Here is a 57671-nt window from a genome sequence, read left to right as displayed (position 1 = left end):
ATCGATCATGATGATATGCGTGGTTTAATCCGTCATCTTAAAGATGGTGATGCAATTTGGTATAGCCCTGATCAAGACTTCGGACTCAAGCAAGGCGTTATGGCACCATTTTTTGGTGTGCCAGCTGCTACAGTAACTGCTCACCGACGTTTATTAAAAATCTCGAAGGCAGTCGCAGTTCCTTTATATTTTTATCGTCACGGTGATGTACAAGACCCTAAATATCATATCTTGATTGAACCGGCGGTCGAAAATATGCCAAGTGAAGATGAAGTTGATGATGCAACACGTGTTAATAAGATTATTGAAAATCAGCTTCGTATCGCACCAACTCAATATATGTGGTTCCATCGTCGATTTAAGACACGTCCTGAGGGATATGAAGAGATCTATTAAGATAAAGCTGTGATAATTTTAAATTGATGACAGACACAGCCTTAATTTAAAGTGAAATTCAAATACTATCGAATAGGCAGACCTTACTTTTTAAGGATAAAAAGTAAGCAAAAATCCTTTGTTCCGCTGATGTTACTTCCTTGTAACACAGCGAAACAGCGACATCCATGTCGCTAGCACGATAGTAAATTCCGGATAATGATTTAGTTTGAAATGATGTATCTATGGATGGTCCATCTTTTATGAATGTATAAGGCAAAAAACAATGAAAGTGATGCAACTTCTCCCAGAACTTAATAGCGGTGGCGTAGAACGCGGCACACTAGAAATTGCACGCGCACTTGTTACACAGGGCCATCAATCTCTAGTTGTTTCAAACGGTGGACGGCTAGTATCTCAACTTGAAGCTGAGGGCTCTACTCACTTAACGCTGCCTATTCATAAAAAATCACTTTCAAGCTTGTGGCAAATCCGTCCTCTACGTCAGCTGATTGAACAGCATCAACCCGATATTGTTCATGTGCGCTCTCGTGTACCAGCTTGGCTTACTCACTTTGCCTTAAGAAAAATACCAGCAAACAAACGCCCTCACCTCATTAGCACAGTACATGGTTTCTATTCGGTTAATCGTTATAGTGCGATTATGACTCAAGCTGAAAAAGTAATTGCTGTTTCTGACAGCGTGGTTAAATACATCACTGACCATTATAAAAAATGTCCACCGCAAGATATTGTGCGAATTTATCGAGGCATTGACCCTGCCGCTTTTCCACATAATTACCAGCCCTCAGCACAGTGGTTTAACCAAGTTTTTAATGACTTTCCTGAGCTTGAAAATAAGTTTTTACTTTGCTTACCTGGTCGTATTACACGCTTAAAGGGGCATGAAAGTTTAATTGAACTGATGCATCAACTTCAGACGCAATATCCTCAGCTACATGTGGTTGTTGTCGGCGGTGCTGATGCCAAAAAGCAAGCCTACTTAAGTGAATTACAAAGTACCATTCAAAGCAAAGGACTCACAGATAAAATTACCTTCGTAGGACATCGCTCAGATATTCGGGAATGGCTCGCTTTTAGCGATATTGTGCTCTCTCTATCCAATCAAGCAGAAACATTCGGTAGAACAGCCTTAGAAGCGCTTTCAGTGGGTACACCAGTCATTGGCTGGAACCGTGGCGGTGTTGCCGAGATTTTATCGAATGTATACCCACAAGGTCTTGTTGAAGCAGAAAATGAAAAAGCCTTAATCGAGACTGTAAAAAATCATATTGAACAACCTCAAATCGTTGCTCCTGTCACTATGTTTAGCTTAAAAGATATGTGTGATCAAACACTAGAACTATACCAACGCGTTTTGAAATAACCCAATAAAAAACCCGCAATATTCGCGGGTTTTTTACAACTAAAAGAAAGCCATCTTATTTAAATGTTGCTTCATAAGCAGCAGCTTTTTCAGAGTCGTATTGTTTTTCCCATTTACTGATTACAAGTACAGCAAGTGCGTTACCAACAACGTTCAAAGCAGTACGAGCCATATCCATAATACGGTCAACACCAGCAATAAATGCTAAGCCTTCAAGCGGGATACCAACAGTATGTAAAGTTGCTAATAGGACAACAAATGATACGCCAGGAACACCAGCAATACCTTTAGAAGTAATCATCAAAGTAATAACCAAGATTACCTGTTGACCGATTGACATATCTATACCATAAAGCTGTGCAATAAAGATTGCTGCGATACTTTGGTAAAGTGTAGAACCGTCGAGGTTAAATGAATAACCTGTTGGGATCACAAAACTGGAAATTGCTTTTGGCGCACCGTAAGCTTCCATTTTTTGCATAATACGTGGTAAAACTGTTTCCGAGCTTGCTGTTGAGAATGCTAAAATCAATTCATCTTTTAAAATCTTAAACAAGATAAAGATGTTGATTCCAAACATTTTTGCGGTAATACCCAAAACCACAAAAGCAAAGAAAAAGATAGCGGCATAAACCAACACTACCAATTTAGCTAATGGAATGAGTGAAGTAAAACCGAAGTTAGCAACAGTTACTGCGATTAAACCAAACACACCCACAGGTGCATATTTCATGATGATGTGCGTTACGCGGAACATCGTTTCTGAAACTGCATGAAACACATTTAACAATGGGTCTTTAGTAGTTGCTGGCAATGAAGACAGACCAATACCAAACAACACAGCAAAGAAAATCACAGGCAACATTTCACCGTGTGCCATAGAGTTAACAATATTGGTTGGAATCATGGACAAAATTGTCTGTACCAATCCATGTGACTGAGAACCAACTTCTTGAGCTGTATGCTGATATTGCGAAATATCAGTCGTCACTAACATCGCTTTATCTACACCAGCACCTGGTTGGAAAATATTTGCCGCAACCAAACCAACCAAAATAGCAATAGTCGTAATAATTTCAAAATAGAGAATGGTTTTAAAACCAAGTCGCCCTAAACTTTTCGTACTGCCAACACCTGCAATACCTAAAATCAAGGTAGAGAAAACGATTGGAATAACAATCATTTTAATCAGGCTAATAAAGATCTTACCAAGTGGGGTAAGAACATTATTCACAATACTGTCTTTGATTTCAGGCTGGTTATGTAAAACAGCCCCGACAACTATCCCTAGGATTAAAGCAATTAAAATTTGCCAAGCAAGGCTAAATTTAAAATTCTTCATAAGACAATCCTTATGCACCGCAAAGTATCAAATATGAGAGGGAGAAGAACACTAACTAAGAGTGAAACCTCAACATGTACAGTAATTTCCAAACAGAAATTTAAATGTACAAACAAATCACAACCCGCCGATCCGGCGAAGTAAAAAACAATGCCTGTTGACGATCCAACATGTCAACGATCGGCACATTCTATTGAGATTTATTAATTAAACAACCCCAATTTATCTTTAAATAAATCAAAGCCTATATTTATTCATCAATAATCTATAAAAACAAAAACTTAGATAAAAAAAATTTTGTATCTTTTTTCATTAAAAATTACGCAGATGTATATGAAAATTTATAAAAGCTTAATGCGAATTAAATAGATTTTAAAAATAAGATAATCTTGGAAATATTTATTTGATTTACAATAAATTTAATAAGATATATAAAAATATCAACCCGAGTTCTGCATCCTGCAAAACTCGGGTAAATGAGGTTGTGCTTTCAGGTTAATAGTTATTTTTATCGTTTCCGTTCCAACATCTGATCCGTGATGCTATTCCATATCAGCGTTATGTATCCTTACTTGGGACTATCCATTCCCGGTTCCGTGTGCCGATGAATGTAGAATAAGGTTTTTATAACCCCCTGCCTATTCGCCCTAGACTCAAATCTTTGTACGATATTGCTTACATCACTTTTTATTTATAAGGCTGTGCAATTTTATCAGTTACTACTTTTTCTTCAGCTTCAGCTTTTGCAATTCCTTCTTGGATGGCTCTTTGCGCTTCTTCTTCATCATCTTGAGTTTGTTCCAGTTCCTCTTGAATATGCTCAAATATTCGACCAGTCTGCAAAACCACATAGACAGGAAAATGATCAGATCCGATATGAGATAAACGCTGCATCTTCACTAAACCGAAGTCTTTACTATGAAAGATATGGTCAAGTGACCAGCGCAATAAAGGATAGTCCGCATGAAAAGTATTAATAAAATGTCGCCCAACACGCGGATCCAGTAATCCACTAATTCGTTGAAATAACCGTGTAGTACGTGACCACGCTACATCGTTTAAATCACCCATCACAATACAGCTTTCATCTAGATCTTTAATTTGGTCGCCCACAATTAAAAGTTCAGCATCGCGTAAAGTCGAATCCTTCGCCTCAGTTGGACTAGGGGGCTTAGGATGCAAACAATAGAGTTGAACTGGCATACCAGACCGTAAAGTCACAGTGGTATGAATAGAGGGAATTTCATCACTGAGAATAAATTTAACTTCAGTATTTGATAAAGGTAGACGGCTATATAAATGCATGCCGTAGAGGTTATCTAAGGGTACAGGAACGCGATAAGGATAGTCACTTTCAATCTCTGTTAAAGCATTTTCCCATGTCGTATCGCTTTCCAATGTAAGCAGCAAATCTGGTTTTAATGTCCTGATCTGTTCAAGCAATAAATGATACTTATCATTAGGAGTGAGCACATTCGATACAATTAAGGAAATCTGCTTTTGTGGATCTAATTGAGATGTCTTCACCTGTTTAACCTGTTTTTTCCAAAACAAAGTATAGGGCAAAATCATTTTAAGCTGATAGGCAATCGCAGCAATGAGCGCAGCCAGCACGACTTCACGCCAGAGATTCCATTCGGTGGGCCAAAACAGCATTCCTATAAAGGCTAAAAGACCAACAAATAGAATCTGCAACCGAGGGAAGTCGGCACCACGAAACCACCACTCATCACGAGGAATAAGTGACCAGAAACTCAACCAAATCACCAGACCAGCTAGAACTTCGATATAAATCATTGAATTTTCTCTTTTAAGATGATTTGTTTTTTAAAGTTTTTGTCATCTTTATCAATTTTGTATGTAACATAAACAAGATATTCTACTCAATAAACATGGTGTTTTGTTTCTGTAACGCTTGCAGTTGTGGACACTTTTGATACACTCAACTCCCCCTAACAATTTTAACGCACCGAGGCAAAATGACATGAAAGTAGGTCTGGTCGGTTGGCGCGGGATGGTCGGTTCCGTCCTTATGCAACGTATGGTTGAAGAGAATGATTTTGCTCATATTGAGCCATTTTATTTCTCTACCAGTAATGCAGGTGGTGAAGCTCCTTCATTTGGTGGTAAGACTGCCCCAGCACTTATGGAAGCTACAGACATTAATAGTCTGAAGCAAATGGATGTCATTATTACCTGTCAAGGTGGTGACTATACGTCTGAAGTTTTCCCACAGTTAAAAGCGACTGGTTGGGATGGCTACTGGATTGACGCAGCTTCAACTTTACGTATGTCAGATGATGCAATCATCGTTCTTGATCCAGTAAACCTTAACGTCATCAAAGACGGATTGGTTAACGGCACCAAAACTTTCGTAGGTGGTAACTGTACAGTATCACTTATGTTGATGGGTGTAGGTTCACTTTTCCAAAATAATTTGGTGGAGTGGATGACTGCTATGACTTATCAAGCAGCATCAGGCGCTGGCGCACAAAACATGCGTGAGCTACTAACTGGTATGGGCTACTTATACAACAATACTAAAACATTGTTAGATGATCCTAAATCTGCAATTTTGGATATTGATCGTCAAGTGGCTGAGTTACAACGTGGTGAAGGTTTCCCTTCTGCTAACTTTGGTGTGCCATTAGCTGGCTCATTGATTCCTTATATTGATAAACAGCTCGAAAGTGGTCAATCAAAGGAAGAGTGGAAAGGTCAAGTTGAAACCAACAAGATCTTGGGTAACTCACAAATTGTTCCTATTGACGGTCACTGTGTCCGTATTGGTGCAATGCGTTGCCACTCACAAGCACTTACAATCAAGTTGAAAAAAGATGTACCGCTTGATGAAATTGAAGACATGATTCGTACTTCAAACCAATGGGCGAAAGTTGTACCAAACACTCGTGAAGCGTCTATGACTGACCTTACACCTGTTGCTGTAACTGGTACTTTAACTGTGCCTGTAGGTCGTCTACGTAAACTAAACATGGGTAAAGAGTATCTAGGTGCATTTACAGTCGGTGACCAGTTACTTTGGGGTGCTGCTGAGCCTTTACGTCGCATGTTACGTATTTTAGTTGAATACAAAAGCTCATAATTTGATTTGAATTATTCAGTCAAAATAAAAAGCCGATCACATTAGATCGGCTTTTTCGTAACTGGTTTGTGAAAATTTTACAATTTATTTACATTTCATTATTGTATAATTTTGAATGACTTTACGACTTATTAGGTCATGGATTGAGATGACTGTTTATAACAAATTAAAAATTGCCATTTTCACCATTATGTCTTCGCCTTCTATTTATGCGATTACATTAGACCCTATACAAATTCAGTCCGCACCTGGCGATTTGTTATATGCCGAAATGAATTTTCAACAAGCTGACCCCAACGCCAATCTACAAGTCAGTCTAGCGACTCCTGAAGATTTAAGCGCGTTAGGCGTAACTCATCAGCCGCCCGGAAATCTTAATTTTTATACACGCCAAAACGGTCAAGGCTCAGGGGTTATTGTGATTACCTCATCTCGCCCTGTGATTGATCCTGAACTAAATATTGTAGTAAAAATTAGTGAAGGTTCTGCCACACGTTTGCAGCATATCAAAACCGTAATTAAGCCTTCTTCTATAAAAAAGAATGAAAATAACGAAAGTACTTTGTCACCTCAGTTTATTGTCAATGAAAAAGACATTGCTCTAAATCTGCCAGAAAGTACTCGATATGCATCACCAACTTCGGCCTCAACTACAAATAATTCGAATGGTGAACACAGTCTTAGTATTAACTCTGGAACAGCTCCAGCTATAAATACAAATTCATCCAATACACTTAGTGCAAATCCTTCTACTCAGGTTGCTCAACAATTTGCAATATCTACTACTCCAGATCAGACAGAAATTAAACCAACCAGCGCTAAGACACCTACAAATAATTCACCAAAAACTCCGGTCAAAAATCTAACAGCACAAAAGAAATCTGTACCTCAAAAAGCACTTAACCAAAATCCTGCGAAAAAACAATCGTTAAGTTCCTACAAAGGACCAGCACCATCAAGTAAATATGTAGTACAGCGAAATGAGTCTTTATGGAGCATTGCTAATCGTATTGCAGCAAAAACAAAACAACCTGTTGCGAAAGTCATGCATGATATTCAAACACAAAACCGACATGCTTTTATTCAAGGTGATGTAAATCGTTTGCGTCAGGGAATCGCACTTAACTTAGCTCACTCTCCTGCTGCTAAACCTCAGCAAAACAAGTCAAAAACAGATATCGCACATACTGCAAAATCAACTTCTGGCAAAGCAAAATACCGTTTACAACAAGCCGAAATGAGTATTGTGGCTGAAAACAGTCAAAATACTACGCATGGAAGTGCTAAAAAGAGCACACAACAAAGTCAAAACAATACTGAGTTAGCAGTAAAAGTTATGACAACAAGAGAAAAAACCGTTACATTACAAAGGAATGTAACCAAACTAAATCAAACTTTACGTTTAAAAGACCAACGTATTCAACTTCTGAATGCACGTTTGGCAGAGTTACAACAGCAGTTACAAGCACAGCAACAGACTCATAAGCAAAAGCATTAAGTTAAAACCAGAGTCAGCTCGCTTTATATTGCAAATATTTATTTTTTTAAGGGGAAAGTAATGTTATATGTGATTCCATTCATCATATTGCTCGTGGTCGCTGTCATTTTAAAAAAACGCGAAAATAGCCAGAAGCAAGAGTCGAATTCCCCTAAAACAATAAATAGAAAAACCAATAAAAAAGCGAACTCTAAACCAAGTAAAAACTCGCGTGAAAAAACTAAAGTAAATGTGGTTGAAGAATCTATTCCCTCTACTCCACAAAGCAGTCCTGTTCCAGACGCTGTTCGTCAGAAGATTCAGCTACTTATTCAAGAAAAACAATTCTCAGCCGCTGAAGCTCAAGTCAATCAGGCGCTCAAAAAAGATAATACGCAACATGAACTTTATTTATTGCTACTTGAGATTCATATTGCACAAAAAGATGAGTTTGCAATAACTCAACTGATTAGCCATATTCGTAGCTTAGCGCTCAATGAAATAGCCATTCAAGCAGAAGCCAGACAAAAAGAATATGAGTCATCAAGACAACCAGATGCGATCGATTTTCCTCAAGCTCAAACATACCAAGAGCCAAAAAATACATCTGATGCAACAGCTCAGTTTGACCAATTAACAACAAGTTCTTCTGAAACTTCTTTTGATGAATTGCAGCAAGACTATACCCCTGTAAAGCAAGAACCTGCTGTTGAAGTTGAACCTTTAGAGTTTAACTTTTCATTTGACCAAACCACGACTACCGAAAGTACCAGCCAACCAACACAGAAATCAGAGTTATCGCCATCTCAAGAAACAAATGAGCTAGCTGACCTAGAGTTTTCTTTTGACTTGGCACCTCTGCATGAATCTGAGGAAAAAAACCAGACAATAGCGGCACCAGCAGCTCAAGAGAACACCAATGCTTTGGATTTTAATCTTGAATTAACCCATGAAGGTCCAGAAGTAAAACCTAATGAACAGATCTCATCATTAGATGAGCTTCAACTCGTAGAACAAGCGCCATTAGACTCGAATTCAATAGCACCTTTTGAGTTTTCGCTAGACGAGCCTGCATTAGTTACAGCACCAGAGATTGAAACTCAAAACCTTGTAGACCTAGTAGGCGAAGAAACTACCCCAGATCAAACTAAAGATCCCCTTGTAGAAGCTTTTCCAGAATTAAAACAGTTAGATGAAAATGAACTTGATTTAAAACTAGCTGAGCAATACATCAAGTTAGGAGCTTACCCAGCAGCTCAAGCCTTATTGGCAAGCAATGAGCAAAAATTCAACACAGAACAACAACAACGCGCGAAAAACTTACTTAATCGCATAGCTTCTTAGAACTGTTCGATTTACCATAAGCAGTCAGAGATGACTGCTTTTTTATGCCTGCAAAAATATGAAAAAAATAGCCTTATTTTATATGGGTGGTACTTTTGGTTGCATTGGTGAACCTCTAGCTCCTATGCCTTATGAGCAATTCTTGCCTCAACTTGAAAAAGTGATTCCCCCACATTTAACAGTTGACTGCTTTGCTGCACCCAATATTGTTGATAGCAGTGCATGCACGGCACCTGACTGGTTACGCCTGATTCAACGTATACAACAACTACAACTTGAAGGTTATCAGCATTTCGTTGTTATTCATGGTACAGACACGCTCAGTTATGCGGCTGCGACCCTAGCCCGCTTTTTGGGCCAAAGCTGTCATATTGTGATTACTGGTAGCCAATACCCATTACTCAATATTCAAGGCGATAACACCCGTGAATTTACTGATGCAATTGAAAACTTATATCTTGCATTAGAACAAGTGATTGCTTTACCTGTGGGTGCTTATCTCGCATTCCACCATCAAGTATTCCATGCGCAAACTGCATTAAAAACGCATACGACTGAACTCGATGCATTTTCAGGGTTAAGTAGTGAAGCTGAGTTTACGCCTCAGCAAAATGAATTGATCGTACAAGATGCCCAAATTGAACGAGCTGCTTCCTTCCAGATTTTAAACTGGATGATGCAACCCATTGCGACACAGCACTTAGTACAACAATTACGTCACTTACTTTCAGCCCCACCACACTTTTTAGTGTTACAAGGTTTTGGTACTGGCAATATTGCAGTAAACCAAGAATTACTCGCAACATTAGATGAGCTTTACGCACGTGGCTGTGTTCCAATTCTTACCACTCAGGTGACATTCGGTGGTATTGATCAACGTTATGCGATTAGTGCCTGGACCAAAACTGCAAAAATTGTCATCAGTGATGCTCATAGCCATGCAGATCTCTATGCAAAAGCCCTTCAAATCTATTTAAAATACCCAACCCCAGAACAATGGCTCAGCCATTGGAATGAAAATTAGCATTAAATAGAGGTGAAGCTATGCAACGTTATGCAGTCGGTATTGAATTTAGCGGAGTTCAATACCGAGGTTGGCAAACACAACAGCCAGGCGTTGCCAGCGTTCAGGAAACGATCGAGCGTGTACTGAGTAAAATTGCAGATGAGCCCATTGCACTTCACGGTGCGGGTCGTACTGATGCGGGAGTACATGCAACGAATATGGTGGCGCACTTCGACACGAATGCTATTCGTCCAGAAACGGGGTGGTTAAGAGGGGCAAATAGTCAACTACCTAAAGATATTTCCATTCAGTGGATTAAACTGATGGATGAAAATTTTCATGCCCGCTTTAAAGCGACTGCTCGACGTTACCGCTATATCATCTATAACGCACCGCATCGCCCAGCACTATTACACAAGCAAGTTACGCACATTTACCAAAAGCTAGACGTACAAAAGATGATTAAAGCTGCTAGTAAGTTCGAAGGAACGCATAACTTTGAAACTTTCCGCGCAGCAGCATGCCAATCAAACCAGCCTGTTCGACATGTAAAACATTGCCGTTTATTTGAACATGGACGCTATTTAGTTTTAGATATTCAAGCAGATGGTTTTTTACACCATATGGTGCGTAATATTGTCGGTTGCTTACTCGAAATTGGTCAAGGTATGTATGAAATTGATCATATCGATGCAATGTTTGCAGCGCAGGATCGTAAGGCAGCTGGGGTAACCGCCCCACCCGATGGCCTTTATTTTATTCAGTGTAATTATCCTGAGCAGTTTGATTTGCCGCAGCCACCACTTGGGCCACATTGGCTAAACTTACCAGATTAAAATATTTAAAACTCAGTATCAAAATTAAGCATTAAATAAGATACGCGACAAAGTCATACGCAACCTGCCCTAAATATATAATTATATGTTTTTGCGATGCATTAGATATTGATAATTATCTAACAGGTTTTGCGTATGACAATGGTTTTGGTTACTTTTCCCGAAAGAAAAGTAACTCTAGCTGAAAGCCAATCCAATTATTAAAGCCTCAATGGCACGACTCCGTCATGACATAGAATAAATTAACGGTGTTGTTTACGCTTACGGTATTCCACAGGTGTTTCATTCGTCCAACGCTTAAATGCACGATAGAACGTACTTGGTTCAGAGAAACCTGTTAAATACACAATACGTTCAACACTCTCATTGGTATTTGCCAAAAGTTTTTTAGCTAAACGACAACGATAGTCAGAAAGTATTTGCTGGAAGCTGGTATTTGCCTCACTGAGCTGAGTGCGTAAACGACGCGGCGTAATATTCAACTGAGCAGCAACCGTCTCTAAAGTTGTTTCTCCACTTTCAAGTGTCGAACCAATCGCACGACGAACCTCACCCACTAAATCATAACGGGCCAATTCCTGCAATTTCTCAATTGCGAGCTGCTCATGCAATTGCAATAACTCAGGCTCTGCTTGCCAAAGCTGGAAATCTAAAATAGCTGGGTCAAAATATAAACGTGTCTCTTTCTGACCTAAGCTAACTGGGCAGCCAAATACACGGAAATATTCATCCTCAGAAGCTCCTTCGCTAAAATTAAAATCGATGAAGATAGGATGAAATTGTCCTTCAGTAATGAACTTAAAAAATCTAAGCACGCCCGAAATTGCACATTCAGAGAAATGACGATTGACGAGGTTGTCAGCACCAATCTGTTCACCATTGGTTAAATAACAACGCCCTTCTTCAACGACTAGTTTTGCATCAAATGCATCACTAATCAGTCGTTGATAAGCTAAGGCTCGTTTTAAGCCTTCACCAAAGGTTTCACTACTAATAAATAGATGTTCAATCACCTGCCCTCGATACAAAGGCAAATGCTCACCTAAATGCAGACCGATGTCTGGATCTTTACTGACTTCCTGAGCGGCAGTCCAAAAGGCGTACTGTGCACTTAACGGTGTACGTGCATTGGTATCGACCTGATTTAAAGCAACTCCCGCTTTGGTTAATATTTCTTCTGTTGGCAAACCCGCACGACGAATCGCTTGGTAGCCAAAGCGTAATACAACTGATGCATCTGTTAGCTGACCCACGCAGTGCCCTTCCATGTAGATACTTCATTGATATTTAGGGCTGTTGACCTTTATGCAATTAACAGTCCCTAATAACTATGATTTTAGATTAGCGTTGATTGACCAAACTGACAACAGAATTAAACTTCTTTTGTGAAAAAAATTACATCTTTTTTTATTAGTCATACTTTAACCAGATGCTTTAGCAGAAGTGTGTCTATCTTGTTTTTTTTAAAAAAATTGACTATAATTTGCGCCTTTCCAATTTGATCATCAGGTAGGCTATGGCCAATAAAGAGGAACTCATTGAGTTCGAAGGCGTTGTCACCGAAACGCTTCCTAATACGATGTTCCGTGTACGTCTTGAAAACGGTCACGAAGTTATTGCACACATTTCTGGTAAAATGCGTAAACACTATATTCGTATTCTTACTGGCGACAGTGTAAAAGTCGAAATGACTCCATATGACTTAACTAAAGGTCGTATTACGTACCGTGCTCGCTAATTAGTGAATGCAAAAAAGCCACTTTATGATGTGGCTTTTTTATTGCGTTATTTATTCACTTAAGCGACTGGTTTTACATCCCACCGTTTGGCATTCACGCAATCTTTCTTGCAGCCAATGGTTTCTTTCTTGCGTTGTCTGTAAACGACATTGCACGTCTACACTATTTCTATTTGAATCTGTACACTCTGCGTCACGTTGACGTATCCATGCAAGCTGAGACTTCTTGAGAATATTTTTCTGCGTAGTGTTTAACTTTACTCGCAGTGCTTGATAGTTCTTATTCAGATCTGCATCAGCACTCGCATAAATTTTATTTGTACAGTAAATATCATCATAAGTGTTTCGGGCACTATCACAGTTATCTGCATACACTGCAGTCATTCCGAAGCTGCATAAAAAAGCAAAAACTATTTTTCTCATGCTTTTCTTCCTTAAGTTTTCTATAAAATTATTATTAAAGTGGTTCAAATTTAATTGATAAATCGATAGACAAATTTACCTTCCATTTATCATAATCCTCCTTTTTTACTTTACAAGCCTCCAAATCCAACCTATTGTTCTTTAATAATAAATATAATTTTATATAGTGAGAAAAATGAACATATATACCCGCTGCCAAATTGGCTTATTATCTTTCATCATTATTTTTCTTAACGGTTGTGCTAGCCACCCACGTCAATCCGTAGATTTACAGGAATATTTAAAAGGCTTTTTAGGTAAATCCTCGGCGACCATTCAACAAGATATCAACCTACGTAGTCTTGGTTTTCAAGTCGCCATTACACCGCAAAAAACATCCAATCAGCTCATCTATACAATATTGCGCCCTTTAAGCATTCCAATTCCGATGGTGAGTAATGTTGATATGAGAGGAAGTTCTATTCCTGTCCAATCAGGAAATCTGGGTGGTAATTCTTATGATATTAATTTCAATTGCAAAGTGATTTTTCAGCTTAAAAATGACATTGCCGAGTCAATTCAATATGAGGGTAAAGCCTGCTAAGACATCGGCACAAAAAAACGCAGCTCAACGCTGCGTTTTTTTATAATAAGCTTTTAAGCAAGAGCAGCTACAACAGCCTCACCCATTTCAGCCGTACCTACTTTTGTCATACCTTCAGACATAATATCAGCTGTACGCAAACCTTGATCAAGCACTTGACCTACTGCATCTTCAATTGCTTTTGCAGCTGCTTCTTCACGGAATGTGTAGCGAAGCATCATTGCAACTGAAAGAATAGTTGCTAATGGGTTTGCCACATTTTGACCCGCGATATCAGGTGCAGAACCATGGCAAGGCTCATACATACCTTTGCCATTTTCATCTAACGAAGCCGATGGCAACATGCCGATTGAACCTGTAAGCATTGCTGCTTCATCAGATAAAATGTCACCAAACAAGTTACCCGTTACGATCACATCAAACTGTTTCGGCGCACGTACAAGTTGCATGGCAGCATTGTCGACATACATATGTGAAAGCTGAATATTTGAATAATTTGCTTGCTGTAAATCAGTAACTGTTTGTTTCCAAAGCTCTGTAACTTCCAAAACGTTAGCTTTATCTACAGAACAAACCTTTCCACCACGTAGACCTGCAAGTTCAAAAGCTACTTTTGCAATACGCTTAATTTCGCTTTCAGAATAAACGTCGGTGTTATAACCTTGCTTTTCACCGTTTTCGAGTTCACGGATACCACGTGGCTGACCGAAATAGATACCGCCAGTCAATTCACGAACAATTAAAATATCTAAGCCAGCAACAATTTCAGGCTTCAAACTAGAAGCATCTGCCAATTGCGGATATAAAATCGCTGGGCGCAAGTTAGCAAACAAGTTAAGTTCACTACGAATTTTTAAAAGACCACGTTCAGGACGAATAGAACGCTCAATGGTGTCCCACTTTGGTCCGCCTACCGCACCTAATAAAATTGCATCAGCTTTTTTTGCTTGTTCACTTGTTACTGCTGGGTACGGTTCACCATGCGCATCAATTGCAGCACCACCTAACAAGCCATGTTCCCAAGTTAACGATAAATTAAATTTTTCATTTACTGTATTTAATACTTTTTCTGCCGCCCCAACAATTTCAGGACCAATACCATCACCAGCTAAAATTAAAATCTGTTTAGACATGAACTTTTTTCCATTTTCCAAAGACAAGCAGTGCTACAACTACCGCGGTGTTAGTTTTTTCTGCTCAAGGAATTCACCTAGTCCTGTTGTAACATCAAATGGTCGACAAAAACGGCGAATGACATGCCCATCTTGTTCTAAATCGACACATAATGGATCTGGTACAGAAACATTCAGCAAACTACCCGAACGGTTAGATTTGTCTCGGTACATTTTAAATGTATAGCGATGGTTAGCATTAAACTGGTGAATCACATGAAATGTTTCTGCACGATCCGGAGAGATCGGATAGAAACGAATCACCACTTCATATTGTTTAGCAGGCACTGATAAATATAAGCTGTTAGTTTGGCTAAGCACTGAACCTTGTAATCTCACAATCCCTTGATGAATTGCCTGATTACTAATTCTTCGTGTTTGCGCATCCACTACAGTAATATCATTTAGTCGTTCAAATTCACAACTCTTCGCGCCCGAACAATATATTGCTGCATTCTGCCCCAAATTTTCTTGTTCAGCCTGCTTAATGCGGACAGTATCCACTACATTGTAAGTGCTTTGACAAGCACTGAGTGTTATTGCGCACAGGCTCAACAAAAAGCTATGAGTAACGTTCCTCTTCATTGTTCAAGCCCAATCCTCATCTAGTGCATAATTCTAAGGTGTTTTTATGCTTTAGCATGTTAGCAAGAGTTTGAACGCTACGCCATGGCTATGTTTAAAATGTACCGAAAGGTTAATTCAACTCTTGGAATACCCAAGGACGAACTTGTTTAGTTTTTTCTTCATAAGCACGAATTGCGTCTGCATTTTGAAGAGTTAAACCAATATCATCCAATCCATTTAACAAGCAGTGCTTACGAAACGGATCAACTTCAAATTTAAATGCTTCACCTGTTGGAGTACGTACTTCTTGAGCTGCTAAATCAATTGTTAATTGATATCCCTCATTAGCAGCACATTCTTTAAATAACTGCTCAACTGTTTCTTCTGGCAAAATGACAGGTAACATGCCATTTTTGAAACAGTTATTAAAGAAAATATCAGCAAAGCTTGGTGCAATAACGGTACGGAATCCATATTCGTTTAATGCCCAAGGCGCATGCTCACGACTTGAACCACAACCAAAGTTAGTACGAGCAATTAAAACAGTTGCTCCTTGATAACGAGGCTGGTTTAAAACGAAATCCGGATTTTTTGGACGTACTGAATTGTCTTGTCCTGGATAGCCTTCGTCTAAATAACGAAGTTCATCAAATAAATTGTCGCCAAAACCAGTGCGCTTAATCGACTTTAAAAACTGTTTTGGAATAATTAAATCTGTATCAACATTGGCACGATCTAATGGTGCAACGATACCTTGTTCAACTGTATAAGCTTTCATGGTTTGCTCCAGACCGAATTAAAATGAACGAACATCAACAAAGTGACCAGCGATTGCAGCCGCTGCCGCCATTGCCGGGCTCACCAAGTGAGTACGACCACCATTGCCTTGACGGCCTTCAAAGTTACGGTTAGACGTCGATGCACAGTGTTCACCCGGTTGTAATTTATCTGCATTCATTGCTAAACACATTGAACAACCCGGCTCACGCCATTCAAAGCCAGCTTCCAAGAAGATTTTATCTAAGCCTTCTTTTTCAGCCTGTTGCTTAACTAAACCAGACCCCGGAACAATCATAGCTTGCTTAATGGTAGATGCCACTTTACGCCCCTTAACCACCTCAGCCGCAGCACGGATGTCTTCAATACGAGAGTTCGTACAAGAACCAATAAAGACACGATCAAGCTGAATATCAGCTAATGCTTGACCCGCATTTAAACCCATATATTGATAAGCACGTGTCCAATCATTACGTTGAACGTCATCTTTCGCTTGTTCTAAAGTTGGCACAGCTTCAGTAACAGGAATAACCATCTCAGGTGAAGTTCCCCAAGACACTTGTGGTTCAATCTCTGCGCCATTTAATTCAACAACTGCATCAAACACAGCATCTTCGTCTGAATGCAATGTGTTCCAGTAAGCAACTGCTTGGTCCCATTGCTCGCCTTTTGGTGCGTAGCTACGGCCTTTCACATATTCAATAGTTTTGTCATCAACAGCAACCATACCGACACGAGCACCTGCTTCAATCGCCATGTTACATACCGTCATACGCCCTTCAATCGACATATCACGGAAAACCTGACCACCGAATTCGATTGCATAGCCCGTACCGCCAGCAGTACCAATTTTACCGATAATGGCCAACACAACATCTTTTGGTGTTACGCCTTTACCCAATACCCCATCTACACGAACTAACATATTTTTAGATTTTTTCTGAATCAAGCATTGTGTTGCTAACACATGTTCAACTTCAGATGTCCCAATACCATGCGCCAAGCAACCAAAAGCACCGTGAGTCGCTGTATGTGAATCGCCACATACCACCGTCATGCCCGGCAAAGTTAAGCCCTGTTCAGGCCCAACTACATGCACAATTCCCTGACGAATATCATTAATACTAAATTCAACAATATTAAAGGCTTTACAATTGTCATCTAAGGTTTGAACTTGAATACGAGACGTATCATCTTCAATACCAGCGATGCCTTGGTCACGTTCCTTTTTAGACGTTGGAACGTTGTGGTCCGGTGTAGCAACGTTTGCACTTAAACGCCATGGTTGACGATCCGCAAGTTGCAACCCTTCAAATGCTTGTGGACTAGTCACTTCATGCAATAAATGACGGTCAATGTATAATAAACATGAACCATCATCACGCTGTGAAACAACGTGGTCATCCCACAATTTGTCATATAAAGTTTTGCCTGCCATGTCGTCTTGCTCCATTGGACTGGGTAATTCTGATCTTTATTCGATTATAGCCAGAGTTTCACATAAATCTAATTTATCATTTTTATAAATTAGAAAACTTTTTGGAATAAATTATAATTTCCATAAGGTGCATCAAATTTAATAAATCGTTTTTGTTAATGATTATCATTTGCATAATCAATTTTTAATCTTATACTCTAATGCCTATACTAAAAATATCTAAAGTGGCTAAAGAGAATGATCATGGCTAATATCCAAAAATTCGTTATAAATAATCAACGTACCCTAAAGAAAACCTTAAGCTATTACATTATGCATATTACTGTCGCAATGCTAGTCGCATACTTTGTAACAGGTAATATCTGGATGGCTTTAACATTAAGTATGCTTGAGCCAACCGTACAAGCTTTTGCTTTTTTCTTCCATGAAAAAGTTTGGGCTGCTAAAGATCGCCGCGTATCAGCCTTAGCTGAAAAAGAAACAACGGCTTAGGCTAAGATTAGTGCGGTAATTCACAACTTTCTCACTCGTTTTGCTGCAAGCATGATACGATTTTGGCTCGGCAACTTTAGCCCCTCGATTTTTCTATTCCAAGTTGAGTTGTATTATGAATCTTGCAGCCTTTGAAGCTTTTGTAAAAGTCATGGAAACAGGGTCTATCTCTGTGGCAGCAGATCAGTTATTTATTACTCAACCTGCTGTTACCAAACGAATTCACAGCTTAGAAGAATATTTTGGCGTAAAACTATTTGAATCTGCAGGCCGAGGTGTTCAGGCAACTCATGCTGCACATTCATTACTACCTAAAGTTAAAAACTGGTTAAATGAGCTGGGTGATATTCACCATACGCTTAGCCATGAACAAACTCAGGTACAAGGCCGCTTAAAAGTCGGTACGAGTCACCATATTGGTTTACATCATTTACCTGCACCACTTAAGCATTTTGTTCAGCAATTTCCGCAGGTTACCTTAGATGTGCATTTTGTTGATTCAGAGCAAGCCCATGAACAAGTATTAGCTGGTGATCTAGAACTAGCATTTTTAACGCTTCCTCCTTCAGGAGATGAGCGTCTTAACTACATTACAATTTGGAATGATCCTTTAGTTTTTGTTGCTGCCCCTTTTCATCCGTTGGCGCAAAAAAAGAATCTCACCTTACAAGACTTAATTGAATATCCAAGTTTATTACCCGCTGCACAAACTTATACTGCCCAAATCACTTTAGCTGAGTTTGAAAAACAAGGACTTAAACCAAAAATTACCATGAGTAATAACCCTCTCGAGTCTATTCGCATGTTGGTGTCGATTGGTTTGGGTTGGTCAGTTTTACCTAAAACTCTGCTGAATCAGGATATGCAGCAGCTTGATTTGAATGTTGAGATGAATCGTCAATTAGGTATGGTTTGGCATCCTGCACGCACTCAATCTAGAGCCATGCAGGAGTTAATTAAAATGATGCAGGATGCATAAAAGGCTCTTATTTAAGCATCTACTCTAATTTAATTTATCCAAGCTTTAAGAGGCTTCGAATTTGTTGCACCATTTGGTTTTCATCAAGCATATGATGTGGAATCGTCATCGTTAATAGCTGATCTGATCGAAAATGGCGGTCTACTTCAAGCATAACGTGAGTTTGATTAGGTTCAGCAACGAAAGAAACTTCAACCTCATTAAATCCGCTAAACATATGTGAAGAGACAAATTCAAGCTCTTGGTAACAACCAATCGTTGATCTAAAATTTCGCGCAGTAAGCTGCCCTTTTTCTACATCTACTGTCGATAAAACAAAGCCACATCGCTGCATAGCCTGTAGAAATATTTGCATGGCTGAAGTTGGCAGAACCTTTAGATAATCACGATCAGTTGCATCTAATCCCCAATCAACATCCATATGGGTTTGAATCCAAACACGTGCACCATTTCTTCGGCAAGCAACCTCAGTAATCGGTGTCTCAAATGGTAGTTGAATACTAAAAGGGAAAGAATGCGCTTGATGTGCTGGCAAGAGGAATCGAGAGTTCACTAACCACTCTTGTAAAACTAAAGGTTGGTTAAACTCATGATCACCAGATTCGACTTCTGCCATCGTCACCAATTGCAAATAAAGACCATTAATCTCTTTATCAGATGATCCGCCTTTAAAGCTAATTTCTCCATGCAATGTGCTGCCTGCTTGCAAGCTTGGGTTCTGTAAAACAGTTTCTACCGTCACACCTTGAAGACCCAAACCAGACATAATTTTACTAAACATTTTTCTCTAACCTTTCGAATTATTTCATGTCATCTGTAGCAGCATACTTATTATTAAAGTGCATCATCTCCAGCGAGCTGAATCTTACCATCTGCAACTTCATTCATAAATTGATCATAGTCATTTAGATTACGTTCTGCATATTCTTCTGCATACGTTTGTAATACTTCTACTATCGTATTACCTTCGCCAAGGTATCCCATAAGTACATCTGCATTTCCAGATTTAGCGTGGGCATGAGCTAAGGCTAAACCACAACTTTCGGCATACTCATAGAAATACTCATCATCCATGTCACTAAGATCAACCGAGATTTTCATATCACGTAACTGACGTACATGAAAATGTTGATTTGATATGGAAGAGAACCCAAGAAATATATCACTTGCGGCCTGCATGAGCTGCTGACCATGCACTACACGCTCACCTTCGTGATTTACCTTGTCTACAAATAACGGGTTGAGAATTGATGGATTCGCTTCTTTCATTTGTAAAATTAACGGTTCCCGATCTGCATCTTGAAATAATGCAATCGCGGATCGTGTACCAACACTTCCGACACCCACCACTTTCAAAGCTACATCGGTACGTTGATAACGATCAAAAAGTACTTGGCGATCGTATTTCAAAGAATCACGGTATTGTTGAAAGAATACATCAACATCTTTACCAAATGGTTCATTTGCACTTGGATGCCATAATAACGGCGCATCATCCACAAAATGACGAAATCCTGTATCTTGATCTTGCTGGGTAAGCTTCGGCAAAACAGAGTACGCAGTTCTTTTCTGTGCTGAATCGAGGTGCTTCTCGCGTTTCTTTCTTAGTTTTCGACACTCAGTATTTTCTAATAATGTACTGGCATCAACTTTTTCATACCAAACTTGGAGTGGTGAAAGTTCTGTAATTTCTAATAAGTGCTGACGATAACTATTCAGCATTATTTTAATTGCTTTTAACCCGACTTTCTCTGCAAGATGAATATCACGTGCCGCGATTACAAAACTGGTTGCTAAGCGCTTTACATCCCATTCAAATGGGGCAACTAAAGTTTCGTCAAAATCATTAATTCCAAATAACAGGTTACGTTCGGGACTTGCAAAACCGCCAAAATTACTTAAATGACAATCCCCACAAATCTGTTGAAATAAGCCTGAGTTTACCGGCTCCCACGCTTGATCAAATAGCATCAAAGAAGGCATGCCACGATAAAATGTAAATGGAGAAACACTCATCCGTTTTGCACGAATCGGTTTGAGTTTTTCTAAACGACCTTGGTTACTCCAATCATAGATCGTTAAAGCAGTTGTACCTTTTGGTCGTTCAGAAAGTTTTGATAGGTGTTCACGTGGAACTTTTTTACGTTGAGCCTTACCTAATTTGAAACCTTCGCTTTTATTTAGTAGTTTCCCCTGATAGCTATGACGTGTTAAATCAATACTTTCATCATTCCAAAGTTGTTTTGGTAATTTAATTTGTACTGTTTTTGACATTATTTCCTCATTTTTAAATTAAATTTTTTTATATTCTGAAATCTTTGCCAAGATAGAATTTATTTTATTAATCAGAACAATATCTGTTTTTAGCTAAGATCTATAAGAGATATTAAAAAATGATTTTAAATATAATTAAGAGTTGGAAGACCTCAAAACTTTTCAAACTGTTCTTCCAACTCCATAATCTTAAATCGACCAGTCCTGAATGTCCCAGTTATGTTCTTGAGCCAGTTTTTCAAGACGATCATCAGGGTTTACTGCAATTGCATGCGTTGCATATTCAAGTAAAAAACGGTCATTAATTGAATCGGAATACGCCCAGGACTCAGACACGTTACGGCCTTCCAACCATGCATCTAGACGTGCAAGTTTGCCTTTTTGATAACACGCTAAACCAGCAACTTTACCCGTATATTTTCCGTCAGCCACTTCAGCATTGGTTGCTAAAATTTCGGTAATCCCAAATTCACGAAAAATCGGTGCAGTAATAAAATCACTTGTTGCCGTAATACCCACAATGGTATGGCCTAAATCTTGATGCTTTTTGATTGCATCAAAACCTTTTGGACGCATTTGCGGACGAATGACTTTTTGCATGAACAATTGGTGGAGCTCAGTTAAGTAGTCATTGTCATGCTGCGTTAAAAATCCAAAAACAAATTCATTATAAGCATATGGGTCAAGTTGGCCTGCTTTGTAATCTTCATAAAATTTATCATTCATCTGACGATGATGAACCGGATCAACCAAACCTTCATTGACTAAAAATTCACCCCAAGAATGGTCTGAATCGGTATTTAACAAGGTATGGTCTAAATCAAACAACGCCAGTTTCATGAAAATTCTCGTTTAAACTGAAATTTAAGAAAAAAAATGTAAATCTATCTCCGCTAGTCGATAGAAATTCGTTAAGATCGTATCAATTTAAACATTTTACTTTGATCTTTTCGAGCTGGACATAAAAAAGTGTTTGTCCCCGCGATTAAAGTCAACGATATAGACAATATTTAGGTAGCCAAATGATCGATTCAGAAGGTTTCCGACCGAATGTCGGGATCATTTTGGCAAACGATGATGGACAGGTTTTATGGGCAAAGCGCATTGGTCACAATGCTTGGCAATTTCCACAAGGAGGCATCCAGTTTGGAGAAACCCCTGAACAGGCACTTTTTCGAGAACTGAGAGAAGAAATCGGCTTATTGCCCGAACATGTCCAGATTATTGCGCAAACCAAAGGATGGCTGCGTTATCGTTTGCCACATCGGTACATTCGGTCAGACTCTGACCCCGTATGTATCGGACAGAAACAAAAATGGTTTTTACTGAAGTTAACTGCGCCTGCAAAAAATATTCAGTTAAACCTTTCCGACCCGCCCGAATTCGATGAATGGCAGTGGGTTAGCTATTGGTATCCTCTTGGACAAGTGGTGAACTTCAAGCGTGATGTTTATCGTAAAGCCATGGTGGAGTTGTGTACACAGTTGCCGATGCAACAATTACCCTAAAAATCATTTATCTAGTAAATGATTTTTATTAAAAGTGCTGTTATAAATACATTCATAGTCTAAAAAAATACTGGAGTATACATCCATGTCAAACATGCAACTCGACACTCTACGGCGCATTGTCCAAGAGGTTAATGCGTCCGTCAGTTTGCATGAATCATTAGACATCATGGTTAATCAGGTTGCTGAGGCCATGAAAGTGGATGTTTGTTCTATTTATTTACTCGATGAACGCAATCAGCGCTATGTATTAATGGCCTCTAAAGGCTTAAATCCAGAATCTGTAGGCCATGTTTCTTTGCAACTCGGTGAAGGCTTGGTTGGTCTGGTCGGGCAACGCGAAGAAATCGTTAACCTTGACAATGCGCCAAAACATGAGCGTTTCTTGTATTTACCTGAAACAGGCGAAGAAATTTATAACTCTTTCCTCGGCGTACCGGTCATGTATCGTCGTAAGGTTATGGGCGTTTTGGTTGTCCAAAATAAACTTCCTCAAGATTTTAGTGAAGCTGCCGAGTCCTTTTTAGTTACACTGTGTGCTCAGCTTTCTGGCGTTATTGCTCATGCTCATGCAGTAGGTAATATTGACGTATTCCGTAAGCCGAGTAATGGACCTGCCTACAAAACCTTTCAAGGCGCTTCAGGTGCAGGCGGTGTTGCCTTAGGTCGCGCTATTATTTTATATCCACCTGCCGATTTGGGTTCTGTGCCTGATCGTGAAGCAGAAGATATTAGCGATGAACTTCGAATTTTAGATCAAGCCATTTCATCAGTACGTTCAGAGATTCGTTCTCTGGATGAAAAAATGCATGATTCACTCATGGCCGAAGAGCGCGCTTTATTTAGTGTTTTCTTAAGAATGCTAGATGAAAATGCATTGCCAGCAGAAATCAAAGAACTCATTCGTGATGGACATTGGGCACAAGGTGCAGTACGTCGTGTCATTGAAAAACACACTGCCCTTTTTGCACAAATGGAAGATGACTATCTTCGTGAACGAGTTTCCGACCTTAAAGATTTAGGGCGACGTATTTTAGCCTCTTTGCAAGAAGAAGACTCTAGCCATCGTGACCTGAGTCCAGACAGTATTTTAATTGGTGAAGAAATTAGTACTGCGGCTCTCGTTGAGTTGCCAGTAGACAATATTGCAGCGATTGTGACGTCAGAAGGCGCAGCCAATTCGCATATGGTGATTGTTGCCCGTGCATTAGGTATTCCAACCGTAGTTGGTGTAACTGAACTGCCAGTGAACACACTTGATGATGCAGAAATGATTGTGGATGCCTATCAAGGCCGTGTTTTTGTAAACCCTCCACGTCGTTTACGTCAACGCTATAAAGAAATCCAAAAAGAAGATGAGCAAATCGCAAAAGATCTCAAACAATACGAGACCAAAGAAGCGATTACACCAGATGGTGTGTCTGTTCAGCTCTATGTGAATACGGGCCTCATGATTGACGTAGTACGCGGAGTACAACGCGGTGCTCAAGGCGTCGGTCTATACCGAAGTGAAATTCCATTCATGTTACGGGAACGCTTCCCAGGTGAAGAAGAACAACGCGCAATCTACCGTCAACAATTGAGCCATTTCGCCAATAAACCTGTAGTGATGCGAACTCTGGATATTGGTGCCGATAAAGACTTGCCGTATTTCAGTATTGAAGAAGAAAACTCGGCATTAGGCTGGCGTGGTATTCGTTTCACGCTCGATCATCCCGAGATTTTTTCTTCGCAAATTCGCGCCATGCTCAAAGCCAGTATTGGTTTAAATAATTTGCATATTTTATTGCCAATGGTCACTACAGTCAGTGAAGTAGAAGAAGTACTTTATTTACTTGAGCGTGACTGGATTGCAGTGCAAGAAGAAGAGCAAGTTAAAATTACCAAACCAAAAATTGGGATTATGGTTGAGGTGCCGAGCGTACTGCTACAAATTGATGAGTTTGCCGAACTCGTCGATTTCTTCTCGGTCGGTTCAAATGACTTAACCCAGTATTTACTTGCAGTTGACCGTAATAATCCACATGTGGCAAACGTTTACTCACACTTTCACCCATCCATTCTACGTGCGCTAACCCGCTTAGTTAAAGAATGTCATGAATACAAAAAACCTATCAGTATTTGTGGTGAGATGGCAGGTGATCCATTATCAGCAATTCTGCTCATGGCGATGGGCTTCAATACCCTTTCGATGAGTTCGAGTAACATTTTGCGAGTAAGAAAAGCAATTTGTCATGTCCCTATGACAGATGCACAAAAATTGCTGGATGATGTCATGAAAATGAATAATCCACTCATCGTGAAAAGTTGGCTTGAGTACTATTTTAAAACTCACGGTTTAGCTGATATGGTGAAATCGAATCGAATCGTAAATGTTTAATATATAAACAATAAAGGAGAGCAATGCTCTCCTTTATTCATTTGAGATCGCTTCTACTACAACTCAATATAAAAAATTTCATCTCACTATTGCCGCCATCTTAATCTATTAAATAAACATATAATCGGTTTTTTAAATCAATATTGACAGTTTAATCCATTTGAAAAATAAGACTCCTACTCCTAGTATATTTACAGAGCGTTATTAAAAGATCTTACGTTGTTCCAACAATTGAAGAGGTAATTCTATGCATCGTTATTTACAAGTTTCATCTTATTTTTCCTCTTGTTTTTTAACCTTCATGCAGTAAATTGGAGGAATAACAAGTAAAGGAATCTGATGCATTATTAAATAAAAAATAATGGCCGACATCTCAGTGAAAAGACTTTTAAACGGTTTCTCTCACCATTTGTTCTCCCATTTCTTTATTTAGTAAACATGAGTTTTTAAACCAGAAGTCCAGGAAAATGAGCCCTAACATTTTACGAAGAGCTCAATAATTATTACCCAGAGAGAATATAACCATGTCAGACGAATCAAAATGCCCTTTTTCAGGCCATAAATCAAAATCAGAGGTAACGGTCGGTGGTGGCACGCCTAGTTTACACTGGTGGCCAAAACAACTACGCGTCGACCTACTCAACCAACATTCAGAACGCTCTAATCCACTCGGTAAAGAATTTAATTACCGTCAAGAATTTAAAAAACTCGACTACTACACCCTCAAAGCTGATATCAAAAATGTATTAACCGATTCTCAAGATTGGTGGCCAGCCGATTGGGGAAATTATACAGGCTTATTTATTCGATTAGCATGGCATGCTGCTGGTACATATCGTATGGGCGATGGCCGAGGTGGTGCTGGTCGCGGTCAGCAACGTTTTGCGCCATTAAATAGTTGGCCTGACAATGCGAGCTTAGATAAAGCACGCCGTTTGCTATGGCCAGTTAAACAAAAATACGGTCAAAAAATATCGTGGGCAGATTTATTTATTCTTGCTGGAAACATCGCACTTGAATCTTCAGGTTTCCGCACCTTCGGTTTTGGTGCAGGTCGTGAAGATGTTTGGGAACCAGACAACGATGTAAACTGGGGCGATGAAAAAGAATGGTTAGCTCATCGCAACTCTGAAGCATTGGAAGGCAGCAATCTAGCTGCAACCGAAATGGGTCTAATTTATGTAAACCCTGAAGGCCCGCAAGCCAGCGGTGATCCAAAATCGGCTGCACCATTTATTCGCGCGACTTTCGGTAATATGGCAATGGATGATGAAGAAATTGTTGCCTTAATCGCAGGCGGTCATACTTTAGGTAAAACTCACGGCGCTGCCTCTGCTGACCATGTTCAGGCTGATCCTGAGGGAGCTTCAATTGAACAAATGGGCTTTGGCTGGTCAAACAGTTTTGGCACTGGTGTTGGTAAAGATGCGATCACTTCAGGTTTAGAAGTGATTTGGTCACAAACACCAACACAATGGAGCAATTACTTCTTTGAAAACCTATTCAAATACGAGTGGGTACAAGAGCGCTCACCTGCTGGTGCAATTCAATGGGTAGCAGCAGATGCTGAGGCAATCATTCCAGATCCATTCGACCCATCAGTTAAACGTAAGCCAACAATGCTTACTACAGATTTGACCTTACGTTTTGATCCTGATTTTGAAAAGATCTCTCGTCGTTTCCTTAACGATCCACAAGCATTTGCCAATGCTTTTGCTCGCGCTTGGTTCAAGTTAACTCACCGTGATATGGGGCCAAAAGCACGTTATTTAGGTCCTGAAGTTCCGGCTGAAGATTTAATCTGGCAAGACCCATTACCTGCTGCCAGCGCTATACCATCTGCTGCTAGCATAGATGATGCAAAAGCAAAAATTGTTGCATTGGGATTATCTGCTGGTGAGCTAGTTTCCCTTGGTTGGGCTTCGGCATCCACGTTCCGTGGTGGAGACAAGCGTGGCGGTGCAAATGGTGCACGTATTGCTTTATCGCCACAACGTGAATGGGACGTAAATAAAAAAGCAGTTGAGACTTTAACTAAAATTGAAGAACTCAAAGCATCTACTCAATTATCATTAGCTGATTTAATCGTGCTTGCAGGTAATGTTGGTGTAGAACAAGCTGCTCAAGCGGCAGGTTTCAACATTAGCGTTCCATTTGCCCCTGGTCGTGTTGATGCAATACAAAGTCAAACTGATGTCGAATCTTTCCAATTATTGCTCGGCCTTGCCGATGGTTTTAGAAACTGGAAAAAAGAGGGCGTCAGCGCAACAACTGAGGCATTATTAATTGATAAAGCACAACAGCTGACTTTGACTGCACCAGAGTTAACTGCATTGATTGGTGGCTTACGTGTACTGGACACCAACTGGGATGGCTCACAACACGGTGTATTTACTCAGCAAGTTGGTGTACTTAGCACAGACTTCTTTACGAACTTACTCGACATGTCTACTGTATGGGCACCTGTTGACTCAACAAGCGAAGTATTTGAAGGCAAAGACCGTAAAACAGGCGCAGTAAAATTTACCGCAACACGTAATGATTTAGTCTTCGGTTCAAACTCAATCTTACGTGCATTAGCCGAAGTTTATGCTCAGGCAGATGGTAAAGAAAAATTTGTTCAAGACTTTGTTGCTGCATGGACTAAAGTCATGAATCTTGACCGTTTTGACTTAGCTTAATTTAAGTCAAAATAGTAAAAAGCCAGTTCAATTTGAACTGGCTTTTTTAATATCAAGCATCGTTTTTTTAAACAGTCAGTTTGTGTCCTTCCCGAATGCAATAAAAAGGATTTGCAAGCTTTGAAGAAGCTTTAATTGCCTGCGCTAGAGCATGCTCTGGGTCTTCTCGGTCTTCATCAGTCAACTGGAAAGTTCGATAATGTATCGCAATAGAACGATGAGCCTGTAAATCGAAATGCGCATGTAGCGCATCTTGCGGATTCATATGAACATAGCTCATCAGTTCACGTGGCTCATACGCACCTATTGGAAGTAAGGCAACTCGTGGTGCGCCATAACGAGCATGTATTTGCTTAAAATGACCCGCATAACCGGTATCACCCGCAAAGAAACAATGACCTGTTTTAGCCACAACCGAAAAGCCGCCCCAAAGTGCCTTATTCTGGTCGCGTAAACCACGGCCTGAACCATGCTGTGCAGGTGTATAGATTATTCTTAATTCGTGATAAGGAATTTCTTGCCACCAATTCATCTCAATGACATGGAACTCTTTAGGTAGATAAAACCCATTCCCAAGTCCAGTGTAAATTGGCATTGCGAATTTTTTATGTAGCCATTCAAGTGTCGCCAAGTCCATATGGTCATAATGATTATGGCTGAGCAAAACTCCATGAATCGTCGGTAATTGTTCTAGTGCAAAACCTGCTGGGCATACACGGCGTGGGCCACGCCCTTGTGAAGGACTTGCATAATCACACCACACTGGGTCGGTAATAAAGTTATAAGGACCAATCTGAACCAATACCGTTGCATGCCCAACAAACCAGACTTGCCAATCATCCAGATCTGCCTGAGGTCGATTTTGCGGCAAAGCTACAGCCGTATTTACACGAGTTTCATATTCATTTTGAATATCCACTTTCCATGTAAAAGACTCGCGCGTAACCAACCAACGCAATAACTCTTTTGAGCCACGAGCAGGTGACTTAGGCTGTTGATTATAAAAACGTGTATCCGTTTCATGCCCAGACTCGGGATGACAAAAAGGAGGTTTTATCCATGTATGCGTCCAACAGGACTGAGTCGGCAATTGATATGTTAATGTCGGCTTGTCTTTCATGGGCTTTTCTATGTTTTAGCATCAGCAGAATGGATGTGATCAGGTTTCTATCTTAACGATTAAAACAAATTAAGCTATGGCACTTACACTTATTTATCATATAAATATCCATTTTATCGTGGTCATAGCTAACCTAAGTTAAATTAGAGTGCCATAAAAAACACTTAGATGTGTTGAGTTTATGCGTCAGTAATTACCATTCTTACTAAGACTTCTTGTATAACATAACAATTAGAAGATGCCGAAAGCCGCTATAGAACCTGTCTATTTCATCTTTATCGCCTATAATTTTTACGTTAGGATTCTTTTGTGCAATGAAAACAATATATTTAGTAACAATTAGATTTGAGTAGATGTTAGCGACCTATAGGTTATAAATTTATTTTATTATTCTAGTTTTTGCATAATATGAGAATTTCTTAAATGAATATTTAAATCCTTTAGAAAATTCTTTGATTAATTAAAAATAATGTATTTATTATTTAATTATTAATATATTTTATGAATTATTTGAGCTTATATTCCCATATTAAATCTTTAATGAAAATTAAAATTCCATTTATTTTATAAATACCTAAATCACCTTCACGCTATATCTATTTATGCTTTATACTTCACTTAAATCATAGTAAGACATTTTTTGGATTAGTCTTATGGAACTACGCCATCTCCGATATTTCATTACCGTTGCTGAAGAATTAAATTTTAGTAAAGCCGCTCTTAAACTTTTTACCGCACAGCCCTCTCTTAGCCAACAAATTAAAGATTTAGAAGAAGACGTTGGTGTACGACTTTTAAACCGCACAAAACGCAAAGTTGAGTTAACAGAAGAAGGCGAAGTATTTTTAGAACATGCTCGACTCACCCTCGCTCAGGCTGAAAAAGCGGTCGCTATGGCACGACAAGTTTCTAAGGCTAAACAGCAATTGTTACGTATCGGTTTCGTTCCCATCGCAGAAATGAAAATTTTCCCTTATGTACTTCCTAATCTTCGACTACAACACCCTGACCTTACTATTGAACTATCTAATTTAAACAATACTGAACAGCTTAAAGCCTTAAAAAAAGGAGAGCTGGACATTACGTTTACCCGTGAAAATACAGATAGTGATGAAATACAAAGCCAATTTGTTTTAACTGAACCCCTGATTTTCTTACTTCCTAAAAATCATCCACTTGCTCAATATGATCGAATCCCAGTCCATGCTTTACAAGGTATTGACTTTATCATTCCTGCAGCCGAACAATCACAAACCTTACATAACACCATTTTAGATTTCGCTAAAACTCATAACATCGAACTGAATATTGTACAAAAAGCAGATAGCATATTGTTCAACATTAACTCTCTTGGTTCTGGATTAGGCTGTACAATTTTACCTGCCTATGTTGCGCCTTTAGGCATCAAAAACACGATAGTTCGTCCACTTGATGTCGACTTACCAACACTTGATTTATTCGTAAACTATCGTAAAAACTCACAGTCCTTAGGTGTCCAAAAATTCATTGACCAGCTCACCAAAGTATTTCATTTAGACAAAAACTTAAGCCACGCTTAATTATCAAAAATGATTTTATTATTAAACACATGATTAATAAGATTATCTATATAAAAAAGTATAAATAAATATTCTTTATATTTATTTATACTTTTCATAACTAGTTTAATTCACAATATTGTTCTATGTTCCCTAGTAGGCACTTTAAATATCTCATGGATATAAATAAAAAAACCGCAATAAAATCCATATAAAACCAAATATTATTTTCACCATTTAATAAAAAATAATATATTTACCCCGTAATAAAGGAGATTAGAAAAATGATTGGATTATTTCAACACCTTGGACGTAGTGTACTAAACCGTCCTCATTTCTTTATCGCCTTATTTATAGGAATTGTCACCGCTATTATTTTGACATGGTTAACTTCATGGAAATGGTCAACTATATTATTAGTCAGTTGGAATGCTTCGGTTAGCATATATTTACTCCATGTTTGGCAACTCATGAAAAGTGCCGATCATTCACAAATGCAACAGCAAGCTAAAAAACAAGATGAAAGCAAATGGGTCATTATGCTGATTGTTTTACTAGCCTTAACCATGTCTCTGGTTGCTATTCTGATTCAACTGTCACAGCTTCCTTCAGAAAGTTCTGCTAAGTTAGGCCATGTAGCCTTAGCTTTGCTGACGATTGTTTCTGCATGGCTTTTTATGCATACCGTTTTTGCTCTACATTATGCCCATGATTTTTATATGGCCTTATCTAGAAATGAGGAAAATGGAGGATTAGATTTCCCAGGGACAAAACAACCAACTTATCCTGACTTTCTATATTTTAGTTATATTATTGGGACTTCTGCGCAAACTGCCGATGTGTCAATTACCACCAAGCATATGCGCCTTTTAAACTTATTTCACGCAGTGTTGTCTTTTGGGTTTAATACCACCATTTTGGCGATCTGTATTAACGTTGCTGCTGGCTTTCTTACCAACTAAAGCGACGTATTTAGAAAATAAAAAAAGCCACCCATTTGGATGGCTTTTAAGAATATTAAGTTTACAACAGTTGCCCCATCGTACTTTGTTTTAAGCCTTCGCGCTGTTTAATCGCATCAATATAACGTTCAATGGCTGGGTGTGATTCAATTGTTTTCATTTTTAATTGCCATAAAAGCATTGCTCCAACACTTACATCAGCTGCAGTAAATTGCTCACCACATACATACGGATTTGCTTCACTCAATCCTTGAACTAAAGCTTGATAAGCATCATTGTAATCGCCATAGCCAACAAACATCTTTTGCTCAGGTGATACTTCTATTCCTAAAGCTTTATCAACACCTGCAGCCTCCCAAGGACCCGCCATCACAAATAACCAACGATAGTACAAACCACGTTTCGGATCATCTAAAGCAGGAGCCAAACCTTTCTCAAAAAACTTATCAGCCAAATAAGCACAGATTGCACCCAACTCATAAATCACGACATCGCCATCTACCAATACCGGCACTTTTCCAAAAGGATTAATTTTTAAATATTCAGGTGATTTCATTTCGGTCTTGTATGCGACTTCAATTCGTTCACATTCAACACCTAACTCGACCAAAAGCCAGTCAATAACAACACCACGTGACTCTTTGTTAGTATAAAGTTTAAGGCTCATTCTTATTGCTCCTTGTTTATCGTAGTTCCTAGTTTACAAATAACTTTTGTCAGTTTTTGTCAGTAGTCCTTTGCATTTCTTGTTTCCACCATCTTTGAAACAAATGTTTTTTAAATTCAGGATATATTTCCTCACTCATTTGCAAGTCATGGATACGATCTATCCGAAAATGGCGAAATGCCTGCCGCAATTCACACCAAGCAGCAAGTACAACTTTGTCATGTAAATACCCTAAAGCAAAAGGCCAAAGTGAACGTTCACTTAACCGTTTTTGTTCATCGCAATAATCGACTTTTATTTTTACTTGTTTACGAATCGCTAAACGTACTTGTTCTACTAAAGCTTCATCAACCGGATGCCAGTAATGTGTAACGCCTAGCGTCATGTCATCGATCAAATATTTCCGGTGCTCAGGTAGAACTGCATAAAGTTTAGAATAGATTGAAACGGCTGCCGATTTCATTGCCTGATCTGGAATGTCTTTCAACCACTCTAAAGCTAAAAATAGAGCTTCGGCTTCATTCTCATTAAAAGTAACCGGTGGTAATAAGATGTCTTCTTTAAGCTGAAACCCAAGACCTGCCGACGCCTCAATTTTTACACCTTGCTCACGTAAGCTATCAATATCTCGATAGACACTTCGCACACTAATGTTTAGGCTTTCAGCCAAGACTTGTGCTGTGATTGGGTAACGGGCTTCACGGAGCTGTTGTAAAAGATTTAATAGACGAATTGAACGGCTCATTTTTCTCTTCTTATTGTTTTGTTATTCAGCTTAAAAAAGAGGGAACGTATTCCCTCTTTAACACTATTTCAATTTAAGCGACATCTACAGTAGGTAACTGAGCATACCCTCTCAAAAAGCTATGAAGCTCTTGTACATCTTTAGCAATCGTTAAAGGTTGAAACTTTTGCAGAACTTCAAAAGAATGTACGCCATAGCCTACTCCGATACGCGGCATCCCTAAACGCTGTGCCATCTCAAGATCATAGCTGCTGTCACCAATCATAACCGCTTGCTCAACATTCACACCAGTTACAGTCAATATTTCTTGCAGCATGAGCGGATCTGGTTTTGAACGTGTTTCGTTGGCTGCCCGAGTCACATCAAAAAGATGAGTACTTTGTGTTTTTGCGATTACACGGTCTAACCCACGGCGGTTTTTACCCGTTGCAACTGCAAGCTTTAAACCTTGGGCTTTTAAATCATGGAGTAGTTCAGAAATACCCTCAAACCATGCGTCACTAGTCGAGTTCGCAATATAGTGATCGCCATATGCCTTTAAGATCGAGTCATGCAATTCTGGCGCTTCTGGAAATAAGGTCTGCATCACCTCAGGCAAGCCTAACCCAATAATACTTTTTGCAGCTTCATCGCTTAGAGACAATTCATGTTGCTCTGCTGCATGTTGTAGGCTCGCAACAATCTGGCCAACAGAGTTATATAAAGTTCCATCCCAGTCAAAAATTACTAATTCGGTTTTCAGACTCATTTTGCTACTCTCAAAGTCTTTAATAACTGGGTCATGTCTTCTGGCAACGGCGCTTCAATCGGTGGATAACCCGGAATATCTAAACGCATCGCGTGTAAACATAAACGTCGTGCCTGCGGACCTGTGTACTCAGTGGTGTGTCCATATTTATCATCACCCAACAACGGATGTCCAATACTTAAACCATGGACACGAATTTGATGAGTACGGCCTGATAACGGCGATGCATGAACTAAAGTCGCATTTTTAAAACGCTCTGCAACCACCCATTCCGTTTTACTCGGTTTACCTTCTTTAGACACACGCACACGACGCTCGCCATTGGCTAACTCATAACGAAATAAAGGAGCATCAATGAGTTGTTTGTCGAGACTCACCTGACCTTTTACAATTGCCGCATAAGTCTTACGAATTTTGTGCTCACGCAACATATCTTGTAGCAGCTTTAAAGTACTACGTTTCTTGCTAATCATGACCAGACCAGAGGTGTCACGGTCGATACGGTGAATCAGTTCTAAATATTTTTTACCTGTCGCGGCGCGTAAAGCCTCAATCAAACCATACGCCACACCACTACCACCATGTACAGCAATACCTGACGGTTTATTGATGACTAACAGACCTTCATCTTCATAAACCACACGGCTGAGTAGACTCTGTGCTACACTATCACTCACAGGAGCAGCGGTTTCATCCTTTTGTTCATAACGAATAGGTGCAACACGAATCTGATCTCCAATCTCTAATTTGGTCTCAGCTTTAATACGTTTTTTGTTTACTCGAACCTGACCTTCACGAATCAAACGATAAATACGACTCTTAGGTACACCCTTTAAACGCGAAAACAGGAAATTATCAATTCGCTGTCCTGCTTGATGTTCATCCACCTCAAACCAAGTGACACTTTGCCATTGCTGTGTAGAATTCATACTAATATTTAAACCTGAAATTTTGCTAAATTTGATTAATAAATGACCGATTAGCTTAGTTTTTTCACAAGAAATCTAAGCTTAGCCCATAGGCAGATGCTGCAAGGTTTGATATAGTCAGCGCACGGATACCGCCGTAAGTGAACATCTAATAGGGAATTTCCCTGATTGAAACCTCAATCAAAATGATGCTTTCATCACCAGCTCGGATTGGTCCTAAAGAATTATGCCGACGCCGAAGGCTTATTATATCGGCAAAATGACAAACTGTTGCGTTTAATTCAGTTTGTTCAAAAAAATATGTTACCAACTCTAGTTGGTTATGGAACGTAAACTGATACACATCAGACAAATCGCTCCTTAATGTTGCCTTCAGGCTAAAGCGTTGATGCATTGGAACTGCCGAAAGCACCGATACGATGAGCATTCCGTATCAAACTTCCAAAAAGAAGTCACTTCGCGCCCAATGACAGTGAAAGTCATTAACCAATGCACCGCTCACCCGCCAGTGAAGCACTAAGGAAGTCCGATTTAAAGGTTGAAGCAGTATTGCCTACATCACAGACGAGAATCGAAGCTAAGGCTAAATGTAGCCGGTAACAGATGACTCAGACCACAAATATTTTGAGATCTGGGAAATGATCCGTCATGTTCGATGTTCGTTCAGAACCTTTAAGTTTGTGCGATATGTTTGTGTGGGTCACTATTAGGTGTCACACCCATGAAACGTATGTTGATTAATGCAACTCACGCAGAAGAAGTCCGCGTTGCACTTATCACTGGTAATCGTCTTTACGATTTTGATTTAGAGAATCGTACCCGAGAACAGAAAAAATCCAATATCTATAAAGGCCATGTAACCCGCGTAGAACCATCTTTAGAAGCTGTTTTTGTTGAATACGGCGCAGGCCGTCAAGGCTTCTTGTCTATGCGCGAAATTGCTAACAGTTATTTCCAAGCAGACCCACGACAAACTTCAAACATTCGTGAACTTATCACTGAAGGTACTGAATTACTTGTTCAAGTCGAAAAAGAAGAACGTGGCAATAAAGGTGCAGCCCTTTCTACCTTTATTTCACTTGCAGGACGTTATTTGGTTCTTATGCCAAACAACCCGAAAGGTGGCGGTATTAGTCGTCAAATTTCAGGTTCTGTACGTGAAGAATTAAAAGAAATTTTAGCTTCTTTAAATTTACCACGTGGTATGAGCGTTATTGTACGTACCGCTGGTATTGGCCGTACCCAAGAAGAATTACAGTTAGACTTACAGCATTTGCTTGACCTTTGGGCACAAATCCAAGGCACAGCGAGCTCTGGTCCTTCTCCAATGCTGGTTCATCAAGAAGCTGGTGTTGTTACTCGTGCTATCCGCGATTATTTACGTGATGATGTTGCAGAAATTTTAATTGATAGCGAACAGGCTTATAACGAAGCTTATAACTTTGTTAAAGCAGTGATGCCTCGTCAATTAGACAAACTTAAAACTTATACTTTAAACGAGCCATTATTTGCTCATTTTGGTATTGAAAGCCAAATTCAAACTGCTTATGAACGTGAAGTAAAACTTCCTTCTGGCGGTTCAATTGTGATTGACCAGACTGAAGCTTTAGTTTCAATCGATATTAACTCTGCGAAATCGACTCGTGGACATGACGTTGAAGAAACTGCGCTGAATACTAACTTAGAAGCAGCAGAAGAAATTGCTCGCCAACTTCGTCTTCGGGACATTGGTGGTTTAGTTGTAATCGACTTCATCGATATGACTAAAGAGCGCAACCAACGCATGGTTGAAGCAAAACTTCGTGAAGCAACTCAAAGCGATCGCGCACGTATTCAGTTTGGCCAACTTTCTCGTTTTGGCTTAATGGAAATGAGCCGTCAACGCTTACGTCCATCTCTTGAAGAAGCAACAGGTTATGTGTGCCCACGCTGTCATGGTACAGGCATGGTTCGTGACTTACGCTCACTTTCGCTTTCAATTATGCGCAAAGTAGAAGAAATCGCGCTTCGTGAACGTCATGGTGAAGTACAAGTAGAAGTACCTGTTGAAATTGCAGCCTTCTTGCTTAATGAAAAACGCCATAGTTTGGTGTATTTAGAGCAAACTTCTGGTGTACGTGTAACTGTATTACCTCACCCGCACTTAGAAACCCCTCACTACGAAATTCAGTACAATCCAGATGGTTTTGCACCTTCTAGCTATGAACGTACTGAAGCAACTCGTTCAAGTGAAAAAGAGTTAGGTTATGAATCTTCTGAATGGCATTTAGAAGAAGCCGATCATGGCCATACTCATGCTGCTCCTGCTGCCAATAACGCAGCCAACCAAAAGAAAGCAAATCAAGCAGCTCAACCTGCTGCTCAGGCAAGCGCTCAAAAAGCAGCAAGCCCTTGTGCATGGTTAGAAAACCTTTTTGTTCAAAAACAAGCTCAAACAGTTGATCAATCTCGCTCAGCACAAAATGCTGCTGCCGCAATTGAACAAATGGTGAATACAGGCGCTGTTAGCCGTGGGCAGTTTGGACAAGTTGTAGCACCAGCTGTTGCTGAAGTTACTTCGGCTCCATCTAACAATGCTTATATTTCTCAATCTCCTGTTAAGCAGGAAGCACGTGAGAATGTTGAAAAAGACGATAAAGTACAACAGCAGCGTCCAAACAACAAAAAACGTAAGCACAAAGAGCAACGTGAACAACATCAGCACCACCACAATCAAGAACCACAGCAACAACAGGTTCATGAAGAGGTTGTACAGTTATCACGCCAAGAGCAACGTGAATTAAAACGTCAACAAAAGCGTCAACAGCAAGACCAGCCGCATGCACAACATCAAAATGATGGGCAACAAGCTGAACATGCTGTACCACGTCGTGACCGTAATAATCAACAACGTCCAAACCGCCCGAATCGCCACCGCGATCCAAGCGTATTAAATGAAAATCAAAATACGCCGGCACCAGCAGTTGTTGATGAAAAACAAATTAAGGTTGATTTGATTGATGCTCCACAGCATGAAGTCATGAATACAGCCTTAGTCATCAATGTTGATCAAGCACAAAGCGAAATTATTGCTTTAACGCCTGAGCAACCTGTTCAACGTACTGAAAAAGCACTTGTTGTTGAAGCTACTCAAGAACCAGCTCCAGCACCAGTTGTGGCAGTCGAAGAGACGGTAACTGCTGAAGCAGAAGCTCCTCAACCAAAGGCTGAGAAAACTCAACCGCAAGTTCAACGTGCAAGTAATGATCCTCGTATGCGTCGCCGTGAACAACGTAATGCAAAACGTGCTAAAGCTGCTGCACCATCAATTGCCCCATCGCAAATTCCAACTTTGGCGCAATATACAATTGGTAGCTTGATCCGTCATGTTTACGGTGAAGACTGTACAGTACTGATTGAACAGTTTGGTTTAGTTCCAACATTCAATCGTGCATTGCAGAAATTTGCAGAGCAATACGCAAGTACTTTAGTGACTGAAGTCGCAGCTGAAGCTGAAGACAAAAAGCCTGTTACTCGTGATGCCGAGCTTCCAAGTAATAAGCCTTCACAAGAAGCAGAACCTGCGCCAGTACTTCCGTTGACGCCACCAAAAGAAGCGACACCACGTGTTGCTAATGATCCGCGTGAACGCCGTCGTTTAGCGAAACTTGCAGCTGAACAAGCTTTTGAGCAAGTTAAACAACAACATTCTGCACCAGAAGAAGCTGCCCCTGTAGCTGAGACTGTGGAAGAAGCCGTTGTTGCTCCTACTGCTGAAACACAAGCACCTGTTGAATCAAAACAACAACCGCTTGAGCTTGATCAGCAAGTTGAAGTAGTAGCTAATGTAGAAGAGACACCAGCTGAACCTGTAGTAGAAGCTCCGGTTGCAAAACAGCCAAAAGCAGCTGCAAAAGCCAAAGCAGCTACAGAACAAGCTGTAGAGCCAACTGAAGCTCCTGCCGAGAGTGAATCGGAAGATTCTAAAGCTGATAAGGACAAACCAAGTCGTCCTCGTCGCCCTCGCGGTCGTCCACCAAAGAAAGCAAATCCTGTAGCTGAGTAAATCATTTGCTCAATTGCAGCTAATTTAAACAAACCTAGTCATTTCGATGACTAGGTTTTTTTTGTTATTTTTAACCAATTAGGTTGATTGCACTAGAAGAAAAGTTTTAAAAGCATGGTGAACCATGAAAAATACTGTACTTTTGCCAACGCAACCTTTTTTGGATTGATCGAAAAATAAATAGGATTGATATGAGCCAGACAACACAGACCGATATCATTACGCTTGGGGATGTTGCCACTAGACTTCCTAGCTTTATTCCCAAAGTACCCCATATCCTGAATGGTCTTAAACAGGCTTATTTAAGAACAGCAAATACACCAACTGGATTAGGCGTAGCTTTTGAGAAAGCTGTTAAGCGAAATCCAAAAGGTACTGCTTTATTATTTGAAGATCAAAGTTACTCATACGAAGCTTTAAATGAATGGGCTAACCAGATTTCTCACTATTATTTATCTCTCGGTGCACGTAAAGGCGATGTGATTGCCGTAATGGTTGAGAACCGTTCTGAGCTTATTGCCACTATTGTGGGCTTAGCTAAAATTGGGGTAACGATTGCGCTTGTAAATACATCTCAAGTCGGTAAAGTTCTCGCTCATAGTATCAATCTTGTAAAACCAATTGCAGTCATTGCGGGCGAAGAGGTCCGTACTGCAATCGATGAAATTCGTCAAGACTTAAACGTTCCTAAAGACCGTTTCCACTGGTTTGCAGATCAGGCTACTCGTCAAGATGCAGGAACAGCACCTCAAGGTTATGCCAATCTTGCAATAGAAATTGATCAATTCCCGAAATTCAATCCATCGACCACACACTCCGTTCATGGAAATGATGGTCTGTTTTATATTTATACTTCGGGTACAACAGGCTTACCAAAAGCAGTTATTTTTAAACATAGCCGCTGGACACTTGCCTATGGCACTTACGGCCACATTTTAAACCTTGGCCCAGATGATGTGATGTATGTCACTTTGCCGCTGTATCATGCAACAGGTGTGGTAGTTTGTTGGTGTGGTGTGATTGCAGGAAGCTCTACGCTTGCCATTCGACGTAAATATTCAACCAGTGCTTTCTGGAAAGATGTTCAGAAGTTTAATGCGTCTGCAATCGGTTATGTAGGTGAACTTTGCCGTTACTTGATGGATGCTCCAACTACAGAGCTTGACCGTGCTCACCGTGTAACCAAAATGATTGGTAACGGCATGCGTCCAAACATCTGGGATAAATTCAAACAGCGTTTTGGTGTTGAAGAAGTTCTAGAGCTTTATGCTTCAAGTGAAGGCAATGTCGGCTTTAGTAATATTTTCAACTTTGACAACACCGTAGGCTTCTCCCCTATGCCGTATGCAGTCATTCAATTTGATAAAGAAAAGAATGAGCCTGTACGCGATAAAAATGGCTGGTGCAAAAAAGTTAAAGCAGGTGAAGTCGGTTTATTGGTAGGTAAAATTACCAGTCGCTCTCCATTTGATGGCTATACTGACCCAGAAAAGAACAAATCTGTGATTATGCAAGATGTCTTTAAAAAAGGTGACTCATATTTCAACACAGGTGATCTTGTTCGTAATATTGGTTTCCGTCACGCTCAGTTTGTTGACCGCTTAGGTGATACCTTCCGCTGGAAAGGCGAAAATGTATCTACCACCGAAGTTGAAAACATGGTGTGTGAATATGACAAGATCGCTGAAGCTGTGGTTTATGGTGTAGAAATTCCAAATACCAATGGTCGTGCAGGTATGGCAGCAATCACGCTTGCTGATGGTGCTGAATTAAATGACACTGACTTAACAGAAATGGTGACTGTATTTAAAAAATGCTTACCTGCTTATGCGGTACCAGTGTTTTTACGTATACAAGCTAAAGTTGAAACTACAGGTACTTTTAAGTACCAAAAGAATAAATTGAAGGAAGATGCGTTTAATCCAAGCAAAACTTCTGAACGTTTACTCGCTTTATTGCCTGGTGCAAGCAGTTACTGTGACATCACAACTGAAATTTTTGACAACATTCAGGCATATAAATACCGTTTTTAGTTCATTTTTTAGCTAAACAAGAGGAAATCGTGCTTTTTATAGGCAATCATGCAAATGTTTTTAAATTTCCTCTTGTGTTAGTTGAATAACTTGCTAAAATACGCGACATCAAAACAAAGGTGGTGTTAGAAAACTTTTAGTTATCTTGCACTTCACATTCAAATGATATTTGAATGTTTGTTCAGGGTCGTTAGCTCAGTTGGTAGAGCAGCGGACTTTTAATCCGTTGGTCCCGCGTTCGAGTCGCGGACGACCCACCACTTATCTGTTTTGAACCTATTTGGGTCGTTAGCTCAGTTGGTAGAGCAGCGGACTTTTAATCCGTTGGTCCCGCGTTCGAGTCGCGGACGACCCACCAAATTCTAAAAAGCCTCTCAGTTCGAGAGGCTTTTTTTATTGTTAATGTATTTTAGTTTTATGACTAAAAGATGACGATGCACTTCTTATATAGAACATCCCTAGCCCATTCCATAAAGATTTCCAAACGTTTAGGAATATAGCTTCTATTCGGATATAAAATATTAAGTGGAAGTGATTGAGCAGTATAGGCACTAAGTACCTCAACTAAAGTTCCCTGCTCGATTTTATCCTGAACATCGTAGTATGGAAGTTGAATAATTCCCAAACCTGCAATAGCCGCTGCAATATAGGCTTCCGTATTATTTACGCTTAAAGCACTATCCATCATCACAGCTCCATCTTGATATGAAAATACGCCCTGTTTTTCTCCTACTGCTCCCGCATAGTTAATGAGTTTGTGTTGAGATAGATCTTCTAATTGTTCAGGAATACCGTACTGTTCTAAATAGTCAGCACTTGCACAGTTCACCATAATCAAGTTACCAACGAACTTCGCAATTAAACTACTATTATCTAGCTGCCCCACCCGAACAACACAATCGATTCCTTTCTCGATTAAGTCAGTGATGTCATCAGAGCTATGAAGTTGTAAATGGATATCTGGATAGCGGCTATAAAAATCGGGCAGTTCAGGAATAATCACTTGATGCACGATTCGGCTGGGCATTGAAATTTTTAGCGTGCCACGATAATGCTGCTTTTGTGCCTGTATAAGCTGTTCGAGCTGTTCATAATCAAATAATAGATTTTGACATTCAGGTAATATTCGTTGTCCATCTTGAGTGAGGCTTACTTTACGCGTAGTACGATGAAATAAGCGTACTCCATAGTGAGTTTCTAACTGTTGAATAGCATTCGTCACTGTCGAGCGAGGTAAATCAAGCTGATTTGCCACTTCACTAAAGCTTTGTCGTTTAGCGACTTCTGTAAAAATAAAAAATTGCTGCAACCGATCCATTTAATTGTTCGTATTTTCTGAATAGTTAAACCAAACTAGCATAATTGATCAAAAATTACCGCCAATCTAGACTAAAAACACATTAAAACAAGTCATCATAGGAACAACCATCATGACAACTCATACTCTGAAAGATAAAGTTGTACTGATTACGGGCGGTGCAAAAAACTTAGGTGGACTGATTAGCCGCAGGTTTGCAGAACAAGGCGCAAAAATTGCAATTCACTACAATAGCGCTGAAACTCAAGCAGATGCAGAACAGACACTTGCAGATGTAACAGCATTCGGTGTAGATGCCGTTTTAATTCAGGCAGACCTAACGGATATTGATAATATCGAAAAGCTATTCTTAGACACTAAGCAGCATTTTGGCGGAATTGATATTGCCATTAATACAGTTGGAAAGGTTTTAAAGAAATCTTTTTTAGATACCACAGAACAAGAGTTTGATAGCATGAGCGATATCAACTCAAAAATTGCCTATTTCTTTATTCAATCGGCAGGTCGTCATTTAAATGACGGCGGCAAGATTTGTTCAATCGTGACTTCTCTTCTTGCAGCCTACACTGGACTCTATTCAACCTATGAAGGTTTAAAAGCACCTGTTGAGCATTACACACGTGCTGCATCAAAAGAATTTGGTGATCGTCAGATTTCTGTGACTGCTGTTGCACCTGGACCTATGGATACACCTTTCTTTTATGGTCAGGAATCTGCCGAAGCAGTGGCTTACCATAAATCAGCTTCAGCTTTAGGTGGACTCACCAAAATTGAAGATATTGAACCTCTAGTTCGCTTTTTGGTAACTGATGGGTGGTGGATTACAGGACAGACTATTTTTGCAAACGGCGGCTATACCACTCGCTAAAATAAAAAAAGCCGCATCTGATGACGCGGCTTTTAGTTTGTTTAATTATAAAAACTCTTCAAGCACTGAGTTTAAGAAAATATGGCCTTGCTCCGTACAGGCTAAACGGGAAACATCATCTACCAGTAGTTTTCTAGCTCGTAGAGAAGTGAGTACTTCATTTAAGTGACCCAGGCTTAAACCTGTACGCTGCTCATATAACTCAGCTTTTACACCATCATTTAGACGTAAAGCATTCATCATAAACTCAAAAGGTAGCTCTTCTGCCTCAATCTTTTTCATTTGCAAATGTTCGGCTGGAACCTTAGCCAAATAGTCTTTTGGCAAACGAGTCTTTTGGAAACGATATACACCATCTGGTCGGGTTACTTTGCCATGTGCCCCTGCACCAATCGCAAGGTAATCACCAAATTCCCAATAATTTAAATTATGAGCTGAAGGCTGCTCTTTACGCCAAGCCGACACTTCATAATTTATAAAACCATTGGCTTTTAGATAAGCTTCACCCTGCTCTTGAATATCTTCTAACACCTCATCTTGAGGTAAAACGGGCTGCGTACGGAAGAATACGGTGTTTGGCTCAATAGTCAGTTGATACCAACTGATATGTGTCGCGCCATGCTCTACAGCCATCTTTAAATCATAAAGTGCTTGCTCTAGCGTTTGCTCAGGTAGGCCATGCATTAAATCGACATTAACTCGCTTAAAGCCTGCTTGTCGTGCCTGCTCAATTGCATCCATAGCATTATTGACTGAATGAATACGCCCAAGCTTTTGCAAGTGCTCTGTATTAAAAGTCTGCACACCAATCGATAAACGGTTAATACCTGCTTCTAAATAGCCTGCAAACGGATCATGTTCTAGTGTTCCGGGATTTGCCTCTAGGGTGATTTCACAGCCATCTTCAAATTTGAGCAATGACTTAAGCTGTTCAAACAGCCACGCATAGCCTTTAGCAGAAATAAGTGAAGGCGTTCCACCACCAATAAATACACTATGAATTGAACGTCCCTGAGCCATCTCAACTTGAGTTTCAAAGTCGGCCACCAACGCCTTTAAATAGGTTTGCTCGAGTTCTGCCGAAAGCGCTCCATCTGGTACGGCATGCGAGTTAAAGTCACAATATGGACATTTACGCACGCACCAAGGCATATGGATATATAAAGATAAAGGAACAGAAGCAGGATTTAATACGGCCAAGGAGCAGGTCCAATTTACACAATATTTCTATTTTAACATGACTGCATCAATGGGCTTATGAAAACATACCTTAATTGCTTTAGACTGTTTTTAAACATACTTAAATATTGATAAAAATGATGAAATTCTCTAGTCAACTTTTCCTGATCTTACCTCTAGCTATGGGAATCGGTGTTGCCATGGCTTTTCAGACTGCAATCAATGCTCAACTGCGCGAGCAACTACACTCACCGTTGCAAGCAGCTTTATTATCATTTTTCATAGGTACTATTGTTTTAGCCGTTATGGTTTTTTTCCAAAGTGCCGAAAAGCCCTCTTTAAGTGAAATATCAAATATTCCATGGCTTCTTTGGACAGGAGGATTCCTTGGGGTTTATGCAATTAGCATGAGCATTTATACTGCACCTAAACTTGGTTTTTTAACCTTTACAGGGCTAGTCGTTTTTGGGCAATTGCTCATTTCAATGTTGCTTGACCATTTTGGTTGGTTAGGTACAGAAAAGACACCTGTTACATGGCAACGGTTTCTGGGTGGCGTGATCATCTTTGTCGGTGTGTTACTCACTTTGCAACGTTAGCTTCATTTTTATATTTAAAAAGAGTACCTTTTGTGTCGAATGTCACATCTTTTCGGTCTGAATTAAAACAACTCTTCCACTTAATGCTACCGATTTTAATTACCCAGTTTGCTCAAGCGGGATTTGGGTTAATTGACACTATTATGGCTGGGCATTTATCTGCAACCGATTTAGCAGCAATTGCGGTAGGTGTGGGCTTATGGATCCCAGTCATGCTCCTGTTCAGTGGCATTATGATTGCAACTACACCTTTGGTCGCTGAAGCAAAGGGCGCAAGAAATACAGAACAAATTCCTGTCATTGTTCGTCAATCCTTATGGGTCGCCATCATTTTAGGCGTAATGGCTATGCTCATTTTGCAGCTTATGCCGTTTTTCTTACATGTGTTTGGCGTACCAAAAAGCTTACAGCCTAAAGCAAGTTTATTTTTACATGCGATTGGTTTAGGCATGCCAGCTGTGACCATGTACGCAGCCCTACGCGGTTATTCTGAGGCTTTAGGCCATCCACGTCCTGTAACGGTCATTAGCTTACTGGCCTTAGTGGTTTTAATCCCTTTAAACATGATTTTTATGCATGGATTAGGGCCAATACCTGCATTAGGTAGCGCAGGCTGTGGTTTTGCAACCTCCATTTTACAGTGGCTCATGCTAATTACTTTAGCTGGCTATATTTATAAAGCTTCGGCTTACCGTAACACGTCTATTTTTAGCAGATTCGATAAAATTAACCTGACTTGGGTAAAAAGAATCTTACAGCTTGGCCTACCCATCGGTTTAGCCGTGTTCTTTGAAGTCAGTATTTTTAGTACAGGTGCATTGGTACTTAGCCCACTAGGTGAAGTCTTTATTGCAGCGCATCAAGTCGCAATTTCAGTCACCTCTGTGCTGTTTATGATTCCGCTTTCACTTGCGATTGCCCTGACCATTCGTGTGGGAACGTATTATGGTGAAAAAAATTGGGCTTCCATGTACCAAGTACAAAAGATTGGTCTGAGCACAGCAATATTTTTTGCCTTATTGACCATGTCTTTTATTGCTCTAGGTCGTGAACAAATTGTCTCGGTTTATACCCAAGATATAGAAGTGGTTCCTGTTGCCATGTATTTACTCTGGTTTGCAATGGGTTATCAGTTGATGGATGCATTACAAGTCAGTGCCGCAGGCTGTTTAAGAGGTATGCAAGATACGCAAGCACCGATGTGGATTACACTCATGGCATATTGGGTGATTGCTTTTCCTATCGGACTTTATTTAGCACGTTATACCCATTGGGGTGTAGCTGGCGTGTGGTTAGGCTTAATTATTGGTTTAAGCATTGCTTGTGTTTTATTACTTTCAAGGCTTTATTTAAATACCAAACGTTTAAGTCAAACTTAATAAAAAAGCCGATGAAACATCGGCTCTTTTTATTTTATGCAGACTTTGCCCGCGGGCTTGCTCCGATTTGCCAGACAAAGGGCAAATCGGTCCGGTTAACTTCCCAATCTCCAATCACCTTTTCTTTATAGATAAGCGGATTATGTGAAGAGACCGTTCGTGCATTACGCCAGAAACGGTCGAGTTGTTTCACTTGACTACTTGCTGACGCGCCCAAAGCATTAAATAATTGGCTGGTTAAATCGAGTACCAAATTAGAAATCACCACCTGCCCTTGCGCCGACTCAAGCTCTGCATCTACGTTAAACTGATGTTCTTTTACCTCTAACTCACTAAAGTGACTTTCATAAGCCTTCTGCAATGCTTCAGCTGTTTTAATCGTAATTGCTAGACTTCCATAAGCTTGAGCAGAGGCTTTACCCACCACCTGTAAAACTTGTGGGTCGTGACGAACAAGGTCACCATTACCATGACTAAAAATACGCTTTCGCTCTCGTATTTCTTGACTAAAAGTTTCTACTGCCGCATGTGCAATACCCGTTAAAGTTGCAAGATGGACGACTTGATAAAAAGCAGTTTGATATTTAAAACGCTGGTCAAATGGAATAAGGTGCGAGGCTGGCAAATGCACCTGATGTACTTTTAAAGTACCACTGCCCGTTGTCTTTTGACCAAAGCCATCCCAATCATCAATCACACTCACGCCTGTTTCATGGCGATAAATAGCAGCAATCACATGGCGGTCATTTACCTCATCGTAAGCAAATAAATCGATCCAGTCAGCAAAGATACTTCCTGTTGAGTAGTACTTTTCTCCATTTACCACCAAGTTACCCGAAGCATCTTTGGTTACTCGTGTAACGACATCACCGATTTGCACATTTCCAACTTCGGTCCATGCATTCCCAACTAAATCACCCTGTACAAAACGCTGAAACCAAACCTCCTGCGAATGCTCTTTATGAGCAACTAAACGGTCTTCAACAAAAGCAAAGTGCCCACGCAAAGCTTGCACAATATTCGAGTCCGCTTGCGCCAGTTCTGCTAAAAGCTGGAAAAGTTGTGGCAATGACACCCCATCTCCACCATATTTAACAGGTACACGTACCGCACCTAATTTGAGTTCTTTTAACCACTGAATCGGTTCAAAAGGCAAAATTCGTTCTTTTTCTCGTTGAATTGCACCTTGGGCAATTTTTTCAAAAACTGGACGAAATCTACTTGCGACCTTTTCATAATCGGCGCCTACAGACAGTTCTTCTAATTCAATTTGGGTAATCGTCATCTTTATTCTCCTAATCTTATTTTTTATTCACTTTAGCTCCATGCATGACGTGGTGGATGGATGCCATTGAGGTAGTAATTACCGACAATGTGATATTTCCAACGCACTGGATCATGCAAGGTATGAGTACGCGCATTACGCCAATGGCGGTCCAGATTAAGCTCTGACAAAGTAGAACGTGTTCCAGACAACTCAAAAAGCTTATTCGCTGCTAAAATCGCAACTTCTGTAGTGAGTACTTTTGCTTCAGCAACTAGTAATGTCGCTTGATTTACATGTTCTTCTGTCGTATCGGCAATTGCTTGATCGATCGCATCTCCTGCTAAATCTAATACCGCTTCTGCTGCACGCAGCTTAATTTTTAAATCACCAATATTTGCAATTGTGTAAGGGTCATCACTGGCTTTTTCCAAACCTGAATCGACCCATGCACGGCTATGATTTTTGACATAGTGAATTGTTTCTTCAATTGCGCCACGTGCAATACCAGCATCAACAGCAGCTTGAATAAATTGTGAAATTGCACCTGCTGGGGTAGGACGCTCAAAAGCCTGATAAATCGGAATTAGATATTCTTCACGTACTGGAACTTGATTAAGTTCAACGGTACCACTGGCTGTGGTTCTTTGTCCGAAACCAGACCAGTCATTAATAATATTAACCCCTGAAGTTTCCCGAGGAACTAGCGCCGCATAAGGTTGCCCCTCTTCATTTACAGCGACAATGGGAACCCAATGTGCAAGCAATGCGCCTGTTGCAAAGAACTTCTTGCCATTAATTTCATAACCGTGCTCGGTCTTTCGTAATGTGGTAGTGAGGTCGGCTACCGTCTTGCTATGTTTTTCTGAAAAGGCATTGCCAAAACGAATCCCTCTCAACACTAAGTTAAAGAAAAATCGTTGTTGTTCTGGGCCTGCATCAAGGCGTAAATGTTCAATAAAAGCCAAGTGATTTTGAGGAAGCTGTGCAAGAGATGGGTCAACACTCGCAATTGTTTTGATGACCTCAGCCAAGGTTCGATATTTAACTTGGGCACCACCAAATTGCTTGGGAACCGTAATAGCCCATAAGCCACTTTGTGAGAACTGTTGAATTTCGTTTAGAGGTAAACGGCGCTCTTTGTCTCGCTCAGATGCTTCTTGTGCAAACTCTTGAGCAAGTTGTTTGGCAAGCTCAATTGCCTCTTCATCAGAACGAATAATATGCGCATCTTTTGACTGCTCAAACACAGATAAAGGAACCGCCTGAGACCGCCCATGGGCCGAACTTAAACTTGTCATAACTTTTGTTATCTCTATTTTTATTTAACCTGTCATTCACATTACCACCAAAAAAACAGGCACTTTATAGATATTAAAGCTTTGTTTATGAAATGGATTTTCACAAGCTTTTCATATTTTTTACTATAAAAATAACATTTTGTTTTTCGAAAAATTTCTTACATGAGATAAACAATTTCATATAGGCTTTTTAAGCTTTGTCACCTATGATCAAACTAGGCAATATTATGTTGTAGTCAATGAGGTATCGAAGATATGGCAAAGAATGCAAGTTCACCCGGCAAACGATTTATGAAACTTGCAGGAATGACCGCGAGCATTGCAACGAAAACCGTTTCTAACTCGATTCGAAACTTGACCGCAGATGAAGAGCAAAAGCTGGCTTCAAAAACCAAGTTATTTCAGGATATTGGTTTGCAAATTGCCGACACCTTAGGTGAAATGAAAGGTGCCGTCATGAAAGTCGGCCAAATTGCATCACAATATAAAGATATTTTCCCACCCGAGGTCGCTAAAGCAATTTCTAAGTTACAGCGCCAAGCTCCACCTATGCCCTTTGCCGCTATTCAACAACAAGTGGAACGTGAGCTTGGAAAACCGCTGAATGTTGCCTTTAAATCTTTTGAACAAGAACCTTTTGCTGCTGCATCGATTGGGCAAGTTCACAAAGCTGTTCTGCCAAGTGGCGAACAAGTTGTGGTTAAAGTGCAATATCCGGGTGTTGATGAGGCCTGTGAAAGTGACTTAAAACAAGTACGTTTGGCACTTCGCTTAATGGGTGTACTTAAAATTGATAAAAAGTTGCAAGATCAGCTTTTTGCAGAGATTCAAGATAGTCTGTCAGCAGAGCTTAACTATGAAATCGAGGCTCAAAACCTTGAAGTTTTCAAAACATTCCATAGCCAATTAGATGACAAAATTATCATCCCGACTGTTTATAAAGATTACTCTTCAAGACGTATTTTAACCTTGAGTCTCGAACAAGGTGACAGTATTGAAACTGCTAGCGCTTGGCCTATCGAAATTCGAAATACCATTGGACGCCGCTTGATTCGTGCTTTAGGTCAGGAAATGTTCTTTTTAAAACGTTTTCACTGTGACCCTCATCCAGGTAACTTTGCTTTCCGCCAAGATGGCAGTGTCATTATTTATGACTATGGCAGTGTTAAAACGCTTTCAAATGAAATCGTGCAGCACTTTAAACGCTTAGTAAATGCAGCTCGCCATGAAAATATCGATTTGATCGAAACAGAATTATTTGAACTACATTCACTTGCTGAAAAAGGCAAATTCCCGAGTGATCTATATAAACTCTGGATTGAAGTATTATTACGTCCGCTTACCACTACTTATGATTTCGCCGAAAACTCATCACACCATGATGGCATGTTACTTGTGAAAAAATCTTTGAAGTATTGGGATGTCTTTAAACCCTCACCAGATACTTTAATGGTCAACAGAACCATTTCAGGGCATTACTGGAACCTGATTCACTTAAAAGTTCATGACAATCTAAACGATCTATTTGAAGAGCTTGTACCGCCTTCTAACTAACTTAATTTACTGATCAATGTAGCCCTTTATGGGTTACATTGACTTTTTAATTGTTATGTTATAACATTTCTTTAATCAAAAATAATTTAGGACAATCTCTCATGCGTAAAGATATTCATCCTGCTTATCAACAAGTGTTATTTCATGACACCAATGCAGACGTGTACTTCTTAATTGGTAGTACTCTTCAGTCTAAACAAACCAAAGAATATCAAGGGAAAGTCTACCCTTATGTCACTCTTGATATTTCAAGTGCCTCACACCCTTTCTACACAGGTGAAGTACGTCAAGCAAGTAACGAAGGCCGTGTAGCAAGCTTCAATAAACGTTTCGCTCGCTTTAATCGTAAGAGTTAATCTTGCGTTAAGATTTGACCAATACACTTAAAACATTGGAAGCCTAAGACTATCTCCTCCACTTAGGCTTCTTTTTTTATGTGTATTTTTTCATCATTTCTAAACTGTGTATAAAAGAAAACTTATCCACAAGTTGTCTAAAAACTCTTCTGTTTTTTTTCAATAACCCCTCAATTTTTATAATTGCCAAGCTTCCAAAGCGCCTATTCGATGCTATGCTTAAGCCCTCATTTGTTAGGAAGTTTAAGATAATGGCACAAGAGTTACTTGCCCAATTACAAGCAGGCACAGCAAAATTTTCAGACGTTTTAGCTCATATTGAAGCACGTTACCAACATACTCCAACAGCTTTTCAAAATGGTGCACAGCAAAACGCTGCTACTGAAAATCAAGGCAGTGCAAAAGTTTTCTCTTTTGCCAAGTTACAAGGGTTAGACCAAGCACAAACTTTAAGTTTATTTGCAGAACACTACGCATCTGTATTGGCTACACCAGAAGGAACTGATCATCAAAATATTCGTCAGTTTATGCAAAATGGTTGGGATGGTGTGAAGTTTGAAGGTCAAGCTTTAACTGAAAAGTAATAGATTTAAATAAATAATAGAAACGACTTAATTTTTATTATGAGCATTGCCTTAAATGGAAGTGATATCCAAATGATGGATTGTATAGGCTAAGCTTACTTTTCAAGGATGAAAAGTAACAAAAATCCTTTGTTGCGCTGATGCTACATCCATGTAGCACAGCGAAACGACGGCATCCATGCCGTCTGTCACGATAGTAAATGCCTTATTTTTCTTAATTATTTTATTAGCCCCTTACATTCGATACGCGATAACGTCATTCGCAGCCTGCGTGGTGTCAATAAAAGATCGTTTTTGCAAAGCATAAGATAAATGGATTCAGTGAACAGGTTCTGCGAATGACAGATGCCTTTGGTTACTTTGGGCAAAACCAAAGTAACTTAATTAGCTGCTTCCATTAGATAACTCAACGATAAGACTCCGTCGTGAAAATCCTACCCAACACTCAACTTCGATGAGCTCTCACAACTTGAAATCATGGTCAATTCTTAAATATAGAAACTCAATGCCCCGCTACCCAATGATAAGTCGCTAACCCCAAACACGTAAAAATTAATGATCCAATTAAATGGATGGAGATCCCCAACATCGCCATTCCCAACTTACCACTTTGTAATAAAGTGACGATCTCAATCGAGAACGTTGAAAAGGTAGTTAAAGCACCACAGAAACCAGTAATCACAAAAAGCTTATAGTTCGGACTTAAATCACTTTGAGCAAAATAGGCAATTGCAAAACCAATAATAAAACCACCGACCAAATTAACAGTGACAGTACCCAGTGGAATCTGCGGGTAAATCGGGTTGAGTTTTAAACCTAAAAACCAACGCAACCACGCCCCTAGAACTGAGCCTAAAGCAATTGAAAGTAGAGAGTAATACATAGGATCACCCCTTTAGATAGACGCTAAAAGAGCAAAAAATAATGAAGGGAAATATGACACAGCGTACTCCAAGAATAAGCAGAGTACGCAATAACCTACGTACCCAGCGATATAAATACATGAGGGTAACGTAGGCATCATTAGCCAATATGGCGGTTTTTCAAGGGAGGAATGCCATCTCCCTGTTTTAAGTATATTAGATCATCTTGAATTTGATTTAAACATACTTTTTAAAATCATGGGCGTTCAGCAAATTGTGGTAAATCGTCACAAATACTTTCCCATTCTGCCTTAGAAGCAGCAAAAATATGCATAGTCGGTTTTTGGTCTAATGGTGTATCAAGTGTGCCAATTCTTAAGCGATATAATTCAGGCTGCGCATCACGAGAACTAATAAGCGGTGAACCACATTCGCTACAAAACCAGCGGTACACACCGTTCACAGCAAATTTTTTGACTAGGTCTTCACCTTGGGTAATTTTAAAATCTGTACTGTTGATAGGAGCATTCGTTGCAAATGCTGTTCCATTAGCTTTTCGGCATCTTTGACAGTGACACTGAATAATATCTCCGATATCGCCCTTAATTTCATAGCGAATACCCTGGCATAAACAACTTCCTTGATAAACTGTTGAAGCTTGAGACATGTGCTCGTAAATCCTATTATTATTGATCGCTCAAAAATAACACTTTTCACCTATCAAACATAGCATCAAATTATCCTGTTATTTCTCTAAGAATGAATGCACGCCTTCACCAGCCGCTCGCCCTGTAGCAAAGCATGCTGTAAGTAAATATCCACCTGTAGGAGCATCCCAATCCAGCATTTCACCACAACAGAATACACCTGAAGTTTGTTTAAGCTCTAAGCTTTCAGTTAGTGCATTCTGCTTAACACCACCAGCACAGCTAATCGCTTCTTCAATTGGTCTAAAGCCCTCTAACTTAATTTGAAGCGCTTTGATTCGCTGAGCCATAGCCTCTGGTTGGTTCCATAGTTCTTTATCAACAACTTCTCGAATTAAGTTAATCTTGGCCGTGTCTAAGCCTGCTTTACGCCAGATATTGGTGAGCGATTGTTTTTTACTAACCTGTAATTTTTTAACTAACGGTGTAAGCTCTACATCAGGCAATAAATCTAAAAACAAATTTAAGCTTTGCCCTTGTTTTTGCTGCTCTCGTAAAGCACGTCCAAGTTTATAAATAACACCACTTTCTAAACCATAGTGAGTAATCACAATATCGCCATGTGTAATCTGACTAGGATCAACCCACGCATTGATACGTTTTAAAGGCTCACCAAAACAACTTTCCATAAAAGCTGACCAAGTGTGAAGTACACCAGCATTACTTGGCTGGAAAGGCTCAATATTGGATTGATCCATCCATTGCTGCCAAGCACCATCACTACCTAATTGTGACCAAGACACAGCACCACAAGCCAATACTACTGCATCGTATTGCTGGGTAAAGGTTTCAGCGCTTTGATTATTTTGGTTTTCTAAAGTTACCGTTGTGCCTTGCAAATTAATACAACGATGACGATAAAAGAATTTAACCTGCTGTTCTGCCAAACGTTTTAGCCAAGCACGCAGTAAAGGTGCCGCTTTCATTTCGACAGGAAAAATGCGACCTGAGGTGCCAACGTAGGATTCTATTCCCAGATTTTTCATCCAGCTTTGAATCCAGACTGCATCCCATTTTTCAACCCATGGTTTAAGCCATTCTGCATGGTCATAGCGCTCAATAAACTGCGCTAATGGTTCAGCATGCGAGATGTTTAACCCTGTTTTACCTGCCATCAGAAACTTACGTGCAGCTGAAGGCTTTTGCTCGTATACATCAATCTCATAAGCATATTGGCTCAGTACCTCAGCTGCCATTAAACCAGCCGGACCAGCACCAATAATGGCAACCCGCTTATTCGCCATGCACTTGACCTTGTAATGGGGCAAACTCATCAAAACGTGTGCTGTAACCTTCAGGTTTAGTGATCACAAGCTGTTGGCAAAGTTCTCCACGTTCTAAATACTTAATTTCAAAATGAGTACGTGCAGATGTTTGAGCAATTTTTTCTTTTTGATAAGGCAGCTTCCAAACATTAATTAATTGTTGTTCAGCTTCTTCAATATATTCAGGGATATTACTTGCCAAAGTAATGGTTCCACCTGTTTGCAGGCGAGAAATTAAGAACTCAAAAAATGGCATATTCAACCAGCGCTGTGCTGGATTATGGGGTTCTGGGTTTGGATAGAGAATAAAGAAATGTTCAACTTGAGCAGGATGTAGAGCATGTACTACCCACGGTAAAGCATCTGCATGTACAGGAATTAAATTATCTCTTGGCTCCAGACCGTGCTGTTTTTGCATTGCCAAGAATTTTTCTCGGGTTCGTTCAATTGCATACAATGTGTGCTGCGGCTGTTGCCCGCTAAAAAGCAAAGCATGTTTACCCTTGCCCGCTCCAATTTCTACACAAATCGGGGTATTTTCAATTTGGGTAAAATCGCGAGGCGCTTGCATACGTTGTGCTTGAAATTGACGAATCTGCATAATCACATCAAACTAAATAAAAATCGGCATAAGTCTAACAAGTCACCTGACTTTTGCCTAATCTATTTCTCTTCACTTTGAGGATATCGCTTTATGCCACGTACATTCCCCTGCCCACGTTGTGGTGAACCAAGTGTTTGGGAAGGTAACGAATTTCGTCCATTTTGCTCTGAACGCTGTAAATTAATTGATTTAGGTGCCTGGGCAAATGATGAATATAGACTGCCTACCCAAGATGCGCCTCAGCATGACAAGGGTAGTCAAAATGAAGATGATTACGAGGATTAACCCGCTTTACCTGCAACAAAAGGGTTAAATTGTTTCTCATAGCCAATGGTACTCATCGGACCATGTCCAGAAATAAACTGAGTATCATCTGGCAGACTAAAACATTCACGTTTAATCGATTCAATCAACTGATCGTGATTACCACGCGGGAAATCTGTTCTGCCAATTGAGCCTTTAAACAAGACATCACCTGTCCACAGCAATCCATGATTTTTATTATAAAAAATGACATGTCCTGGCGTATGGCCGGGAGCAAAACGTACCTCAAACTCATCTTCGCCAAGTTTTAGCACTTCGCCACCTTCAAGCCATTGATCGACTTTTACAGGCTGTGGAATTGGAAAACCATAACGTGCTGAAACTTCCTGAATCATATCTAGCCAAAACTGATCCTCTTTATGTGGCCCAATAACTGGAACGTTCCATTCTTTGGCAAGCTCACCCACCGCTCCTGCATGGTCTAAATGCCCATGAGTGAGCCAAAGAGCTTTCACCTTTAAACCTAAGGCTTCAACTTCTTTCATCAAAACTGAAGCGTCACCGCCAGCATCAATCAAAACTGCTTCTTTTGTTTCACTATCCCAGACAAGGGAACAATTTTGGGCAAATGCAGTAACTGGAACAATTTTGACTTGCAACATAAGAACCTCTGGCTAAAACGCAATTAACGGTGGGCTAAGGTATGGGTAAGGGCATCAAGATTAGCCTGAACTAAACCTGCAAGCAAATCAATATGAGCCTGATCGCTATTTAAAGCAGGAATGTAAGCATAGCTACCACCACCTGCTTCTTGAAACAACTCTGCATTTTGAATAGCTAACTCTTCAAGTGTTTCTAAACAATCGGCAGAAAAAGCTGGGCTTAATACCTGAACAGACTTAACACCTTGCTTCGCCCAATCTTGTAAAAGCTGATCTGTATAAGGCTTCACCCATTCTTGTTTTCCAAAACGTGATTGGAAGCTAATTGCCCATTCATCATCTTTTAAATGTAAGGCTTCAGCGACTAACTTTGCTGTAATGCGACAACGATCTGCATAAGGGTCGCCTTTGTCTGCATAAGGCTGTGGAATACCATGAAATGACATCAACAGTTTTTCAGGCTTACCATGTTGCTCTTGATAAGCTAAAACACTTTCTGCCAATGCCTGAATAAACATTGGATGCTGATAGTAGTCTTTGATAATTGTTAGACCTGGCAAGTTTCGCTGGGCTGGAATCCATTTGGCAAAAGCATCATATAACGGTGCTGTAGAAGTGGCTGAATATTGAGGAAATAAAGGCAATAAAATGACATGCTCTTGCGGGTTAGCTGCCAGTTTTTCTAAAACTGTATCAATACCGGGATTACCATAGGTCATCGCCGGTATCACGGTTAAATCAAACTGATTATTTTCTCGCTGCAAATAAGCCTGAATACGTTGAGTTTGCTCAAACACAATTTCACGCATGGGCGAATCTTTTGACCATACCGAAGCATAGGCATCTGCTACCCTTTTTGGGCGAAAAGGTAAAACAAACAGATTTAAAATAATCCACCAAATGAATTTCGGTATTTCAATTACACGTGAATCAGATAAAAACTGCTTTAGAAAACGGCGAACCGCAGGAATAGTGGCCTCATCCGGTGTACCTAAATTCGCTAAAATGACAGTAACTTTCGGTTTTTGTTCAAACGACATGTGTAAATGCCTTTCAATTCATCTTATGTCACTAATGTAACAGCTTTTATTGTCATATATAAATTGAATCGCTCTAAGCTTTTAATCGAATGCCCCGATGGCTCCATTTATAGCTAAGTAATAACTTTTGAGCTTTAGCTGTGACTTTCCATAAGCTATAGGATTGTTCAGTCTGAGTTGGAACAATCCAGCCCTGTGACTGCATTTGCTTTTTTATCCGAAACAATGCCTTATGGTTAATCTGAGCGCAGGCGACAGCATGAGCACGAGGTAACTCCTGACGAGCATCTTCTAGGCCAGCCTGATTCAAATATTCATTTAAACATGTCCCAAAATTCTCTTCTGGAGTAGCTGTTTCAAACTGCTTTGCCAATATACTTAACAACTGCGACCAAGTCATTTGTCGTTGTCGTTTAAGCTCTTTAAAATTCCCATCCTGAAATGCTTGAATTTGATATTCAAATGCAAAAATATCTTGGGGAGCAACTTCGTTTACTTGAGCTGATGACTCTGTTAATTGCTGTTCTAACTGTAAAATTTTACTTTTTAATAGCTTAATTTCATCTTCTAAGTGATGAGCCTGATGAGCAGGAACCCAACCTTGTCCTATATGCTGTTCAACCATTAAAGGCATATTTAAACGAACAGCCAACTCTAGTTCACGTGGAGTTTTAAAGTAAAAAATATGATTCACATCAAGTAATAACTTTTTTCTAAATGCGAGAAATTTATCTTTAAGCTGTGGATGTGTTTCTTGTAAATGTATTTCACGACTTTCGGGCTGCTCATGCATGAACACAATAATGGGTTTAGCCTGACTTAACGCATATTCATATTCTAAAGATAAATAACTCACACCAGAAATCGACTGCTCTCCATACTGACTGCCTAAAAGTAGGATTACATAATCACATTCATCAATTTGTCGACGAGCAAGCGTAGTGGTTAGGGGTGTTCGTTGTTCTAATCCCCAAGCAAAGAAACCCATCCCCACCAAGGTTTGAGACAGAACCATCCGCTCTGGCTGCATATCGCGGCCGGATGTTGAAATAAAAATCTGATAGCGTGTATCGAGCATAACAATACCCTTTCGCCCCATGATCTGTCCGTGACTTAATATCAGCCAAGATCATGAACCGCCCCAAATAAAATAATAAATCTAAAAAACACTAGTTTCTAAATGATGCTAAAAGAT

At 39.9% G+C, this 57671-nt stretch carries 53 protein-coding genes, 2 tRNA genes and 1 riboswitch (2 of these 56 cut by a window edge); of the genes, 27 read left to right on the top strand and 28 right to left on the bottom strand.

The window, feature by feature from the left end:
• Both lpxL and ACTJJH_RS07270 read left to right on the top strand, forming a co-directional pair.
• Positions 1 to 396, top strand: partial view of an LpxL/LpxP family Kdo(2)-lipid IV(A) lauroyl/palmitoleoyl acyltransferase gene (lpxL, locus tag ACTJJH_RS07275; protein ID WP_320124103.1) — the end only. It extends 540 nt beyond the left edge of the window; only the last 396 of its 936 coding nucleotides appear in the window; the start codon falls outside the window, past its left edge; its stop codon occupies positions 394 to 396.
• 265 nt (positions 397 to 661) lie between these two features.
• On the top strand, positions 662 to 1762 hold the full coding sequence (locus ACTJJH_RS07270) for a glycosyltransferase family 4 protein (RefSeq protein ID WP_440600939.1): 1101 nt from the start codon (positions 662 to 664) through the stop codon (positions 1760 to 1762).
• A 55-nt stretch (positions 1763 to 1817) separates the two neighbouring features.
• On the opposite strand, the gene gltP is transcribed toward ACTJJH_RS07270, so the two are convergent.
• On the bottom strand, positions 1818 to 3104 hold the full coding sequence (gltP, locus tag ACTJJH_RS07265) for a glutamate/aspartate:proton symporter GltP (RefSeq protein ID WP_002114864.1): 1287 nt from the start codon (positions 3102 to 3104) through the stop codon (positions 1818 to 1820).
• 687 nt (positions 3105 to 3791) lie between these two features.
• A complete protein-coding gene (locus ACTJJH_RS07260) occupies positions 3792 to 4901 on the bottom strand; it encodes an endonuclease/exonuclease/phosphatase family protein (protein ID WP_440600938.1) in 1110 nt (369 codons plus the stop codon).
• 187 nt (positions 4902 to 5088) lie between these two features.
• Here ACTJJH_RS07260 and asd point away from each other — a divergent pair, with 187 nt between their 5' ends.
• The 5 genes from asd to truA all read left to right on the top strand — a co-directional run bounded on the left by asd (position 5089) and on the right by truA (position 10870).
• Entirely contained in the window at positions 5089 to 6207 is a 1119-nt protein-coding gene (gene asd, locus ACTJJH_RS07255; protein WP_069036468.1) for an aspartate-semialdehyde dehydrogenase, read from the top strand.
• Positions 6208 to 6355: 148 nt separating this feature from the next.
• Positions 6356 to 7705: a type IV pilus assembly protein FimV gene (locus tag ACTJJH_RS07250; protein ID WP_440600937.1), complete on the top strand. Its 1350-nt coding sequence runs from the start codon at positions 6356 to 6358 to the stop codon at positions 7703 to 7705.
• 60 nt (positions 7706 to 7765) lie between these two features.
• On the top strand, positions 7766 to 9028 hold the full coding sequence (locus ACTJJH_RS07245; RefSeq protein WP_276124013.1) for a hypothetical protein: 1263 nt from the start codon (positions 7766 to 7768) through the stop codon (positions 9026 to 9028).
• Between the two features lie 58 nt (positions 9029 to 9086).
• Positions 9087 to 10052: an asparaginase gene (locus ACTJJH_RS07240; protein WP_262729017.1), complete on the top strand. Its 966-nt coding sequence runs from the start codon at positions 9087 to 9089 to the stop codon at positions 10050 to 10052.
• 20 nt (positions 10053 to 10072) lie between these two features.
• A complete protein-coding gene (gene truA, locus ACTJJH_RS07235; RefSeq protein WP_017385691.1) occupies positions 10073 to 10870 on the top strand; it encodes a tRNA pseudouridine(38-40) synthase TruA in 798 nt (265 codons plus the stop codon).
• 242 nt (positions 10871 to 11112) lie between these two features.
• Here the strand turns inward: truA and ACTJJH_RS07230 are convergent, their stop codons facing one another.
• On the bottom strand, positions 11113 to 12123 hold the full coding sequence (locus ACTJJH_RS07230; RefSeq protein ID WP_005066032.1) for an AraC family transcriptional regulator: 1011 nt from the start codon (positions 12121 to 12123) through the stop codon (positions 11113 to 11115).
• Positions 12124 to 12386: 263 nt separating this feature from the next.
• On the opposite strand from ACTJJH_RS07230, the gene infA reads away from it, so the two are divergent.
• Complete coding sequence (gene infA, locus ACTJJH_RS07225) at positions 12387 to 12608, top strand: translation initiation factor IF-1 (RefSeq protein ID WP_001284370.1); 222 nt, start codon at positions 12387 to 12389, stop codon at positions 12606 to 12608.
• A gap of 51 nt (positions 12609 to 12659) precedes the next feature.
• Here infA and ACTJJH_RS07220 read toward each other — a convergent pair whose 3' ends face one another.
• Positions 12660 to 13031 carry a lysozyme inhibitor LprI family protein gene (locus ACTJJH_RS07220; protein ID WP_440600936.1) on the bottom strand — a complete coding sequence of 124 codons (372 nt, stop codon included), beginning with the start codon at positions 13029 to 13031 and terminating at the stop codon, positions 12660 to 12662.
• A 175-nt stretch (positions 13032 to 13206) separates the two neighbouring features.
• Between ACTJJH_RS07220 and ACTJJH_RS07215 the strand changes: the two genes are divergently transcribed.
• Positions 13207 to 13614 (top strand): hypothetical protein, encoded by a 408-nt coding sequence (locus tag ACTJJH_RS07215; RefSeq protein WP_440600935.1) that lies wholly within the window; start codon positions 13207 to 13209, stop codon positions 13612 to 13614.
• A gap of 53 nt (positions 13615 to 13667) precedes the next feature.
• On the opposite strand, the gene leuB is transcribed toward ACTJJH_RS07215, so the two are convergent.
• From leuB to leuC, 4 genes are all read right to left on the bottom strand, one after another.
• A complete protein-coding gene (gene leuB / locus ACTJJH_RS07210; RefSeq protein WP_002114882.1) occupies positions 13668 to 14747 on the bottom strand; it encodes a 3-isopropylmalate dehydrogenase in 1080 nt (359 codons plus the stop codon).
• Positions 14748 to 14786: 39 nt separating this feature from the next.
• Positions 14787 to 15371 carry a hypothetical protein gene (locus tag ACTJJH_RS07205; RefSeq protein WP_005066026.1) on the bottom strand — a complete coding sequence of 195 codons (585 nt, stop codon included), beginning with the start codon at positions 15369 to 15371 and terminating at the stop codon, positions 14787 to 14789.
• A gap of 112 nt (positions 15372 to 15483) precedes the next feature.
• Positions 15484 to 16131 carry a 3-isopropylmalate dehydratase small subunit gene (leuD, locus tag ACTJJH_RS07200; protein WP_002114814.1) on the bottom strand — a complete coding sequence of 216 codons (648 nt, stop codon included), beginning with the start codon at positions 16129 to 16131 and terminating at the stop codon, positions 15484 to 15486.
• An 18-nt stretch (positions 16132 to 16149) separates the two neighbouring features.
• A complete protein-coding gene (gene leuC / locus ACTJJH_RS07195) occupies positions 16150 to 17568 on the bottom strand; it encodes a 3-isopropylmalate dehydratase large subunit (RefSeq protein WP_017482005.1) in 1419 nt (472 codons plus the stop codon).
• Between the two features lie 237 nt (positions 17569 to 17805).
• Between leuC and ACTJJH_RS07190 the strand changes: the two genes are divergently transcribed.
• Together ACTJJH_RS07190 and ACTJJH_RS07185 are read left to right on the top strand one after the other, a co-directional pair.
• A complete protein-coding gene (locus ACTJJH_RS07190) occupies positions 17806 to 18060 on the top strand; it encodes a DUF2061 domain-containing protein (protein WP_017482004.1) in 255 nt (84 codons plus the stop codon).
• Positions 18061 to 18175: 115 nt separating this feature from the next.
• Positions 18176 to 19039, top strand: coding sequence for a LysR family transcriptional regulator (locus ACTJJH_RS07185; protein ID WP_005066023.1), 864 nt, complete (start codon positions 18176 to 18178; stop codon positions 19037 to 19039).
• Between the two features lie 34 nt (positions 19040 to 19073).
• On the opposite strand, the gene ACTJJH_RS07180 is transcribed toward ACTJJH_RS07185, so the two are convergent.
• The 3 genes from ACTJJH_RS07180 to ACTJJH_RS07170 form a co-directional block, all read right to left on the bottom strand.
• Positions 19074 to 19820: a sporulation protein gene (locus tag ACTJJH_RS07180; protein ID WP_032005139.1), complete on the bottom strand. Its 747-nt coding sequence runs from the start codon at positions 19818 to 19820 to the stop codon at positions 19074 to 19076.
• A gap of 53 nt (positions 19821 to 19873) precedes the next feature.
• Positions 19874 to 21313 (bottom strand): DUF2252 domain-containing protein, encoded by a 1440-nt coding sequence (locus ACTJJH_RS07175; RefSeq protein ID WP_032005138.1) that lies wholly within the window; start codon positions 21311 to 21313, stop codon positions 19874 to 19876.
• 189 nt (positions 21314 to 21502) lie between these two features.
• Positions 21503 to 22153, bottom strand: a complete 651-nt coding sequence (locus ACTJJH_RS07170; protein WP_002115098.1) for an HAD family hydrolase — start codon at positions 22151 to 22153, stop codon at positions 21503 to 21505.
• 182 nt (positions 22154 to 22335) lie between these two features.
• Here ACTJJH_RS07170 and ACTJJH_RS07165 point away from each other — a divergent pair, with 182 nt between their 5' ends.
• From ACTJJH_RS07165 to katG, 3 genes are all read left to right on the top strand, one after another.
• Positions 22336 to 22821, top strand: coding sequence for an RNA pyrophosphohydrolase (locus ACTJJH_RS07165; protein ID WP_000567255.1), 486 nt, complete (start codon positions 22336 to 22338; stop codon positions 22819 to 22821).
• Positions 22822 to 22906: 85 nt separating this feature from the next.
• Positions 22907 to 25201 (top strand): phosphoenolpyruvate--protein phosphotransferase, encoded by a 2295-nt coding sequence (ptsP, locus tag ACTJJH_RS07160; RefSeq protein WP_005066019.1) that lies wholly within the window; start codon positions 22907 to 22909, stop codon positions 25199 to 25201.
• A gap of 524 nt (positions 25202 to 25725) precedes the next feature.
• On the top strand, positions 25726 to 27882 hold the full coding sequence (gene katG / locus ACTJJH_RS07155) for a catalase/peroxidase HPI (protein WP_440600934.1): 2157 nt from the start codon (positions 25726 to 25728) through the stop codon (positions 27880 to 27882).
• A gap of 67 nt (positions 27883 to 27949) precedes the next feature.
• On the opposite strand, the gene ACTJJH_RS07150 is transcribed toward katG, so the two are convergent.
• On the bottom strand, positions 27950 to 29002 hold the full coding sequence (locus tag ACTJJH_RS07150; RefSeq protein WP_014208279.1) for an MBL fold metallo-hydrolase: 1053 nt from the start codon (positions 29000 to 29002) through the stop codon (positions 27950 to 27952).
• Between the two features lie 653 nt (positions 29003 to 29655).
• Here ACTJJH_RS07150 and hcaR point away from each other — a divergent pair.
• Both hcaR and ACTJJH_RS07140 read left to right on the top strand, forming a co-directional pair.
• Complete coding sequence (gene hcaR / locus ACTJJH_RS07145; protein ID WP_440600933.1) at positions 29656 to 30561, top strand: DNA-binding transcriptional regulator HcaR; 906 nt, start codon at positions 29656 to 29658, stop codon at positions 30559 to 30561.
• A 263-nt stretch (positions 30562 to 30824) separates the two neighbouring features.
• Positions 30825 to 31502, top strand: a complete 678-nt coding sequence (locus ACTJJH_RS07140) for a DUF1345 domain-containing protein (RefSeq protein ID WP_068565222.1) — start codon at positions 30825 to 30827, stop codon at positions 31500 to 31502.
• Between the two features lie 61 nt (positions 31503 to 31563).
• Here the strand turns inward: ACTJJH_RS07140 and ACTJJH_RS07135 are convergent, their stop codons facing one another.
• The 4 genes from ACTJJH_RS07135 to ACTJJH_RS07120 form a co-directional block, all read right to left on the bottom strand.
• Positions 31564 to 32169, bottom strand: coding sequence for a glutathione S-transferase family protein (locus ACTJJH_RS07135; RefSeq protein WP_086265076.1), 606 nt, complete (start codon positions 32167 to 32169; stop codon positions 31564 to 31566).
• A gap of 49 nt (positions 32170 to 32218) precedes the next feature.
• A complete protein-coding gene (locus ACTJJH_RS07130; RefSeq protein WP_206216905.1) occupies positions 32219 to 32914 on the bottom strand; it encodes a helix-turn-helix transcriptional regulator in 696 nt (231 codons plus the stop codon).
• A gap of 73 nt (positions 32915 to 32987) precedes the next feature.
• Positions 32988 to 33662 carry an HAD-IA family hydrolase gene (locus ACTJJH_RS07125; RefSeq protein ID WP_206216906.1) on the bottom strand — a complete coding sequence of 225 codons (675 nt, stop codon included), beginning with the start codon at positions 33660 to 33662 and terminating at the stop codon, positions 32988 to 32990.
• A complete protein-coding gene (locus ACTJJH_RS07120; RefSeq protein ID WP_440600932.1) occupies positions 33659 to 34591 on the bottom strand; it encodes an RluA family pseudouridine synthase in 933 nt (310 codons plus the stop codon). The genes ACTJJH_RS07125 and ACTJJH_RS07120 overlap by 4 nt, the downstream gene beginning before the upstream one ends.
• A 721-nt stretch (positions 34592 to 35312) precedes the next feature.
• Between ACTJJH_RS07120 and ACTJJH_RS07115 the strand changes: the two genes are divergently transcribed.
• From ACTJJH_RS07115 to ACTJJH_RS07100, 4 genes are all read left to right on the top strand, one after another.
• A complete protein-coding gene (locus tag ACTJJH_RS07115) occupies positions 35313 to 38636 on the top strand; it encodes an Rne/Rng family ribonuclease (RefSeq protein ID WP_440600931.1) in 3324 nt (1107 codons plus the stop codon).
• Between the two features lie 191 nt (positions 38637 to 38827).
• Entirely contained in the window at positions 38828 to 40669 is a 1842-nt protein-coding gene (locus ACTJJH_RS07110) for a long-chain-acyl-CoA synthetase (RefSeq protein ID WP_440600930.1), read from the top strand.
• Between the two features lie 184 nt (positions 40670 to 40853).
• Positions 40854 to 40929, top strand: a tRNA-Lys gene (locus ACTJJH_RS07105).
• 22 nt (positions 40930 to 40951) lie between these two features.
• Positions 40952 to 41027, top strand: a tRNA-Lys gene (locus ACTJJH_RS07100).
• 63 nt (positions 41028 to 41090) lie between these two features.
• Here ACTJJH_RS07100 and ACTJJH_RS07095 read toward each other — a convergent pair.
• Complete coding sequence (locus ACTJJH_RS07095) at positions 41091 to 41987, bottom strand: LysR family transcriptional regulator (protein WP_440600929.1); 897 nt, start codon at positions 41985 to 41987, stop codon at positions 41091 to 41093.
• Between the two features lie 112 nt (positions 41988 to 42099).
• On the opposite strand from ACTJJH_RS07095, the gene ACTJJH_RS07090 reads away from it, so the two are divergent.
• Entirely contained in the window at positions 42100 to 42855 is a 756-nt protein-coding gene (locus ACTJJH_RS07090; RefSeq protein WP_005079248.1) for an SDR family oxidoreductase, read from the top strand.
• A gap of 45 nt (positions 42856 to 42900) precedes the next feature.
• Here ACTJJH_RS07090 and hemW read toward each other — a convergent pair whose 3' ends face one another.
• Positions 42901 to 44055 (bottom strand): radical SAM family heme chaperone HemW, encoded by a 1155-nt coding sequence (gene hemW, locus ACTJJH_RS07085; protein WP_032062898.1) that lies wholly within the window; start codon positions 44053 to 44055, stop codon positions 42901 to 42903.
• A 116-nt stretch (positions 44056 to 44171) separates the two neighbouring features.
• Between hemW and ACTJJH_RS07080 the strand changes: the two genes are divergently transcribed.
• Positions 44172 to 44633 (top strand): DMT family transporter, encoded by a 462-nt coding sequence (locus ACTJJH_RS07080; RefSeq protein WP_005065993.1) that lies wholly within the window; start codon positions 44172 to 44174, stop codon positions 44631 to 44633.
• A gap of 32 nt (positions 44634 to 44665) precedes the next feature.
• Positions 44666 to 46012 (top strand): multidrug efflux MATE transporter AbeM, encoded by a 1347-nt coding sequence (abeM, locus tag ACTJJH_RS07075; protein WP_440600928.1) that lies wholly within the window; start codon positions 44666 to 44668, stop codon positions 46010 to 46012.
• Positions 46013 to 46046: 34 nt separating this feature from the next.
• On the opposite strand, the gene ACTJJH_RS07070 is transcribed toward abeM, so the two are convergent.
• Together ACTJJH_RS07070 and ACTJJH_RS07065 are read right to left on the bottom strand one after the other, a co-directional pair.
• A complete protein-coding gene (locus ACTJJH_RS07070) occupies positions 46047 to 47297 on the bottom strand; it encodes an acyl-CoA dehydrogenase family protein (protein WP_005301987.1) in 1251 nt (416 codons plus the stop codon).
• 32 nt (positions 47298 to 47329) lie between these two features.
• Entirely contained in the window at positions 47330 to 48577 is a 1248-nt protein-coding gene (locus tag ACTJJH_RS07065) for an SfnB family sulfur acquisition oxidoreductase (RefSeq protein WP_440600927.1), read from the bottom strand.
• 255 nt (positions 48578 to 48832) lie between these two features.
• Between ACTJJH_RS07065 and ACTJJH_RS07060 the strand changes: the two genes are divergently transcribed.
• The 3 genes from ACTJJH_RS07060 (at position 48833) to ACTJJH_RS07050 (ending at position 51071) form a co-directional block, all read left to right on the top strand.
• Positions 48833 to 50131: an ABC1 kinase family protein gene (locus tag ACTJJH_RS07060; RefSeq protein WP_320561846.1), complete on the top strand. Its 1299-nt coding sequence runs from the start codon at positions 48833 to 48835 to the stop codon at positions 50129 to 50131.
• A gap of 101 nt (positions 50132 to 50232) precedes the next feature.
• The gene (locus ACTJJH_RS07055) at positions 50233 to 50487 is read left to right on the top strand and encodes a type B 50S ribosomal protein L31 (RefSeq protein WP_002114896.1); all 255 of its coding nucleotides are present in this window, start codon (positions 50233 to 50235) and stop codon (positions 50485 to 50487) included.
• A 251-nt stretch (positions 50488 to 50738) separates the two neighbouring features.
• Positions 50739 to 51071 (top strand): HopJ type III effector protein, encoded by a 333-nt coding sequence (locus tag ACTJJH_RS07050; protein ID WP_017398759.1) that lies wholly within the window; start codon positions 50739 to 50741, stop codon positions 51069 to 51071.
• 502 nt (positions 51072 to 51573) lie between these two features.
• On the opposite strand, the gene crcB is transcribed toward ACTJJH_RS07050, so the two are convergent.
• The 4 genes from crcB to ACTJJH_RS07030 all read right to left on the bottom strand — a co-directional run bounded on the left by crcB (position 51574) and on the right by ACTJJH_RS07030 (position 54513).
• A complete protein-coding gene (gene crcB, locus ACTJJH_RS07045) occupies positions 51574 to 51954 on the bottom strand; it encodes a fluoride efflux transporter CrcB (protein ID WP_005065982.1) in 381 nt (126 codons plus the stop codon).
• Positions 51955 to 52078: 124 nt separating this feature from the next.
• Positions 52079 to 52145: riboswitch (Fluoride riboswitch) on the bottom strand.
• A gap of 45 nt (positions 52146 to 52190) precedes the next feature.
• Entirely contained in the window at positions 52191 to 52601 is a 411-nt protein-coding gene (locus ACTJJH_RS07040; RefSeq protein ID WP_032035408.1) for a GFA family protein, read from the bottom strand.
• A gap of 78 nt (positions 52602 to 52679) precedes the next feature.
• Positions 52680 to 53885 carry a TIGR03862 family flavoprotein gene (locus ACTJJH_RS07035; protein ID WP_440600926.1) on the bottom strand — a complete coding sequence of 402 codons (1206 nt, stop codon included), beginning with the start codon at positions 53883 to 53885 and terminating at the stop codon, positions 52680 to 52682.
• Positions 53875 to 54513: an SAM-dependent methyltransferase gene (locus ACTJJH_RS07030; protein WP_081318687.1), complete on the bottom strand. Its 639-nt coding sequence runs from the start codon at positions 54511 to 54513 to the stop codon at positions 53875 to 53877. The genes ACTJJH_RS07035 and ACTJJH_RS07030 overlap by 11 nt, the downstream gene beginning before the upstream one ends.
• 87 nt (positions 54514 to 54600) lie before the next feature.
• On the opposite strand from ACTJJH_RS07030, the gene ACTJJH_RS07025 reads away from it, so the two are divergent.
• Positions 54601 to 54795, top strand: coding sequence for a DNA gyrase inhibitor YacG (locus ACTJJH_RS07025; protein ID WP_069036481.1), 195 nt, complete (start codon positions 54601 to 54603; stop codon positions 54793 to 54795).
• Here the strand turns inward: ACTJJH_RS07025 and ACTJJH_RS07020 are convergent.
• The 4 genes from ACTJJH_RS07020 to murI form a co-directional block, all read right to left on the bottom strand.
• Positions 54792 to 55436, bottom strand: coding sequence for an MBL fold metallo-hydrolase (locus ACTJJH_RS07020; RefSeq protein ID WP_069122127.1), 645 nt, complete (start codon positions 55434 to 55436; stop codon positions 54792 to 54794). The genes ACTJJH_RS07025 and ACTJJH_RS07020 overlap by 4 nt on opposite strands.
• A 23-nt stretch (positions 55437 to 55459) precedes the next feature.
• On the bottom strand, positions 55460 to 56476 hold the full coding sequence (hemH, locus tag ACTJJH_RS07015; protein ID WP_440600925.1) for a ferrochelatase: 1017 nt from the start codon (positions 56474 to 56476) through the stop codon (positions 55460 to 55462).
• Positions 56477 to 56549: 73 nt separating this feature from the next.
• Complete coding sequence (locus ACTJJH_RS07010) at positions 56550 to 57554, bottom strand: DUF4062 domain-containing protein (protein ID WP_440600977.1); 1005 nt, start codon at positions 57552 to 57554, stop codon at positions 56550 to 56552.
• A 116-nt stretch (positions 57555 to 57670) separates the two neighbouring features.
• Position 57671: a 1-nt sliver of a glutamate racemase gene (gene murI / locus ACTJJH_RS07005; protein WP_440600924.1), read on the bottom strand. Its footprint extends 866 nt past the window's final position; only 1 of the gene's 867 nt is visible here; the start codon falls outside the window, past its right edge — the gene reads right to left on this strand; only part of the stop codon is in view: it crosses the right edge, with 1 base visible at position 57671.

Origin of the sequence: Acinetobacter sp. 22301 (genome assembly GCF_052045285.1) — a bacterium.
GTDB lineage: Bacteria > Pseudomonadota > Gammaproteobacteria > Pseudomonadales > Moraxellaceae > Acinetobacter > Acinetobacter pittii.
Note: the sequence above shows the minus strand (reverse complement) of the source record. Positions and strands in the feature narration are given on the sequence as shown.

What these genes read in the sequence shown, in the direction of transcription:
- ACTJJH_RS07215 (WP_440600935.1), top strand. Translation starts at nt 13,207, where the DNA reads ATGAACATATATACCCGCTGCCAAATTGGCTTATTATCTTTCATCATT.
- leuD (WP_002114814.1), bottom strand. Translation starts at nt 16,131, where the DNA reads ATGAAAGCTTATACAGTTGAACAAGGTATCGTTGCACCATTAGATCGT.
- ACTJJH_RS07130 (WP_206216905.1), bottom strand. Translation starts at nt 32,914, where the DNA reads ATGAGCCGTTCAATTCGTCTATTAAATCTTTTACAACAGCTCCGTGAA.
- ACTJJH_RS07250 (WP_440600937.1), top strand. Translation starts at nt 6,356, where the DNA reads ATGACTGTTTATAACAAATTAAAAATTGCCATTTTCACCATTATGTCT.
- ACTJJH_RS07220 (WP_440600936.1), bottom strand. Translation starts at nt 13,031, where the DNA reads ATGAGAAAAATAGTTTTTGCTTTTTTATGCAGCTTCGGAATGACTGCA.
- ACTJJH_RS07010 (WP_440600977.1), bottom strand. Translation starts at nt 57,554, where the DNA reads ATGCTCGATACACGCTATCAGATTTTTATTTCAACATCCGGCCGCGAT.
- ACTJJH_RS07115 (WP_440600931.1), top strand. Translation starts at nt 35,313, where the DNA reads ATGAAACGTATGTTGATTAATGCAACTCACGCAGAAGAAGTCCGCGTT.
- ACTJJH_RS07240 (WP_262729017.1), top strand. Translation starts at nt 9,087, where the DNA reads ATGAAAAAAATAGCCTTATTTTATATGGGTGGTACTTTTGGTTGCATT.
- ACTJJH_RS07270 (WP_440600939.1), top strand. Translation starts at nt 662, where the DNA reads ATGAAAGTGATGCAACTTCTCCCAGAACTTAATAGCGGTGGCGTAGAA.
- ACTJJH_RS07205 (WP_005066026.1), bottom strand. Translation starts at nt 15,371, where the DNA reads ATGAAGAGGAACGTTACTCATAGCTTTTTGTTGAGCCTGTGCGCAATA.
- ACTJJH_RS07065 (WP_440600927.1), bottom strand. Translation starts at nt 48,577, where the DNA reads ATGACAAGTTTAAGTTCGGCCCATGGGCGGTCTCAGGCGGTTCCTTTA.
- ACTJJH_RS07035 (WP_440600926.1), bottom strand. Translation starts at nt 53,885, where the DNA reads ATGGCGAATAAGCGGGTTGCCATTATTGGTGCTGGTCCGGCTGGTTTA.
- ACTJJH_RS07245 (WP_276124013.1), top strand. Translation starts at nt 7,766, where the DNA reads ATGTTATATGTGATTCCATTCATCATATTGCTCGTGGTCGCTGTCATT.
- ACTJJH_RS07070 (WP_005301987.1), bottom strand. Translation starts at nt 47,297, where the DNA reads ATGACGATTACCCAAATTGAATTAGAAGAACTGTCTGTAGGCGCCGAT.
- ACTJJH_RS07190 (WP_017482004.1), top strand. Translation starts at nt 17,806, where the DNA reads ATGATCATGGCTAATATCCAAAAATTCGTTATAAATAATCAACGTACC.
- ACTJJH_RS07040 (WP_032035408.1), bottom strand. Translation starts at nt 52,601, where the DNA reads ATGTCTCAAGCTTCAACAGTTTATCAAGGAAGTTGTTTATGCCAGGGT.
- ACTJJH_RS07140 (WP_068565222.1), top strand. Translation starts at nt 30,825, where the DNA reads ATGATTGGATTATTTCAACACCTTGGACGTAGTGTACTAAACCGTCCT.
- ACTJJH_RS07260 (WP_440600938.1), bottom strand. Translation starts at nt 4,901, where the DNA reads ATGATTTATATCGAAGTTCTAGCTGGTCTGGTGATTTGGTTGAGTTTC.
- katG (WP_440600934.1), top strand. Translation starts at nt 25,726, where the DNA reads ATGTCAGACGAATCAAAATGCCCTTTTTCAGGCCATAAATCAAAATCA.
- ACTJJH_RS07055 (WP_002114896.1), top strand. Translation starts at nt 50,233, where the DNA reads ATGCGTAAAGATATTCATCCTGCTTATCAACAAGTGTTATTTCATGAC.
- ACTJJH_RS07080 (WP_005065993.1), top strand. Translation starts at nt 44,172, where the DNA reads ATGATGAAATTCTCTAGTCAACTTTTCCTGATCTTACCTCTAGCTATG.
- ptsP (WP_005066019.1), top strand. Translation starts at nt 22,907, where the DNA reads ATGTCAAACATGCAACTCGACACTCTACGGCGCATTGTCCAAGAGGTT.
- asd (WP_069036468.1), top strand. Translation starts at nt 5,089, where the DNA reads ATGAAAGTAGGTCTGGTCGGTTGGCGCGGGATGGTCGGTTCCGTCCTT.
- ACTJJH_RS07025 (WP_069036481.1), top strand. Translation starts at nt 54,601, where the DNA reads ATGCCACGTACATTCCCCTGCCCACGTTGTGGTGAACCAAGTGTTTGG.
- hcaR (WP_440600933.1), top strand. Translation starts at nt 29,656, where the DNA reads ATGGAACTACGCCATCTCCGATATTTCATTACCGTTGCTGAAGAATTA.
- crcB (WP_005065982.1), bottom strand. Translation starts at nt 51,954, where the DNA reads ATGTATTACTCTCTACTTTCAATTGCTTTAGGCTCAGTTCTAGGGGCG.
- hemH (WP_440600925.1), bottom strand. Translation starts at nt 56,476, where the DNA reads ATGTCGTTTGAACAAAAACCGAAAGTTACTGTCATTTTAGCGAATTTA.
- ACTJJH_RS07175 (WP_032005138.1), bottom strand. Translation starts at nt 21,313, where the DNA reads ATGTCAAAAACAGTACAAATTAAATTACCAAAACAACTTTGGAATGAT.
- ACTJJH_RS07165 (WP_000567255.1), top strand. Translation starts at nt 22,336, where the DNA reads ATGATCGATTCAGAAGGTTTCCGACCGAATGTCGGGATCATTTTGGCA.
- ACTJJH_RS07150 (WP_014208279.1), bottom strand. Translation starts at nt 29,002, where the DNA reads ATGAAAGACAAGCCGACATTAACATATCAATTGCCGACTCAGTCCTGT.
- ACTJJH_RS07090 (WP_005079248.1), top strand. Translation starts at nt 42,100, where the DNA reads ATGACAACTCATACTCTGAAAGATAAAGTTGTACTGATTACGGGCGGT.
- gltP (WP_002114864.1), bottom strand. Translation starts at nt 3,104, where the DNA reads ATGAAGAATTTTAAATTTAGCCTTGCTTGGCAAATTTTAATTGCTTTA.
- ACTJJH_RS07185 (WP_005066023.1), top strand. Translation starts at nt 18,176, where the DNA reads ATGAATCTTGCAGCCTTTGAAGCTTTTGTAAAAGTCATGGAAACAGGG.
- leuC (WP_017482005.1), bottom strand. Translation starts at nt 17,568, where the DNA reads ATGGCAGGCAAAACTTTATATGACAAATTGTGGGATGACCACGTTGTT.
- ACTJJH_RS07120 (WP_440600932.1), bottom strand. Translation starts at nt 34,591, where the DNA reads ATGAATTCTACACAGCAATGGCAAAGTGTCACTTGGTTTGAGGTGGAT.
- leuB (WP_002114882.1), bottom strand. Translation starts at nt 14,747, where the DNA reads ATGTCTAAACAGATTTTAATTTTAGCTGGTGATGGTATTGGTCCTGAA.
- ACTJJH_RS07110 (WP_440600930.1), top strand. Translation starts at nt 38,828, where the DNA reads ATGAGCCAGACAACACAGACCGATATCATTACGCTTGGGGATGTTGCC.
- truA (WP_017385691.1), top strand. Translation starts at nt 10,073, where the DNA reads ATGCAACGTTATGCAGTCGGTATTGAATTTAGCGGAGTTCAATACCGA.
- infA (WP_001284370.1), top strand. Translation starts at nt 12,387, where the DNA reads ATGGCCAATAAAGAGGAACTCATTGAGTTCGAAGGCGTTGTCACCGAA.
- ACTJJH_RS07135 (WP_086265076.1), bottom strand. Translation starts at nt 32,169, where the DNA reads ATGAGCCTTAAACTTTATACTAACAAAGAGTCACGTGGTGTTGTTATT.
- ACTJJH_RS07020 (WP_069122127.1), bottom strand. Translation starts at nt 55,436, where the DNA reads ATGTTGCAAGTCAAAATTGTTCCAGTTACTGCATTTGCCCAAAATTGT.
- ACTJJH_RS07050 (WP_017398759.1), top strand. Translation starts at nt 50,739, where the DNA reads ATGGCACAAGAGTTACTTGCCCAATTACAAGCAGGCACAGCAAAATTT.
- ACTJJH_RS07180 (WP_032005139.1), bottom strand. Translation starts at nt 19,820, where the DNA reads ATGTTTAGTAAAATTATGTCTGGTTTGGGTCTTCAAGGTGTGACGGTA.
- ACTJJH_RS07170 (WP_002115098.1), bottom strand. Translation starts at nt 22,153, where the DNA reads ATGAAACTGGCGTTGTTTGATTTAGACCATACCTTGTTAAATACCGAT.
- ACTJJH_RS07125 (WP_206216906.1), bottom strand. Translation starts at nt 33,662, where the DNA reads ATGAGTCTGAAAACCGAATTAGTAATTTTTGACTGGGATGGAACTTTA.
- ACTJJH_RS07095 (WP_440600929.1), bottom strand. Translation starts at nt 41,987, where the DNA reads ATGGATCGGTTGCAGCAATTTTTTATTTTTACAGAAGTCGCTAAACGA.
- ACTJJH_RS07060 (WP_320561846.1), top strand. Translation starts at nt 48,833, where the DNA reads ATGGCAAAGAATGCAAGTTCACCCGGCAAACGATTTATGAAACTTGCA.